The sequence below is a fragment of the Cryptosporangium minutisporangium genome (assembly GCF_039536245.1).
Taxonomy (GTDB): Bacteria; Actinomycetota; Actinomycetes; order Mycobacteriales; family Cryptosporangiaceae; genus Cryptosporangium; species Cryptosporangium minutisporangium.
Genome location: NZ_BAAAYN010000045.1, coordinates 1 through 54,703, shown reverse-complemented (window position 1 = coordinate 54,703; position 54,703 = coordinate 1). Strand labels below are relative to the sequence as shown.

63 protein-coding genes and 1 pseudogene (1 of these 64 cut by a window edge) are annotated in these 54,703 nt (G+C 70.4%); 9 read left to right on the top strand and 55 right to left on the bottom strand.

Features of this window, described 5'->3' with window-relative positions:
• Nucleotides 1-2,495 carry the 5' portion of a tetratricopeptide repeat protein gene (locus ABEB28_RS32640; protein ID WP_345732104.1) on the bottom strand. Its footprint begins 904 nt before the window's first position, so 2,495 of the gene's 3,399 nt are visible here — the first part of the coding sequence; the start codon lies at nucleotides 2,493-2,495; the stop codon falls past the left edge of the window.
• 199 nt (nucleotides 2,496-2,694) lie between these two features.
• On the opposite strand from ABEB28_RS32640, the gene ABEB28_RS32635 reads away from it, so the two are divergent.
• Nucleotides 2,695-3,444: a DUF72 domain-containing protein gene (locus ABEB28_RS32635; RefSeq protein ID WP_345732103.1), complete on the top strand. Its 750-nt coding sequence runs from the start codon at nucleotides 2,695-2,697 to the stop codon at nucleotides 3,442-3,444.
• Between the two features lie 12 nt (nucleotides 3,445-3,456).
• Nucleotides 3,457-4,662: a class I SAM-dependent methyltransferase gene (locus ABEB28_RS32630; RefSeq protein ID WP_345732102.1), complete on the top strand. Its 1,206-nt coding sequence runs from the start codon at nucleotides 3,457-3,459 to the stop codon at nucleotides 4,660-4,662.
• A 136-nt stretch (nucleotides 4,663-4,798) separates the two neighbouring features.
• On the opposite strand, the gene ABEB28_RS32625 is transcribed toward ABEB28_RS32630, so the two are convergent.
• The 5 genes from ABEB28_RS32625 to tsaB are packed head-to-tail and all read right to left on the bottom strand — an operon-like array spanning nucleotide 4,799 to nucleotide 8,283.
• Nucleotides 4,799-5,767 carry a nucleoside hydrolase gene (locus ABEB28_RS32625; RefSeq protein WP_345732101.1) on the bottom strand — a complete coding sequence of 323 codons (969 nt, stop codon included), beginning with the start codon at nucleotides 5,765-5,767 and terminating at the stop codon, nucleotides 4,799-4,801.
• On the bottom strand, nucleotides 5,764-6,018 hold the full coding sequence (locus tag ABEB28_RS32620; protein ID WP_345732100.1) for a hypothetical protein: 255 nt from the start codon (nucleotides 6,016-6,018) through the stop codon (nucleotides 5,764-5,766). Before ABEB28_RS32620 ends, ABEB28_RS32625 begins: the two co-directional genes overlap by 4 nt.
• Nucleotides 6,015-7,088, bottom strand: coding sequence for a tRNA (adenosine(37)-N6)-threonylcarbamoyltransferase complex transferase subunit TsaD (gene tsaD, locus ABEB28_RS32615; protein WP_345732114.1), 1,074 nt, complete (start codon nucleotides 7,086-7,088; stop codon nucleotides 6,015-6,017). Before tsaD ends, ABEB28_RS32620 begins: the two co-directional genes overlap by 4 nt.
• 5 nt (nucleotides 7,089-7,093) lie before the next feature.
• Nucleotides 7,094-7,534, bottom strand: coding sequence for a ribosomal protein S18-alanine N-acetyltransferase (gene rimI, locus ABEB28_RS32610; protein ID WP_345732113.1), 441 nt, complete (start codon nucleotides 7,532-7,534; stop codon nucleotides 7,094-7,096).
• Between the two features lie 32 nt (nucleotides 7,535-7,566).
• Nucleotides 7,567-8,283: a tRNA (adenosine(37)-N6)-threonylcarbamoyltransferase complex dimerization subunit type 1 TsaB gene (gene tsaB, locus ABEB28_RS32605; protein ID WP_345732099.1), complete on the bottom strand. Its 717-nt coding sequence runs from the start codon at nucleotides 8,281-8,283 to the stop codon at nucleotides 7,567-7,569.
• Nucleotides 8,284-8,728: 445 nt separating this feature from the next.
• Here tsaB and ABEB28_RS32600 point away from each other — a divergent pair, with 445 nt between their 5' ends.
• Nucleotides 8,729-9,715: a hypothetical protein gene (locus ABEB28_RS32600; RefSeq protein ID WP_345732098.1), complete on the top strand. Its 987-nt coding sequence runs from the start codon at nucleotides 8,729-8,731 to the stop codon at nucleotides 9,713-9,715.
• Nucleotides 9,716-9,929: 214 nt separating this feature from the next.
• Here ABEB28_RS32600 and ABEB28_RS32595 read toward each other — a convergent pair whose 3' ends face one another.
• Nucleotides 9,930-10,424, bottom strand: coding sequence for a beta-class carbonic anhydrase (locus tag ABEB28_RS32595; RefSeq protein ID WP_345732097.1), 495 nt, complete (start codon nucleotides 10,422-10,424; stop codon nucleotides 9,930-9,932).
• Nucleotides 10,425-10,659: 235 nt separating this feature from the next.
• On the opposite strand from ABEB28_RS32595, the gene ABEB28_RS32590 reads away from it, so the two are divergent.
• Nucleotides 10,660-11,841, top strand: a complete 1,182-nt coding sequence (locus tag ABEB28_RS32590) for an MFS transporter (RefSeq protein ID WP_345732096.1) — start codon at nucleotides 10,660-10,662, stop codon at nucleotides 11,839-11,841.
• On the opposite strand, the gene tsaE is transcribed toward ABEB28_RS32590, so the two are convergent.
• The 5 genes from tsaE to ABEB28_RS32565 all read right to left on the bottom strand — a co-directional run bounded on the left by tsaE (nucleotide 11,824) and on the right by ABEB28_RS32565 (nucleotide 16,603).
• A complete protein-coding gene (gene tsaE / locus ABEB28_RS32585) occupies nucleotides 11,824-12,297 on the bottom strand; it encodes a tRNA (adenosine(37)-N6)-threonylcarbamoyltransferase complex ATPase subunit type 1 TsaE (protein WP_345732095.1) in 474 nt (157 codons plus the stop codon). The two genes, ABEB28_RS32590 and tsaE, sit on opposite strands and share 18 nt — an antisense overlap.
• Nucleotides 12,297-13,559: an alpha/beta fold hydrolase gene (locus ABEB28_RS32580; RefSeq protein WP_345732094.1), complete on the bottom strand. Its 1,263-nt coding sequence runs from the start codon at nucleotides 13,557-13,559 to the stop codon at nucleotides 12,297-12,299. Before ABEB28_RS32580 ends, tsaE begins: the two co-directional genes overlap by 1 nt.
• Nucleotides 13,560-13,561: 2 nt before the next feature.
• Nucleotides 13,562-14,692: an alanine racemase gene (gene alr, locus ABEB28_RS32575; protein WP_345732093.1), complete on the bottom strand. Its 1,131-nt coding sequence runs from the start codon at nucleotides 14,690-14,692 to the stop codon at nucleotides 13,562-13,564.
• Between the two features lie 82 nt (nucleotides 14,693-14,774).
• Nucleotides 14,775-16,235 (bottom strand): NAD(P)H-hydrate dehydratase, encoded by a 1,461-nt coding sequence (locus ABEB28_RS32570; RefSeq protein WP_345732092.1) that lies wholly within the window; start codon nucleotides 16,233-16,235, stop codon nucleotides 14,775-14,777.
• Nucleotides 16,232-16,603 carry a holo-ACP synthase gene (locus ABEB28_RS32565; RefSeq protein ID WP_345732091.1) on the bottom strand — a complete coding sequence of 124 codons (372 nt, stop codon included), beginning with the start codon at nucleotides 16,601-16,603 and terminating at the stop codon, nucleotides 16,232-16,234. The genes ABEB28_RS32570 and ABEB28_RS32565 overlap by 4 nt, the downstream gene beginning before the upstream one ends.
• Before the next feature lie 48 nt (nucleotides 16,604-16,651).
• On the opposite strand from ABEB28_RS32565, the gene ABEB28_RS32560 reads away from it, so the two are divergent.
• Nucleotides 16,652-17,461: an SDR family oxidoreductase gene (locus tag ABEB28_RS32560; RefSeq protein WP_376980367.1), complete on the top strand. Its 810-nt coding sequence runs from the start codon at nucleotides 16,652-16,654 to the stop codon at nucleotides 17,459-17,461.
• A 621-nt stretch (nucleotides 17,462-18,082) separates the two neighbouring features.
• On the opposite strand, the gene glmS is transcribed toward ABEB28_RS32560, so the two are convergent.
• From glmS to ABEB28_RS32530, 6 genes are all read right to left on the bottom strand, one after another.
• Nucleotides 18,083-19,984, bottom strand: coding sequence for a glutamine--fructose-6-phosphate transaminase (isomerizing) (glmS, locus tag ABEB28_RS32555; RefSeq protein WP_345732089.1), 1,902 nt, complete (start codon nucleotides 19,982-19,984; stop codon nucleotides 18,083-18,085).
• A 67-nt stretch (nucleotides 19,985-20,051) separates the two neighbouring features.
• Nucleotides 20,052-21,539: a phosphatase PAP2 family protein gene (locus ABEB28_RS32550; protein ID WP_345732088.1), complete on the bottom strand. Its 1,488-nt coding sequence runs from the start codon at nucleotides 21,537-21,539 to the stop codon at nucleotides 20,052-20,054.
• Between the two features lie 88 nt (nucleotides 21,540-21,627).
• Nucleotides 21,628-22,971, bottom strand: coding sequence for a phosphoglucosamine mutase (gene glmM, locus ABEB28_RS32545; RefSeq protein ID WP_345732087.1), 1,344 nt, complete (start codon nucleotides 22,969-22,971; stop codon nucleotides 21,628-21,630).
• A gap of 330 nt (nucleotides 22,972-23,301) precedes the next feature.
• Nucleotides 23,302-23,718 (bottom strand): 30S ribosomal protein S9, encoded by a 417-nt coding sequence (rpsI, locus tag ABEB28_RS32540; RefSeq protein WP_345732112.1) that lies wholly within the window; start codon nucleotides 23,716-23,718, stop codon nucleotides 23,302-23,304.
• Nucleotides 23,719-23,752: 34 nt separating this feature from the next.
• Nucleotides 23,753-24,196 (bottom strand): 50S ribosomal protein L13, encoded by a 444-nt coding sequence (gene rplM / locus ABEB28_RS32535; protein WP_345732086.1) that lies wholly within the window; start codon nucleotides 24,194-24,196, stop codon nucleotides 23,753-23,755.
• Nucleotides 24,197-25,123: 927 nt separating this feature from the next.
• Complete coding sequence (locus ABEB28_RS32530; protein ID WP_345732085.1) at nucleotides 25,124-26,350, bottom strand: hypothetical protein; 1,227 nt, start codon at nucleotides 26,348-26,350, stop codon at nucleotides 25,124-25,126.
• Between the two features lie 297 nt (nucleotides 26,351-26,647).
• Between ABEB28_RS32530 and ABEB28_RS32525 the strand changes: the two genes are divergently transcribed.
• Nucleotides 26,648-27,319: a hypothetical protein gene (locus ABEB28_RS32525; RefSeq protein WP_345732084.1), complete on the top strand. Its 672-nt coding sequence runs from the start codon at nucleotides 26,648-26,650 to the stop codon at nucleotides 27,317-27,319.
• Nucleotides 27,320-27,343: 24 nt separating this feature from the next.
• On the opposite strand, the gene ABEB28_RS32520 is transcribed toward ABEB28_RS32525, so the two are convergent.
• Together ABEB28_RS32520 and ABEB28_RS32515 are read right to left on the bottom strand one after the other, a co-directional pair.
• Nucleotides 27,344-27,988 carry a response regulator transcription factor gene (locus ABEB28_RS32520; protein WP_345732083.1) on the bottom strand — a complete coding sequence of 215 codons (645 nt, stop codon included), beginning with the start codon at nucleotides 27,986-27,988 and terminating at the stop codon, nucleotides 27,344-27,346.
• A gap of 1 nt (nucleotide 27,989) precedes the next feature.
• Nucleotides 27,990-29,186, bottom strand: coding sequence for a sensor histidine kinase (locus ABEB28_RS32515; RefSeq protein WP_345732082.1), 1,197 nt, complete (start codon nucleotides 29,184-29,186; stop codon nucleotides 27,990-27,992).
• 139 nt (nucleotides 29,187-29,325) lie between these two features.
• Between ABEB28_RS32515 and ABEB28_RS32510 the strand changes: the two are divergent.
• Nucleotides 29,326-29,940 (top strand): annotated as a pseudogene (locus tag ABEB28_RS32510) (ABC transporter ATP-binding protein); the annotation flags it as partial.
• Nucleotides 29,941-30,008: 68 nt separating this feature from the next.
• A complete protein-coding gene (locus ABEB28_RS32505; RefSeq protein WP_345732081.1) occupies nucleotides 30,009-30,752 on the top strand; it encodes an ABC transporter permease in 744 nt (247 codons plus the stop codon).
• 124 nt (nucleotides 30,753-30,876) lie between these two features.
• On the opposite strand, the gene ABEB28_RS32500 is transcribed toward ABEB28_RS32505, so the two are convergent.
• Complete coding sequence (locus ABEB28_RS32500; RefSeq protein ID WP_345732080.1) at nucleotides 30,877-32,499, bottom strand: ABC-F family ATP-binding cassette domain-containing protein; 1,623 nt, start codon at nucleotides 32,497-32,499, stop codon at nucleotides 30,877-30,879.
• Nucleotides 32,500-32,675: 176 nt separating this feature from the next.
• Here ABEB28_RS32500 and pgm point away from each other — a divergent pair, with 176 nt between their 5' ends.
• A complete protein-coding gene (pgm, locus tag ABEB28_RS32495) occupies nucleotides 32,676-34,319 on the top strand; it encodes a phosphoglucomutase (alpha-D-glucose-1,6-bisphosphate-dependent) (protein ID WP_345732079.1) in 1,644 nt (547 codons plus the stop codon).
• A 182-nt stretch (nucleotides 34,320-34,501) separates the two neighbouring features.
• On the opposite strand, the gene truA is transcribed toward pgm, so the two are convergent.
• From truA to ABEB28_RS32325, 34 genes are all read right to left on the bottom strand, one after another.
• Entirely contained in the window at nucleotides 34,502-35,326 is an 825-nt protein-coding gene (gene truA / locus ABEB28_RS32490; RefSeq protein WP_345732078.1) for a tRNA pseudouridine(38-40) synthase TruA, read from the bottom strand.
• 67 nt (nucleotides 35,327-35,393) lie between these two features.
• A complete protein-coding gene (gene rplQ / locus ABEB28_RS32485; protein WP_345732077.1) occupies nucleotides 35,394-36,038 on the bottom strand; it encodes a 50S ribosomal protein L17 in 645 nt (214 codons plus the stop codon).
• A 70-nt stretch (nucleotides 36,039-36,108) separates the two neighbouring features.
• Nucleotides 36,109-37,131: a DNA-directed RNA polymerase subunit alpha gene (locus tag ABEB28_RS32480; RefSeq protein ID WP_345732076.1), complete on the bottom strand. Its 1,023-nt coding sequence runs from the start codon at nucleotides 37,129-37,131 to the stop codon at nucleotides 36,109-36,111.
• Between the two features lie 120 nt (nucleotides 37,132-37,251).
• Complete coding sequence (gene rpsD, locus ABEB28_RS32475; RefSeq protein ID WP_345732075.1) at nucleotides 37,252-37,878, bottom strand: 30S ribosomal protein S4; 627 nt, start codon at nucleotides 37,876-37,878, stop codon at nucleotides 37,252-37,254.
• 32 nt (nucleotides 37,879-37,910) lie between these two features.
• A complete protein-coding gene (gene rpsK, locus ABEB28_RS32470) occupies nucleotides 37,911-38,315 on the bottom strand; it encodes a 30S ribosomal protein S11 (RefSeq protein ID WP_035857800.1) in 405 nt (134 codons plus the stop codon).
• A gap of 82 nt (nucleotides 38,316-38,397) precedes the next feature.
• Nucleotides 38,398-38,778 (bottom strand): 30S ribosomal protein S13, encoded by a 381-nt coding sequence (gene rpsM / locus ABEB28_RS32465; RefSeq protein ID WP_345732074.1) that lies wholly within the window; start codon nucleotides 38,776-38,778, stop codon nucleotides 38,398-38,400.
• A gap of 185 nt (nucleotides 38,779-38,963) precedes the next feature.
• Entirely contained in the window at nucleotides 38,964-39,077 is a 114-nt protein-coding gene (gene rpmJ, locus ABEB28_RS32460; protein WP_035857802.1) for a 50S ribosomal protein L36, read from the bottom strand.
• A 60-nt stretch (nucleotides 39,078-39,137) separates the two neighbouring features.
• Nucleotides 39,138-39,359 carry a translation initiation factor IF-1 gene (gene infA, locus ABEB28_RS32455; RefSeq protein WP_035857803.1) on the bottom strand — a complete coding sequence of 74 codons (222 nt, stop codon included), beginning with the start codon at nucleotides 39,357-39,359 and terminating at the stop codon, nucleotides 39,138-39,140.
• Nucleotides 39,360-39,578: 219 nt separating this feature from the next.
• Entirely contained in the window at nucleotides 39,579-40,004 is a 426-nt protein-coding gene (locus tag ABEB28_RS32450; protein WP_345732073.1) for a DUF1707 SHOCT-like domain-containing protein, read from the bottom strand.
• 23 nt (nucleotides 40,005-40,027) lie between these two features.
• Entirely contained in the window at nucleotides 40,028-40,873 is an 846-nt protein-coding gene (gene map, locus ABEB28_RS32445; protein ID WP_345732072.1) for a type I methionyl aminopeptidase, read from the bottom strand.
• A gap of 247 nt (nucleotides 40,874-41,120) precedes the next feature.
• On the bottom strand, nucleotides 41,121-41,771 hold the full coding sequence (locus tag ABEB28_RS32440) for an adenylate kinase (protein WP_345732071.1): 651 nt from the start codon (nucleotides 41,769-41,771) through the stop codon (nucleotides 41,121-41,123).
• Nucleotides 41,771-43,102, bottom strand: coding sequence for a preprotein translocase subunit SecY (secY, locus tag ABEB28_RS32435; protein ID WP_345732070.1), 1,332 nt, complete (start codon nucleotides 43,100-43,102; stop codon nucleotides 41,771-41,773). Before secY ends, ABEB28_RS32440 begins: the two co-directional genes overlap by 1 nt.
• Before the next feature lie 301 nt (nucleotides 43,103-43,403).
• Nucleotides 43,404-43,853: a 50S ribosomal protein L15 gene (gene rplO, locus ABEB28_RS32430; RefSeq protein ID WP_345732069.1), complete on the bottom strand. Its 450-nt coding sequence runs from the start codon at nucleotides 43,851-43,853 to the stop codon at nucleotides 43,404-43,406.
• A 4-nt stretch (nucleotides 43,854-43,857) separates the two neighbouring features.
• Nucleotides 43,858-44,040 (bottom strand): 50S ribosomal protein L30, encoded by a 183-nt coding sequence (rpmD, locus tag ABEB28_RS32425; RefSeq protein ID WP_345732068.1) that lies wholly within the window; start codon nucleotides 44,038-44,040, stop codon nucleotides 43,858-43,860.
• Nucleotide 44,041: 1 nt separating this feature from the next.
• A complete protein-coding gene (gene rpsE / locus ABEB28_RS32420; protein ID WP_345732067.1) occupies nucleotides 44,042-44,638 on the bottom strand; it encodes a 30S ribosomal protein S5 in 597 nt (198 codons plus the stop codon).
• Nucleotides 44,639-44,687: 49 nt separating this feature from the next.
• Nucleotides 44,688-45,083, bottom strand: coding sequence for a 50S ribosomal protein L18 (gene rplR, locus ABEB28_RS32415; RefSeq protein WP_345732066.1), 396 nt, complete (start codon nucleotides 45,081-45,083; stop codon nucleotides 44,688-44,690).
• The gene (gene rplF / locus ABEB28_RS32410) at nucleotides 45,083-45,622 is read right to left on the bottom strand and encodes a 50S ribosomal protein L6 (protein WP_345732065.1); all 540 of its coding nucleotides are present in this window, start codon (nucleotides 45,620-45,622) and stop codon (nucleotides 45,083-45,085) included. The genes rplR and rplF overlap by 1 nt, the downstream gene beginning before the upstream one ends.
• 8 nt (nucleotides 45,623-45,630) lie before the next feature.
• Nucleotides 45,631-46,035, bottom strand: coding sequence for a 30S ribosomal protein S8 (gene rpsH / locus ABEB28_RS32405; protein WP_073259051.1), 405 nt, complete (start codon nucleotides 46,033-46,035; stop codon nucleotides 45,631-45,633).
• 100 nt (nucleotides 46,036-46,135) lie between these two features.
• Nucleotides 46,136-46,321: a type Z 30S ribosomal protein S14 gene (locus tag ABEB28_RS32400; protein ID WP_073259052.1), complete on the bottom strand. Its 186-nt coding sequence runs from the start codon at nucleotides 46,319-46,321 to the stop codon at nucleotides 46,136-46,138.
• A 2-nt stretch (nucleotides 46,322-46,323) separates the two neighbouring features.
• On the bottom strand, nucleotides 46,324-46,893 hold the full coding sequence (gene rplE / locus ABEB28_RS32395; protein WP_345732064.1) for a 50S ribosomal protein L5: 570 nt from the start codon (nucleotides 46,891-46,893) through the stop codon (nucleotides 46,324-46,326).
• Complete coding sequence (gene rplX / locus ABEB28_RS32390; RefSeq protein WP_345732063.1) at nucleotides 46,893-47,240, bottom strand: 50S ribosomal protein L24; 348 nt, start codon at nucleotides 47,238-47,240, stop codon at nucleotides 46,893-46,895. Before rplX ends, rplE begins: the two co-directional genes overlap by 1 nt.
• Nucleotides 47,241-47,242: 2 nt before the next feature.
• Nucleotides 47,243-47,611: a 50S ribosomal protein L14 gene (gene rplN / locus ABEB28_RS32385; protein ID WP_035857817.1), complete on the bottom strand. Its 369-nt coding sequence runs from the start codon at nucleotides 47,609-47,611 to the stop codon at nucleotides 47,243-47,245.
• A 202-nt stretch (nucleotides 47,612-47,813) separates the two neighbouring features.
• A complete protein-coding gene (gene rpsQ / locus ABEB28_RS32380; RefSeq protein WP_345732062.1) occupies nucleotides 47,814-48,101 on the bottom strand; it encodes a 30S ribosomal protein S17 in 288 nt (95 codons plus the stop codon).
• Between the two features lie 61 nt (nucleotides 48,102-48,162).
• Complete coding sequence (gene rpmC / locus ABEB28_RS32375; protein WP_073259056.1) at nucleotides 48,163-48,402, bottom strand: 50S ribosomal protein L29; 240 nt, start codon at nucleotides 48,400-48,402, stop codon at nucleotides 48,163-48,165.
• Nucleotides 48,399-48,821 carry a 50S ribosomal protein L16 gene (gene rplP, locus ABEB28_RS32370; RefSeq protein ID WP_345732061.1) on the bottom strand — a complete coding sequence of 141 codons (423 nt, stop codon included), beginning with the start codon at nucleotides 48,819-48,821 and terminating at the stop codon, nucleotides 48,399-48,401. The genes rpmC and rplP overlap by 4 nt, the downstream gene beginning before the upstream one ends.
• Nucleotides 48,822-48,824: 3 nt before the next feature.
• Nucleotides 48,825-49,748, bottom strand: a complete 924-nt coding sequence (gene rpsC / locus ABEB28_RS32365) for a 30S ribosomal protein S3 (protein WP_345732060.1) — start codon at nucleotides 49,746-49,748, stop codon at nucleotides 48,825-48,827.
• On the bottom strand, nucleotides 49,748-50,218 hold the full coding sequence (gene rplV / locus ABEB28_RS32360; RefSeq protein WP_376980363.1) for a 50S ribosomal protein L22: 471 nt from the start codon (nucleotides 50,216-50,218) through the stop codon (nucleotides 49,748-49,750). Before rplV ends, rpsC begins: the two co-directional genes overlap by 1 nt.
• Before the next feature lie 55 nt (nucleotides 50,219-50,273).
• Nucleotides 50,274-50,555, bottom strand: a complete 282-nt coding sequence (gene rpsS / locus ABEB28_RS32355) for a 30S ribosomal protein S19 (protein ID WP_035857823.1) — start codon at nucleotides 50,553-50,555, stop codon at nucleotides 50,274-50,276.
• Between the two features lie 11 nt (nucleotides 50,556-50,566).
• Nucleotides 50,567-51,403, bottom strand: a complete 837-nt coding sequence (rplB, locus tag ABEB28_RS32350; protein WP_073259061.1) for a 50S ribosomal protein L2 — start codon at nucleotides 51,401-51,403, stop codon at nucleotides 50,567-50,569.
• Between the two features lie 43 nt (nucleotides 51,404-51,446).
• Nucleotides 51,447-51,743 (bottom strand): 50S ribosomal protein L23, encoded by a 297-nt coding sequence (gene rplW / locus ABEB28_RS32345; RefSeq protein ID WP_345732059.1) that lies wholly within the window; start codon nucleotides 51,741-51,743, stop codon nucleotides 51,447-51,449.
• Nucleotides 51,740-52,501, bottom strand: coding sequence for a 50S ribosomal protein L4 (gene rplD / locus ABEB28_RS32340; protein WP_345732058.1), 762 nt, complete (start codon nucleotides 52,499-52,501; stop codon nucleotides 51,740-51,742). Before rplD ends, rplW begins: the two co-directional genes overlap by 4 nt.
• Complete coding sequence (gene rplC / locus ABEB28_RS32335; RefSeq protein ID WP_345732057.1) at nucleotides 52,498-53,166, bottom strand: 50S ribosomal protein L3; 669 nt, start codon at nucleotides 53,164-53,166, stop codon at nucleotides 52,498-52,500. Before rplC ends, rplD begins: the two co-directional genes overlap by 4 nt.
• A 218-nt stretch (nucleotides 53,167-53,384) precedes the next feature.
• A complete protein-coding gene (gene rpsJ / locus ABEB28_RS32330) occupies nucleotides 53,385-53,693 on the bottom strand; it encodes a 30S ribosomal protein S10 (RefSeq protein WP_035857828.1) in 309 nt (102 codons plus the stop codon).
• A gap of 146 nt (nucleotides 53,694-53,839) precedes the next feature.
• On the bottom strand, nucleotides 53,840-54,703 hold an 864-nt coding region (locus tag ABEB28_RS32325), incomplete at its 5' end, for an elongation factor Tu (protein ID WP_345732056.1).

Below are 54,703 nucleotides of genomic sequence, written 5' to 3'. Positions count from 1 at the left end.
TCGAGCGCGGCGTCCCGGTGACCGGTCTCGGTGAGCCGGATCCCGAGCGTGTTCAGCGCGCCGGCCAGGTCCGGCAGGTAGCCGACCGAGTCCTGCGCGGCCAGCCGCCGGTACGCCACCGCCGCCTCCTCGGCCGGCGGCAGGGCCTCCTCCGGACGTCCGGCCTCGGCCAGCCCGGCGCTGAGCAGGTCCAACGACATCGCCAGGTCAGGCAGGTAGGTGGCCGGGTCAGCCAGCGCGAGCCGCCGCTGCACCGCGACGGCGTCCTCGGCGGGCTCCAGGGCATCCTCGATCCGGCCCAGCGCGGTGAGGCGAATCCCGAGGTTGTTCAGGCAGCGGGCGTACTCGCTGAGCTCGGCCGGCTGGGGATCGGCACCCGGACGCGCGGCCGCGACCAACCGCTCGGAGACGGCGGCCGCGATCGCTGCCCGACTGGGGGTGAACCCGACCGACAGGACGAGCGAGTCCAGTTGCCGCACGGTCTCCAGCGGCAGTTCCCTGGCGCTGATCAGGTCGGTGATCGCTTTTGTGTAGCGGACCGGCGCCAACAGCGTCAGCGGCACCGCGTACCGGCTGGGCGAGGTCCGCAGCAGCCACGGCAGCGAGACGCTGATCCGGTTCTTGGCCCGCTCCTGACGCCGTGAGGGGGTCGGCGCCGACAGGCAGCGGATCAACGTGGTGGCCGCGTGCAGCGCCGCGAGCGGGTCGGCGTCCCCGCAGATGCTCGACATCACGGCCGCCCACTCCGGATCGGCCAGGCTGCCGGCCAGGTCCAGCAGGTGGGCGTCGGCGAGCCGCGCCGGGCGCGGCGGTGACCAGCCCTGCTCGGCCGTGCCGCGGTAGAGCCGAGCCAGCGCGATCGCCACCTCGGTCCTCCGGTCCGGCGGCACCTGCCAGGGCGCAGGCACCGCCCGCAGCGCCCGCACCGCCGCCTCCGGCGTGGCCGCGGGCAGCAGGCTGACGACCGCCATCGCCCAGTCGCGCTGGCTGTCCTCGATCGCGCACCCCGCAGCGGCGAGCACCGCCGAGACCTGCCGGCGTTCGTAGGCCAGTACGCCGGACACCGGATCCGGTCCGCCGCCGTCCCTCCGGGTGTGCCGACGCAGTGAGGGCGCGGTGGCGTCCAGCACCCGCAGCGCGGCGTCGGCGTAGAAGTCGAGCGTCGTCGCCCAGAGACCGGGCGGCGTCGGCGACGTCAAGCGCCCGAGGTCGACCGAGGGCAGCACCCCGTCGGCGACCGCGCGGTCGGCGAACGCGGCCACCGCCTCCCGCCACACCGCGACCGCCGTGGACGGTCCGAGCTGCTGGGACAGCGCCGGCAGCCAGACCGGCGTCGGCGACACCCAGGACCGCAGACGATGGGCCTCGCAGAGATCCGTGAACCATCCCTCGGGCGACCGCGCGAGCAGCAGGACGCGGATCCACGGCGCGGCGCCGTACTCGTCGATCGTGGCGAGCAGCTCGCCGACCAACGGACCGACCGACTCGGCCTGGTCCACGACCAGCAACGTCGGGGTGCGCAGCTCGGCGACGGCCCGGATACCGGCGATCAGCTCCGGAGCGCGCCGCAGTCGCTGTTCCCAGTGCCGCTGATCCGGTCCGGTCATCGCCAGGTCGTCCGGGCCGGTCGTCCGCCAGGTCGCCGGTGGCAGCGTGAGGAAGCCCGCCAGCCAGCCCTGCTCTTCCAGCGTCGCGCAGATCTGCCGGGCGGCATGGGTCTTGCCCTGGCCGCCCGCACCGCAGAGCAACCGCATCACAGGCCCGCGGTCGGCCTGGGTGGCCCAGGCGACCAGCTCGTCGACCTCGGGGCGGACCTGAGTGGGAACGATGCCCGCCTCCGGTCGCAGCCACTCCGACGCCAGCCCGACCGGGACGACACCGGTCGGGTCGAACAGCAGGTCCTGCACCTGGGCGAGGGTGGCCGGTACCGGGATCGGTGCCCGGACGCGATCGCGCAGCTCGACCGCGCGTCCGGCGAGCACCGGGAGGTTCCCGGGCTCCGGCGGATGGGGCGACGACGGAGGCGCGGATGCGGGTGCGGACGCTCCGGACTCGATCGCCAGCAACCCGCCGTAACCAGGCGCCCCGCCGTAGCCGAGCGCCCCGCCGTAGCCGGGCGCCCCGCCGTAGCCGGGCGCCCCGCCTGGCCCGTAGTCGGCTTCGTAGCGGTACGACGGACCGCCCGGGTCGTACGCGGACATCGCCCCGAGCGCGAGCCCGTCGTCGTAGTCGTACGGCGGGGAGCCGGGGTCGTACGCCGGCGAACCGGGTCCGTGGCCCGGTGGCCCCCCGTACGCCGACTCCAGGTCTCCCGTCGAGTAGTCCGACGTCATCGGGTAGTCCGACGCAACCCGTCCGCGGTCGTCGCCGAACCCGAACTCGTCCGGATCGCCGTACCCGAGCAGGCCTCCGTAGTCGCGCCCGGGTTTCTCCAGGCCCTCCGACCGGACCTCGAACTCGACCCAGCCACCCGATGCGCGCCGTCCGTCAGCCACCGCAGGTTCCCATGGCTCGTGCGGCTCCTTCGGCTCCCCGGCTACAGCAGCGTCGTGAGCACCGTCGCTCGCCACCGACTCGTTAGCGATCACGCGGTTGAGCGCGCCCCGGTTCAACGTGTTCACCCCTCGGCTCGTGGATCAATTCGGCCGGACAGGGAAAACCGCAGGCGGGCGCTCGACTCGAGAAGGAGACCGCATGCCGGCGTGGGTGGGAACCTCCGGATGGCAGTACCGCGACTGGCGCGAACGGTTCTACCCGGTGGACGTTCCGCAGCGATCCTGGCTGGAGTATTACGCCACGCAGTTCCCGACCGTCGAGGTGAACAACGCGTTCTACCGGCTGCCGGAAAAGTCCACGTTCGCCGACTGGCGCGCCCGGACCCCGGAGGGCTTCGTCGTCACCGTGAAGGCCAGCCGGTACCTGACGCACGTCAAGCGACTGGCCGACCCGGAAGAGCCGGTCGCGCGGCTGATGGACCGCGCCGCCGCACTCGGCGATCGGCTGGGCCCCGTGCTGCTGCAGCTGCCGCCCACTTTGCGCGCCGACGCTGCGCTCCTGGACGCCTGCCTGGCCGCATTTCCGCGGGGAACCCGGGTGGCGGTCGAGCCCCGGCACGAGTCGTGGTGGAGCACGGAGGTCAGGGCGGTCCTGGAGAAGCACGGCGCGGCGCTCTGCTGGGCCGACCGCCTCGGCCGCCCGGTGACGCCGCGCTGGCGCACCACCGACTGGGGTTACCTCCGCCTGCACGAAGGCCGCGCGAACCCCCGTCCGCGCTACGGGCGCCAAGCCCTACAGACCTGGGCGGACCGCCTCATCCACACCTACACCGCCCGCGAGGACGTCTACGTCTACCTGAACAACGACCCCGGCGGCGCGGCGATCGTCGACGCCGGTGAGATCGCGCGGGCGCTCTCCCGTCGCGGGGCTCCGGTGGTCGCCGTGTGAGGATGTCCCTCCGTGGAGGTTTCCGACGTCGAGGCGCTGCGGTCCCCCGCCGGGGTGGCGGCGCTGGCGGCCGCGAGCGACGCGGGTGAGCCGCTCGCGCTGGCCACTCGGCTCCGCGCGGCCGGCCACGACCCGCACCTGGTCTCGCTCGCGCTCACCCAACAGCGGCTCCGCCGCTCCGCCGCGGTCAAGCTCGGGTCCGACGCTGCCGCCATGCTCTTCACTGACGACGCCGTCGAGCAAGCCACCCGCCGGACGGTGGCCACGCGTCGAGCGGACCGGATTGCCGCGAGCGGCGCGACACGCGTCCTCGACCTGGGCTGTGGAGCCGGCGCCGACCTGATCGCGCTCGCCCGCGCCGGCCTGGACGTGACCGGCGTCGAGCGAGACCCGGTGACCGCGGCGGTGGTGGCCGCGAACATCGAGGCGCTGGAGCTCGCCGACCGAGCCCGCGTCGTGTGCGCGGACGCGACAGCAGTGGACCTCGACGGGTACGACGCCGCGTTCTGCGACCCGGCGCGCCGAGCCAAGGGCCGCCGCGTGTTCGACCCGGACGCCTACTCGCCACCGTGGTCGTTCCTGCTGGCGCTGGCCGAGCGGATCCCCAGGACCACTGTGAAGGTCGCGCCCGGTATCGACCACGACCGGATCCCGCCGGGCGCCGAGGCGGAGTGGGTGTCGGAGCGGGGTGACGTCGTCGAGGCCGCGCTCTGGTTCGGCCCGCTCGCGTCCGTCCCCCGCCGAGCGACCCTTCTCCCCGGCCCCTCCGTGGTGACCACCGCCCCCAACCTGAACACCGCAGGAGGGGCCGAGCTCACCGGCGCCGGCGACCGCGAGGCACCGGTCGGGGAGATCGGGAGTTACCTGTACGACCCCGACGGCGCCGTGATCCGAGCGCACCTCGTCGCCGAGCTGGCCGACCGGATCGACGGCCGACTGCTCGATCCGGCGATCGCCTACCTCACCACCGACGAACTCCGGCCGACGCCGTTCGCCCGGGCGTACCGGGTCGACGCCGTGCTCCCGTTCGGTGTGAAGCGGCTCCGCGCGGAGCTGGCCCGCCGGGGCGTCGGCCGGGTAGAGATCAAGAAGCGCGGCACCGCGGTGACGCCGGAACAGTTGCGTCCGCAACTCAAGCTGAACGGGCCGAACGCCGCCACGCTGATCCTCACCCGCGTGGGCACCGCCCCCCTAGCCCTACTCTGCGAACCGACGTAAGGCTCTGCCCGCACCGCCGAGTGGCGGATTTTCGGGAAGACCACCTCTCCCGGGCCGCTGAGAGGTTGACCTTCGGAAAACCGCCCCTCCTCCCGCGCCGGCGGCGGCGGGTATTCGGGAAAGCAGCGGGCGCTGGTTACGCCGGGCGGCTCACGGTGTCGACGAAGAGCTTCGCGTAGCGGGCGGCGTCCACTCCGAGTGCGACGTCGACCACCGCGGCCGGATGATCGCGGTGCGGATCCCAGTCGCGGTCGCTCGCCGCGCGCCGATCGACCACCGTGCAGCCACGGGTGTACTGCCCGTCGAGTTCTACCCGCACCGGAAGCGCCTCCGTTAGCAGGCCCTCCGGCGCGATCACCGCGGCGACCGCACCGGCGTCACCGATCTCCGCCGAGTCACGACCGGCCATCCGGTAGCGCAGCAGCTGACCGGCGAGCCGAGCGGACGACACGTCCGAGGCCGCCATGTCCGCCGCGTCGGCCTCCGCGACCCGCACCGAGTAGAAGACGTCGAGCCCGTACATCGTGAGCGGCACCCCGGCGCCGAACACGATCGCGGCGGCCTCGGGGTCGACGAAGACGTTGAACTCGGCCGCCGCGGTCACGTTGCCGCCGTTGACCGCCCCGCCCATCAGCACTATCTGTTCGATCTTCGGCCGCACCTCGGGGTAGCTCCGGAGCAGCAGCGCGATGTTCGTCATCGGCGCCAGCGGCACCAGGGTGATCGGAACGTCCGAGCCCAGCAGCAGGTCGCGGAGCAGCTCCACGGCCGGTCGCGGGTCGAGAGCCCGGGACGAGTCCGTCAAACCCAGGTCGGCCAGGCCGTCGGCGCCGTGGACGTGCTCGGCCGTCTGGGGGGTGTGGAGACGTGGGTCGAGCAGCGGACGCCGTGCGCCGGCCGCTACCGGCAGATCCGGCGGCGCTCCGGCGACGTCGAGCACCCGGAGCGTGTTCGCCACGACCGGCTCGAGACCCGTGTTACCGGCGACGCAGGTGACCCCGCGCACGTCCAACGACGGTGACCGGACGGCCAGCAGCAGCGCCAGCGCGTCGTCGACGCCGGTGTCGACGTCGAGGATGACGGGAATCGGCCGCACCGCGCTCACCGGTCCACCGGGCTGAAGTCCCAGGAGTGCGCTTCCCGGCGCAGCCAGTGCCGGGGCGGGTCGGCGAGCGCGACCGGCGACGAGCGCCAGCGGGAGATCACCACCAGCCGGTTGTCGGTCGACGTGAAGACCTCCGAGCTGACGTGGTCGAGGTTCCGCTCCAGCTCCGGCACCGCGACCGCGCACGCCCAGTCGACCAAGTCCTGGTGCGCCTCGGGGTGAGCGGCCATCTCCACCATCCGGACGATCACGTCTCTGCGCCCACTTCGTGCGCCGCCATCACGACTTCGGTCACCGGGAGGGACGAGTCGGCGGGCAGGTCGAGCGGCGACGGCGTCACACCGGCCGCGACCAGCCGGGACCCGAGCGCGGCCACCATCGCCCCGTTGTCGGTGCAGAGCTTCGGCCGCGGCACCCGCAACCGGATGCGGGCGGCGTCACACCGGTCGGCGGCGAGCGCCCGCAGCCGTGAGTTGGCCGCGACCCCACCGCCGATCAGCAGCGTGTCGACGCCGTGCTTCCGGCAGGCGTCGATCGCCTTCGCGGTCAGCACGTCGGCCACCGCCTCCTGGAACGACGCGGCCACGTCCGCCACCGGGACGGGTTCGCCGGCTCGTTGCCGGGTCTCGACCCAGCGCGCAACCGCCGTCTTGAGCCCGGAGAACGAGAAGTCGAACCGGTGCTCGGCGAGGTCGCGCGGCCCGGTGAGCCCGCGCGGGAAGCCGATCGCCGCCGGGTCGCCCTCGCGAGCCGCCTTGTCGATCGGCGGTCCGCCGGGGAACGGCAGCCCGAGCACCCGGGCGACCTTGTCGAACGCCTCCCCCGCCGCGTCGTCGATCGTCGCGCCGAGCGGCTGCACGTCGCCGGTGAGGTCGTCGACGAGCAGCAGCGACGAGTGTCCACCGGAGACCAGCATCGCGATCGCCGGCTCGGGTAGCGGCCCGTGCTCCAGCGTGTCGACCGCGACGTGGGCAGCCAGGTGGTTGACGCCGTAGAGCGGCTTGTCCAGCGCCAGCGCGTACGCCTTCGCCGCTGCGACGCCGACCAGCAGCGCGCCGGCGAGCCCCGGCCCGGCGGTCACCGCGATCGCGTCCACGTCGGAGAGCGTCACGCCGGCGTCGTCGAGTGCGCGGTGCACCGTCGGGACCATCGCCTCCAGGTGCGCGCGGCTGGCCACCTCGGGCACCACGCCGCCGAAGCGGGCGTGCTGATCGACGCTGGACGCGACCGCATCGGCGAGCAGCGAGTACCCGCGGACGATGCCGACCCCGGTCTCGTCACAGGACGTCTCGATTCCCAACACCAACGGCTCGTCGGCCATCGCGTTCATCGCTCTCCTATTGCTTCCCAGCGCATCACGACCGCGTCGACGCCGCTGGGTTGGTAGTAGCCGCGGCGGAGCCCCACCGCCTCGAACCCGCGGCGAGCGTAGAGTCGCTGAGCCGAGGCGTTGTCGGCTCGCACCTCCAGCAGCACCTGCTGGGCACCACGTCGCACCGCCTCGTCGAGCAACTCGTCCAACAGCCGGCGCCCGAGTCCGTGGCCCTGGCGGTCGCGGCGGACCGCGATGTTCTGCACCCAGGCCTCCTCCGGCCCGTAGACGCAGAGCCCGGCGTAGCCCACCAGTTCCTCTCCGTCCAGCGCCACCCGGTACCACCGGGTGGCGACCTGGGCGAGCTCGGACCAGAACATCCCGGGCGACCACTCCTCGTCGCCGAACAGGTCGTGCTCGATCGGCCCGAGCGCATCGATGTGCCACCAGCGCATCGGCGCCAGGACGACCCGGCTCGCGGCCTCGATCACCGCAGCACCGACTTGGCGGCGCCCGGCTCGACGGCGTCGGGCCGGCGCAAGTACATCGGGGTGAGCGGCTCGGCAGGAGCCTTCGCCAGGACCCGATCGGCGCCTAGCCGCGCCAGACCGGCGACGCTGGGGTACAGCGGCTCGGCCACCGGGAGCCCGAGCGCGTCGGCGTAGAGCGCCGCACCGCTGCCGACCGCGAGCAGGTCGTCGACCGCGCCCAGTTCACCTGCGTCGAGGCGCGCCCGCAGGTCGGCGGGCTTCGCGACGTCGGGCCCGTGGACGCGCGTGCCGGCGGCGTCGTAGACCGCCCAGTACACCTCGCGACGCCGGGCGTCGGTGGCGACCAGCAGCGGCCGGCCCGCCCGCACCGAAGGATCCGGCACGACGGCGTCCAGCGAACAGACCGGGTACGCCGGAATACCGAGCGCGTCCGCCAGCGAGGCCGCGGTGACCAAGCCGACCCGCAGGCCGGTGAACGGGCCGGGCCCGACCCCCGCAACGACGGCGTTCAGGTCACCGACCGTGATACCCGCTTCGCCGAGCGCCACGGCGATGCCGGGAGCCAGCGCTTCTCCGTGCCGACGGGCGTCGACCACCACGTGTTCGGCCCGGACGAGGACATGGGATGATCCCGCATCACCGGAAGGAGCAGGGAACTCGGCGACGCCGACGGTCACGGCCGCGGTGGCGGTATCGACAAGCAGAGCCAGCACCCGTCAAGCCTACGGTCAGCCACCGACCGAACGAACGTGCGGCACGGCGCCCCGACCAGTTGTCACGATCGGCGGTGTTACTTGACGGACTGTGCGACAACTGTGTCCGGTACGCGACACTGTTTGCGTCGGCATCAGCACACCGAAATCCTGGCCGGCGCAGCATTCTTGGTGGGAATCGGGGCCGGTGAGCCCAAGAGATACCAGTGACGTGACGCTCGAACCAGGAGATACGGTGCGATCCGCCGTCAGCCTGGTCACGCCACTAGTGCGGAGAAGCGTCCGAGGTGATTGTCTTGCTCTCCCCGCATTCCACTCAGCGCAGTCCTGAGCGCGCTGAACATAACGACCGGAGAGAACGGAACGAGGTAGGGATGATGATCGGCTGGCTCGAACCGGGTCCGATGACCCGGGGCGTCGACAACAGCGTGAGCGAGGTCGTCGCATGAGCTACGACCCGAACCAGCCCTATGGGCAGCAGCCGTCCGACCCGTACGGCCAGCCGGCGAGTCCGTACGGCCAGCCGTCGTCGGGCACTCCGTACAACCAGCCCCAGTCCGGGTCTCCCTACGACCAGCCGGGCTCGGGCGGTCCGTACGGGCAGCCGTCGTCGGGCGTGCCGTACGGCCAGCCGGCGAACCCGACCGCGCCGTTACCCCCGGGCGACCCGTACGCGAACCCGAGCGCCGGGGCTTACGGGGCGGACCCGTACGCGAACCCGGCCGCCGCCTATGGTGCGCCCGGCGGCTTCCCGCCCCCGGCTCCGCCGCAGAAGAGCAAGACCGGCATCATCGTCGGCGGCATCGTCGCGGTGGTCGTCATCATCATCGCGGTCTGCGGCGTCAGCGGCTGGCTGATCGCCGGCAGTGACGGCGACGGCGACGACACGGCGAAGCCGACCCCGAGCGCGCCGATCACCGGCCTCCCGACGACGGGCGCCACCTCGGCGGCGCCGAGCGCCGGGCCGTCGATCGACACCAGCCGTCCCGAGGTCGCCCCGGCCGGCGCGCCGTTCACCACCCGGCTGCCGGCAGGCTTCCAGGAGGTCACCGCGCCGAGCTCGGAGTCGACCGGCGCGAGCAGCGAGTACACCGCGGCGATGGCGACGTCCGCGAGCGAGGCCAACGACTTCCTGATCCTCGACTCCTACACGCTGCCCGCCGACACCAGCACGGTGAGCGACTCGACCCTCGAGGCCGAGTTCGACGGCCTGGTCCGGCGAATTGGGCAAGACCCCTCAACCCGGCAAAACGTGACCTACAACGGGTACAAGGGGTACTTCTACCAGTTCGACTTCGGCACCGCGAAGGCCTACAGCTACTTCATGTTCAACGGCACCAAGGAGATCCAGCTCCGCTGCCAGTGGGCGGACCAGGAGTCGCAGATCAAGAACGGCTGCGAGTACGTCCTGAACAACCTGACGATCAAGTAGCTCGTTCCGGTAGGCGAGTGGAGCTTCGTACCGGTCTGACCGGTACGAAGCTCCACTGTTTTCTAGGACGGTTGGGTGGGTCCTGATCACTCTTCGGTCACGGATCAGCAACCACCGACCGGACCGGGCGGGCCTGCCTGCACCATCGACCCACACCGAACGCCGCCGACTAAACCCCTGGTCGGCGGCGTTCGCTGGTAAACAACGGGAAACGTCAGGCCGGAACCTCGACGAGCTTGCCCGTGTGGACGTCGTAGACGAAACCGCGGACCGATTCCTTGTGCGGGATGAACGGGTCGGCCTTGATCCGGGCGATCGACTGCCGGACGTCGTCCTCGAGGTTGTCGAAAGCCTCCGCCGCCCAGGCCGGCTTGAGCCCGGTCTCGGCCTGGATCGATGCCTTGAACTCGTCGTCGGTGAACGTGAGCATCCCGCAGTCGGTGTGGTGGATCAGGAGGATCTCGGTGGTACCGAGCAGCCGCTGACTGATCGCCAGGCTCCGCAACTCGTCCGCGGTGACGACGCCGCCGGCGTTCCGGATCACGTGGGCGTCACCCTCGTTCAAGCCGAGCAGCCCGTACGGGTTGAGCCTGGCGTCCATGCACGCCAGCACCGCGACGCCGAGGCCGGGCGGAAGCGGTAACTCTCCCTTGTCGAACGTCGCGGCGTAACGCTCGGCGTTCGCCAGCAGATCATCGGTGGCGCTCATCAGGCGCTCCTTCCTACCGGACAGATAGGGAAACTCTATTCCGGTCGATGCCGGGCGTCCGTCCCCCGAACGGGGGCGGCAGGGCATCGATAGGGCATACTCGCGGCATGTCATCGCTCGAGGTCCAGTTGCCGCTCTACGGCGACGACCGCGAGCGCGGTGACTTCCCCGGAGCAGCCGGCCGCTGATCGCGGTCACCCCAGCGCCCTCGCTCGCTCCACCCTCTGGGGATCCCATGTCTGGAACCACCACCGCCAGTTCGCCGTTCGCGCTGCTCCGCCGGCCGACCGTCGCTCGCTTGCTCGCGTCCAGCCTGCTCGGACGTCTGCCTACCGGGATGGTGCCGGTCGCGCTCGTCCTGTTCAGCCGCGGCTCGGACGTCGGCTACGGCGTGGCCGGGCTGTTCGCCGCCGCCTACACCGCCGGGTCCGCGATCGGCGGCCCGGTCCTGGCCCGCTGGATGGACCGCACCGGTCAGACCCGGGTGATCGTCGGCGCCGGAGTGCTGTGCTCGATCGCACTGGCGCTGCTCCCGATGGTCGGCACGGTCGGTGGGATCGTGGTCGCCGCGGTGGCCGGCGTCGCCACGCCGCCGGTGGAGCCGGGCCTCCGCGCGATCTGGCCGACGGTGCTGCCCGCGCCGGACGTGCCCCGCATCTACGCGCTGGACGCCGCCTCCCAGGAGCTGGTCTTCGTCGCCGGCCCGCTGCTGGTTCTGGTGGCGACCACGTTCGGCCCGGCCGGCGGCTTGTACGCGGCCGCAGCGATCGGACTGCTCGGCACGCTCTGGTTCGCCTCCGCGCCGTCGTCACGGACCTGGCGCCCGGAGGAGGTCGAGGAGCGGCACTGGGCCGGGGCACTGCGCCCGGCCCGGCTGCGTCGGGTCTACGTCGGCATGCTGCTGGTCGGCTTGACGGTCGGGACGTTCCCGGTGGCCGCGGCCGCGTTCGCGGAGGCGGCGGGCGACCGCGGCTGGGCCACTTGGCTGGTCGCAGCGAACGCCGCCGGAGCACTGATCGGCGGCGTCTGGTTCTCCAGCCGGTCCGAGCGGGTGTCGCCGGGCCCGGTACTGCCCTGGCTGCTCTGCGCCCTCGGGTTCGGCTACCTGCCGCTGACGTTCGTACCGACGACGTCCGGCGTGTTCCCGCTGGCGCTCGCGCTGAGCGTCGTCAGTGGGCTGTTCCTGCCGCTGATCATCACGCTGGTGTTCCTGGTGATCGACCGCCTCGCCCCGGCGGGCACGGTCACCGAGGCGTTCGCGTGGCTGATCACCGCGTTCCTCGTCGGCAGCTCGATCGGTGCCGCAGTGGCCGGCGCACTGGTGGCCGCCGCGTCGGTCGCCGCGGTGTTCGTACTGGCGTGGGTCGCGTCCCTGCTGGGCGCGGTGCCCATGTTCCGACTACTCGGCGACCGTTAGCAGCCCGGCCAGCCGCTCGTCCCAGTCGCTGCCGTGGGGCACCAGCGTGGCGGTGCGCTCGTCGGACTCCTCGTCCCGGTCGAGGCGGATCTCCAGGTAGCCGTCGACCAGCTGCTCGACCAGGCCGGCACCCCACTCCACCACGGTGACCGCGGCGTCCACGTCGGCGTCCAGGTCGAGGTCATCCACCTCGGCGACGCCGCCCAGCCGGTAGGCGTCCACATGGACGAGGGGAAGCCGACCGCCGCGGGACGGGTCCGGCGGATGCACGCGGGAGATGACGAACGTCGGGCTGGTGATCGCACCGCGGACCCCGAGACCCGCGCCGATCCCCTGCGCCAGCTGGGTCTTCCCGGCCCCCAGCGGACCGACCAGCACGATCAGGTCACCGGCGCGCAGCAGCGGGGCCAGCGAGCGGCCGAGTGCGCGGGTGTCCTCTGGCGTCTTCAGAATCATCAGGCGCCCTTCCGACGAAGGATCCGGTCCAGCGCACGCCTCTGCTGCTTACCGGAGCGGCGCGCCCAGCCACGACGCTGTTTCGCGGCCGCGACCTCGGTGCGCTCCGGTGCGGTGGTCGGCTGCTGCCCGGCCGCCACCCCCGCCGCGCGCTGGAACAGCTCCGCGAGCGCGGCGTTCGTCGCGTCGGCGTGCTCCATCAGCGTGCAGTGACCGCCGTCCGGGATCTCCAGCAACGCGGCCTTGGGCAGCAGCTTCGCGATCTCGCGAGTGTGTTCCACCGGGGTGAGCTGGTCGCGGTCACCGCAGACGACGAGAGTCTCCAGGTCGGCGAAGGCCTCCAGCGCCGCGTACCGGTCGTGCTGGGACAGCGTGGCCAGGTAACCGGCGATCACGTCGACCTTGGTGCCGTCGTTCATACGCTCGACGTACTCCACCAGCGCCGGGCTGGGATTCGACCGGCCGAAACCGTACCGCTCGGTGAGCAGGTAGGCCAGGTCGCTGCCGGAGCGGCGTCCGCGCTCGGCCATCGTCGGCTGCCAGCGCAGCACCTTGGACAGCGTCGGCGTGAGTGCGCCGCGCAGCCACGCGACGATCGGCGGGAACCCGAGCGCGACGTCGTCGAGGTGACCGGCCGACGTGGAGATCAGCGCGACGCCGACCACCCGGTCGATCACCAGGTCGGGGTGGCGCTCGGCCAGGGCCATCAGCGTCATGCCGCCCATCGAGTGACCAGCGAGCACGAGCGGCCCGTCCGGGGCGACCTTCGCGATCACCTCGGCCAGCGAGTCGGCGAGCTGGTCGATCGTGTAGTCGCCGTCCGGGCGCGGCGCCGAGTGGCCGTGGCCGGGCTGGTCGTAGAAGACCATCCGCAGCCGTGGGTCCTCGTGGCCGGTGAAGACCCGGCGCTGGAAGTGCCAGGTGCCCATGTCCAGCGCGAAGCCGTGGACGAAGACCACGGTCAGGTCGGGCTCCCCGTCGGCCTCCACGATCTCGACGTACAGGTCGACGCCGTCCGCGGTGACGACCTGGGCGCTGTCGTAGGGCAGCGCTCCGAACGGCTCGTCGGCGTACGGATCGTCGGCCCGGCGGCGTCGGCGCACTGCGAACCGCTCCGCGGCGACGCCGGCCGCGGCACCGGCAGCCAAGGCGCCGACCAGCGCACCGGCCAGCCCGAAGGCCGCGGATACCCCGCCCTTGGCCAGGCTCTCGGTAGCGATCTTCGCGGCGGCCTTGGCGGCCTGGGAGTCGTCTCTCGGCACGCTTACGCCCCCGCCCCGACGTACGTGCGGGGCACCCGCGCACCGATCCGGGTCACGATCTCGTAGTTGATCGTGCCGGCCGCCTCGGCCCACTCGTCCGCGGTGGGCTCGCCGTGGTCACCGGGGCCGAACAGGATCGCCTCGTCGCCGTCGGCCACCGGATCGTCGCCGACGTCCACCACGAACTGGTCCATGCACACCCGGCCGGCGATCGTCCGGCGCGCCCCGCCCAGCAGGAGCGGGGCGACGCTGCTGGCGTGCCGCGGAATGCCGTCGGCGTAGCCCAGCGGGACGACGGCGAGCGTGGTCGGCGCGCTCGTGTGGTACGTGTGCCCGTACGAGACGCCGTGGCCGGCCGGGACCCGCTTCGCGACGAGCACGCGGCCGCGCAGCGTCATCGCCGGGCGCAGTGCCTCGGCGGCCGCGCAGTCCGGGATCGGGGAGAGCCCGTAGACCGACACTCCGGGCCGCACCAGGTCGTAGTAGGCCTGCGGGAGCGTCAGCGTGGCGGGCGAGTTGGCCAGGTGCCGCACCTGCGGCTTGACGCCGTGCCGCTCGGCCACCGCCAGCGCCTCGGAGAACGCGGCGAGCTGCGCGGCGATCGAGGGGTGACCGGGCGTGTCGGCGCAGGCGAAGTGGCTCCAGACGCCGATCACCTCGACGGTCCCCTCGGCTGTGGCCTTCGCGGCCGCGGTGACCAGGTCCGGCCAGTCGGCCGGGGTGGCGCCGGAGCGCCCGAGCCCAGTGTCGATCTTCAGGTGCACTCGTGCGGTGCGGTCGGCCGCCTTCGCGGCGGCGATCACCTCGTCGAGCACCCGCATGCTCGGGACGCCGAGGTCGACGCCGGCCGTGATCGCCGGGGTGAACGCGGTGCCCGGCGCGTTGAGCCAGCTCAGCATCGGGGCATCGATACCGGCCGAGCGGAGTTCGAGTGCCTCGGCCACCGTGGACACGCCGAGCCACGTGGCGCCGCCCGCCAACGCGGCCCGCGCGGACGGCAGCGCGCCGTGGCCGTAGCCGTCGGCCTTGACCACCGCCATCGTCGCCGCCGAGTGGGCAGCCGCGCGCTCCGCCAGGTAGGCGGTGTTCGCCCGGATCGCGTCGAGGTCGATCACCGCTTCCGCTTGCACCATGGCTCCCAGTCTCCCAGGCGCACACACCGGTCGCGGGACAGCGTCCCGTGGGCCGCGGAATTCGGGCCGGGCCGACAACCGGTCAACCTCCGACGACCTGGTTCACGGCGGTCGGGAGCGCGGCCAGCACTCGTGACGCCACCACCGGCCCCTCCTCGCGCGCGAGCCGCCCCGCGATCCCGTGGACGAACGCACCGGCGGCGGCCGCTTCGGCCGGGGGCACGCCCCCGGCCAGCAGCGATCCGATCACTCCGGAGAGCACGTCACCGGTGCCTGCGGTGGCGAGCTCGGGCACGCCGGCCGCCACGACGTAGGCCGGGGCGTCGTCCGGGCCGGCGATCACCGTCCGGTAGCCCTTGAGCAGGACCGTGGCACCGAGATCACGCGCGGCGCGGCGGGCGGCGTCGATGCGATCCGGGCCGACCTCGCCGGCCAGCCGCGCGAACTCGCGGTCGTGTGGCGTGAGGACGGTCGGCGCCTTGCGGTCGCGCAGCAGGTTCGGATCACGGGCGACGATCGTCAGGCCGTCGGCGTCCAGGAGAACCGGTAGGTCCGTGGAGAGCACCCAGCGGACGGCGTCCGCCGCGGCGTCGTCCGTACCGAGGCCGGAACCCACCACCCACGCCTGCGCCCGACCCGCCTCGGCCACCGACCGCCCCGAGACGACCTCGGGGTGCGCGGTGCGGACCGCGTCGCGGGCCGCACCCGCGTACCGGACGTAGCCGGCCGGGCCGGACAGCGCTCCACCGGTGCTGAGGATCGCCGCTCCCGGGTACTGCTCGGAGCCGGCCGCGACTCCGACGACGCCCCGGGTGTACTTGTCGTCGTTCGGCCCGGGGTGGGGCCACCAGTCGCGGACCGCATCGGCCGTGACCAGCCGGGCCATCGGCGGCTCCGAGAAGTTCAAGCCGATGTCGACGACCTCGACCAGCCCGGCCCGCACGGCGCCCGCACCGGCCAGCAGACCGGCCTTGAGGCTGCCGAACGCGACCGTGACGTCGGCGGTGATCGCGACGCCGGCGACCTCACCGGTGTCGGCGTCCACGCCGCTCGGGAGGTCGACGGCGACCAGCACCGACCCGGCGGCACGCCACGCGTCGGCGGCGACTGCGAGCCGGGCGGCGTCCGGGCGCAGTCCACCGTGGCCACCGATGCCCAGCAGCCCGTCGACGACCAGCGCCGGCCGCTCGCGGACATCGGTCAGCTCCACCAGCCGCCCACCGGCAGCGCGGAACGCGGCGAGGCCGGCCCGATGCACGCGTTCGTCCTGCACGCCCGCGACCGCACGCACCACCGCACCCCGGCGGGCGAGCGTCGCACCGGCGTAGAGCGCGTCGCCGCCGTTGTCGCCGCCCCCGACCAGCAGGACGACCGGCGCTCCGTACACGCCACCGGAGTCGGCCAGCAGCGCGGCGCAGCGCCGGGCCAACCCTGCGGCGGCACGCCGCATCAGGCCACCGGACGGCAGGTGCGCCATCGCATCGCGCTCGGCGGCCCGGATCGCCTTCACCGGCCAGGCGCCGGTGCGCGCGTCCTCGCTCATGCCGCCTCCGCCACGACCATCGCCGACGCGATCCCACCGTCGTGCGAGAGCGAGAGATGCCAGCGCGTGATGCCGAGCCCGGTCGCGGCCTCCGCCACCGTTCCGCTCACGGTCAGCCACGGCCGTCCGTCGGCGTCCGAGACGATCTCGCAGTCGTGCCAGGCCAGGCCGCGGGGGGCACCGAGCGCCTTGGCGACGGCCTCCTTGGCGGCGAAGCGGGCAGCGAGCGACTCCGCCGACCGTGGGTTACCCGACCGGGTCAGCCGCTCGTCCGCCGTGAACAGGCGGTCGAGGAGCAGCGGTGTACGGGCCACGGCCGTGGAGAAACGCTCGACGAGCACTACATCGATGCCGACACTGACAATCACGGCTACCACCCTGGCATGTCGACCCCGCCTGGTGGCACGGTGGCTGGCGTGCCACCTCTCACTGGTCGAGTAGCTCTGGTCACTGGAGCGAGCCGCCGAGCCGGTATCGGCGCCGCGGTCGCCCGCCGGTTGGTCGCTGACGGCGCCGCCGTACTCCTGCACGGTTGGGAGCCGCACGATGCGGAACAACCGTGGGGAGCGGACACCGCCGGATTACGGACGCTCGCGGCGTCGCTGGCTTCCAGCGGTGGGCGGGTCGCCACCGCGGTGGCCGACCTCACCGACCCGGCGGCGCCGCGCGCGCTCGTCGAGTCCGCCCTGGACGAGTTCGGACGCCTGGACATCGTGGTCGCCAACCACGCCAGGTCGGTCCCGTGGGCATCCCTGGAGGACCTGGACGCCGCCGAGATCGATCTGTCCTACGCGGTCAACACCCGGGCGACGCTGCTGTTGGTGAAGGAGTTCGCCGCGGCCCGAAAGGCCGCCGCGGAGCTACCGAATGCTCCGGGTGCGGACGTCCCCGGCCGGATCGTGCTGCTCACGTCCGGGCAGATCGACGGGCCGATGCCCGCCGAGATCCCGTACGCGGCGAGCAAGGCGGCGCTGGCCGGCATCACCCCGAGCCTCGCCGCCGCACTCGCGCCCCACAGCACCGTCAACTGCGTGAACCCCGGTCCGACCGATACCGGCTGGGCGGATGCCGACGTCACGGCGTCGGTCGTCGGCACGATGCCGTTCGGGCGCTGGGGTCGGCCGGAGGACGCCGCGAACGTGATCGCGTGGCTGGTCGGCCCCGACGCCGGCTGGGTCACCGGCCAGGTGATCAGCTCCGACGGAGGCTGGTCCCTCCGCACCTGACGCGGTGACAGCAAAACGTGGTGTGGACGTTCGCCCACACCACGTTTCGTTGCAACGGGACTTACTCGACGGTGACCGACCTCGCCAGGTCCCGTCGGACACCGTGGCTGGCCGCCACTATTCGACGGTGACCGACCTCGCCAGGTCCCGTCGGACACCGTGGCTGGCCGCCACTATTCGACGGTGACCGACCTCGCCAGGTCCCGTCGGACACCGTGGCTGGCCGCCACTATTCGACGGTGACCGACCTCGCCAGGTCCCGTCGGACACCGTGGCTGGCCGCCACTATTCGACGGTGACCGACCTCGCCAGGTCCCGTCGGACACCGTGGCTGGCCGCCACTATTCGACGGTGACCGACCTCGCCAGGTCCCGTCGGACACCGTGGCTGGCCGCCACTATTCGACGGTGACCGACCTCGCCAGGTCCCGTCGGACACCGTGGCTGGCCGCCACTATTCGACGGTGACCGACCTCGCCAGGTCCCGTCGGACACCGTGGCTGGCCGCCACTATTCGACGGTGACCGACCTCGCCAGGTCCCGTCGGACACCGTGGCTGGCCGCCACTATTCGACGGTGACCGACCTCGCCAGGTCCCGTCGGACACCGTGGCTGGCCGCCACTATTCGACGGTGACCGACTTCGCCAGGTTGCGGGGCTGGTCCACGTCGTTGCCGCGGGCAGCGGCGATCTCGCACGCGAGCACCTGCAGCGGCACGACCGTCGTCAGCGGCGCGAGCAGCGTCGTCGTCCGGGGTACCCGGATGATGTGGTCGGCGTAGGGCTCGACCGCGTGGTCGCCCTCTTCGGCGATCACGATCGTCCGGGCGCCTCGGGCCCGCACTTCCTGGATGTTCGACACGATCTTGTCGTGCAGGATGCTGCGGCCACGCGGCGACGGCACCGTGATGACGACCGGAACCCCGTCGTCGATCAGCGAGATCGGCCCGTGCTTGAGCTCGCCCGCCGCGAAGCCCTCGGCGTGCATGTACGCGAGCTCCTTGAGCTTGAGCGCACCCTCGAGCGCCACCGGGTACCCGACGTGCCGACCGAGGAACAGCACCTGCTGGGACCCGGAGAGGTCACGGGCCAGCTTCCGCACCGGCTCCATCGTGGTGAGCACCTCGGCCACCGCGTCCGGCGTCGCCTTGAGCTGGTCGACGATCGCCGCGACCTCGTCGGAGTACTTGATGCCACGGATCTGCGCGAGGTGCAGACCCACCAGGTACACCGCGATGATCTGAGTGACGAACGCCTTCGTCGACGCGACCGCGATCTCCGGCCCGGCGTGCGTGTAGAGCACACCGTCGGACTCGCGCGGGATCGTCGAACCGTTCGTGTTGCAGACCGCGAGGACGCGCGCCTTCTGCTCCTTGGCGTGGCGCAGCGCCATGATCGTGTCCATCGTCTCGCCGGACTGGCTGATCGCGATGACCAGCGTCGACCGGTCGAGCACCGGGTCGCGGTAGCGGAACTCGCTGGCGAGTTCGACCTCGACCGGGATACGCGTCCAGTGCTCGATCGCGTACTTCCCGACCAGGCCGGCGTTGTACGAGGTGCCGCAGCCGATCACGAAGATCTTGTCGATGTCGCGCAGGTCCTGGTCACTGAGGCGGACTTCGTCGAGCGAGATCTCGCCGTGCTCGGTCAGACGGCCGCGCAGCGTGTCGGCGATCGCCTGCGGCTGCTCGGCGATCTCCTTGAGCATGAAGTAGTCGTAGCCGCCCTTCTCGGCGGCCGACACGTCCCAGTCGACGTGGTAGTCCCGCACCTCGGCGGCACTACCGGCGAAGTCCGTGACGACGATGCCGTCCGCGGTGACCTCGACGACCTGGTCCTGGCCGAGCTCGACGGCCTCGCGGGTGTACTCGATGAACGCGGAGACGTCGCTCGCCAAGAAGTTCTCGCCGTTGCCGCGGCCCGCGACCATCGGCGAGTTGCGGCGCGCACCCACGACGACGCCCGGGACGTCCCGGTGCACGACGAGGAGCGTGAACGCGCCCTCCAGCCGGCGGCAGACGATACGCATCGCCTCGGCCAGCCGGCCCGGGGTCTCGTCGGTGCTGGTGTGGCCGTAATCGCTGGCGTCGAGCGACCAGTAGGCCTCGGCGATCAGGTGGGCGGCGGTCTCGGTGTCGGTGTCGGAGCGGAACTCGACGCCCCGGTCCTCCAGCTCGGTCCGCAGGGCCGCGAAGTTCTCGATGATCCCGTTGTGGATCACCGCGATGCTGCCGTCCGCCGAGAGGTGCGGGTGCGCGTTGCGGTCCGTCGGCCCACCGTGGGTGGCCCACCGGGTGTGTCCGATCGCGGTGCCCGCGTCAGACGGGCCGACCGGGCTGTCGGGCTGCGCGAGCGCCGACGTCAGGTTGGCCAGCTTCCCGGCCTTCTTCTCCAGGCCGATCCGGCCGTTGTCGACCACCGCGACACCGGCGGAGTCATACCCCCGGTACTCCAACCGGCGGAGGCCTTCCACCACGATGTCGACCGCGCGACGCGGACCGGTGTAGCCAACGATTCCACACATAGGGCCGAGGCTACCCAAGCACCTACTGCAGTACTGATGCCGGGATGACAGAGAGCTACGTTCGACGCTAAGACCTGACCTTTCGGGCAGTAAACCCCTCGGCCTGGGGTGATTTCCGCAACAGCAGCATCACCACGATCGTGAGCCACACCGAGCCGTAGGCCACGCCGGCGATCACGTCGGTGGGGTGGTGCATGCCGCGGTAGATCCGGCAGATCCCGATCAGCACCACCGCCAGCGCCACACCCGCGAACAGCCACGGACGCGGCACCCTGGTCCGGCGGGCGGCGAGCACCGCGAGGATTCCGTAACAACACACGGTCGCGGCCGTGTGGCCGGACGGGAAACTGCTGGTCGGCGGCGCCTCGTCGAGCTGCGCCACCGGCGGCCGCTCGCGGTCGACCAGCCAGGTCACCAGCACGAACCCCCAGACCTCGCCGACCACGGCGAACAGGATCACGACCGGTTCCAGCCAGCGGCGGTAGAGCAGCCGGGCGAAGAAGAACCCGACGGCGGTGACGACGACGATCGTGGTGGTCTCGCCGATCAGCGTGCAGAACGCGGTCAGATCGTCCAGCGTCGGCGTGCTGCGGTCGGCGAACCAGAGCGGGAGTTCACGGTCGAGGTCGCCGACGGCCGAGTCGCCGAACGCTTTCGTCACCAACCAGCCCACACCCGCAGTAACCGCCACCAGCGCGATCCAGAGCGGCAACAGACGCGGCAACGGCCGCGCGATCTCGCCGAAGACGTCGCGCCACGGCGGGAGCGGACGAGTGTCGGCGTCCTCCTCGGCGCGTTCCGGCTCGATCCCGGTGTTCACCACGTCCGCCGCGGGCAGCCCGGTCTCCCGGCGCCACACCTGGAAGACGATCGTCGTCGCGGCCACCCACCCCAGGCCGACGAGGCAGCCACCGACGACGTCGCTGAAGTAGTGCACGCCCAGGCCCATGCGGGAGAAGCAGACCGCCGCGGCGCCGAGGCCCGCCACGACCCAGCCGATCACTCTCTGCCGGGGCTTCGCCATGTCCAGCCACAGGAGGAGCAGGACAGCGCAGCCGACGAACGCCCCGACCGCGTGCCCGGAGGGGAACGAGTACCCGTCCGCGTGTGCGACCGCCTCCGGCAACACCGGCCGCGCCCGCGCGACCAGCAACTTCAGCAGGACGCCGAGCAGCGCGCCGCCCCACGTCGTGACCAGCGTCCAGAGCGCGAGGCGTGGCCGGGCGACCGCGAGCAGCCAGAGCGCGGCCACCGTGGCGCCGATCCGGAACGTGGCCGGGTGCCCGACCGTCGAGATCCAATCCAGGACGTCGACGAACCACTGGTGGTCGGCGGCGTACCCGTTCAGTCCCCGGGCGATCGCCAGATCCAGCCGCGCGACCGGCCAGTCGACGTTCTTGACCACGATCGCCAGCAGCGCGACCGGCACGGCAGCGGCACACGCGGCCACCAGCGCGAACAGGAGACGCGCCAGCAGTCTGCGGTCCGCGTTTCCGGTCGGTGACGGCTGCGCCGCCTCATAACGCTCTGCGACCTGCGGTTCCGGCTGACCCATACGGGTCATGTTTACCGCTCACGGCAACAACGACACCTCTTGGACGCGCGGCAGCAACCGATCCCGGTCCGCGCGCCGCCGCTCCGCCCTAGCTGACGTCGGCGACGACCTTCGCGATCCGGTGAGCGACCGCCTCGGCGTCCTCCTGGCTGGCAGCCTCCACCATGACCCGGATCAGCCGCTCGGTGCCCGACGGGCGCAGCAGCACCCGGCCGGTCTCCCCCAGCTCACGCTCCGCCTCGGCGACCGCGGCGGCGACCGACTCCGCCTTCGCGACGGCCGCCTTGTCGTTCACCCGCACGTTGACCAGAACCTGGGGCAGCCGCGTGACGGCCCCGGCCAGGTCCGCGATCGACCGCCCGCTCGACGCCATCCGGGCCATCAGGTGCAGCGCGGTCAAGAGCCCGTCGCCGGTCGTGGCGTGCGCGGGCATCACGACGTGGCCGCTCTGCTCACCGCCCAGCGCCAGGTTCTGCGCCCGCAGCGCCTCCAGCACGTACCGGTCACCGACGCCGGTGGTGACCAACGAGATGCCGGCCTCCTTCATCGCCAGCGTCAGACCGAGGTTGCTCATCACGGTGACGACGAGCGTGTCCTCGATGAGCGTCCCCGCGTCCTTCATCGCCAGCGCGAGGATTGCCATGATCTGGTCGCCGTCGATGATCTCGCCGTTGGCGTCCACCGCGAGGCAGCGATCGGCGTCTCCGTCGTGCGCGATGCCGATGTCGGCCCCGTGCTCCCGCACCGCCGCCTGGACGACGTCGAGGTGGGTGGAGCCGACGCCGTCGTTGATGTTGAGCCCGTCGGGCTCGGCAGCGACCGGGATCACGGTGGCGCCGGCCCGCCGATAGAGCTCCGGAGCGACGCTCGACGCCGCCCCGTGCGCGCAGTCGACGACGACCGTGATGCCGTCCAGCCGATGCGGAAGCGTGGTGAGCAGGTGCTCGACGTAACGCTCGCCACCGTCGTAGAGGTCACCGATCCGGCCGACCCCGGCCCCGGCGGGACGCGTCCACTCACGGGCCGCGTTGTGCCGGATGGCCTCCTCGATCGCGTCCTCGATCTCGTCGGGGAGCTTGTGGCCACCACGGGCGAACAACTTGATGCCGTTGTCGGGCATCGGGTTGTGGCTCGCCGAGAGCATGACACCGAGGTCCGCGCCGAGCTCGGCGGTGAGGTGGGCGACCGCGGGAGTCGGCAGCACGCCGACTCTGGTCACGTCGGCACCGGCGCTGGCCAGTCCGGCGCAGACCGCCGCCTCCAGCATCTCACCGCTGGCGCGCGGGTCACGACCCACGACGGCCTTCGGACGTGGTCCCTCGACTCCGGCCAGGACGTGCGCCGCAGCAACGGCCACCGCCATCGAGAGTTCCGGCGTGAGGTCGCCGTTGGCGAGGCCTCGTACTCCGTCGGTACCGAACAGACGACCCATCAGATCCGCCACTCCGCGGAGGTCACGACCGCTCGTGGTGAGCGGTACAGGTGAACTGAACTCTGCTCACCCGGCGACCGCTGGGGTCGCTCGCCCTGGGCGGATGCCGGAGGTCGAGAAGAGTTCATCGGCGTTGTGCGCCGGAACGGCGCCACGGGTGGACGGTAGCGGGTCAGACAACGCAGCCCTGTCGGGCGCGCGACGTCGCGGCGCACGGAACGGGCCGCCCCCCGTGTGGAACACACCGGCCGGTGGCGAGACCGCCACCGGCCGGGTCGAGCCGAGCGCCCGGCCGAACGGGTAGAACACACGTTCCGGCCAGGGAGTAAATCAGCGCTTGCTGTACTGAGGCGCCTTACGGGCCTTCTTGAGGCCGTACTTCTTCCGCTCCTTCACCCGGGGGTCACGGGTGAGGAAGCCGGCCTTCTTCAGCGCCGGACGGTCGTCGGGCTCGACGGTGATCAGCGCACGAGCGATAGCAAGCCGGAGCGCACCCGCCTGACCGGTGATGCCGCCGCCCCGCAGGCTCGCGATGACGTCGAACTGCTCGGTCTTCTCGAGGGTGACGAACGGCTCACGGATGAGCTGCTGGTGCACCTTGTTCGGGAAGTACTCCTCGATGGTGCGGCCGTTGAGCTTGAACTGGCCGGTGCCCGGAACGAGCCGGACCCGGACGATGGCCTCCTTGCGGCGGCCGACCGTCTGGATCGGCTTCTCCGCGACGACAGGGATGGTCACGCTGGGTATCTCCTACTGCTGAGTCTGCGGGCGTCCGGAGCGCTTACTGCGCTACCTGGCTGATCTCGAACGGCGTCGGCTTCTGTGCGCTGTGCGGGTGCTCCGGGCCTGCGTAGACCTTGAGCTTGCTCAGCAGCTGGCGACCGAGCTTGTTCTTCGGGAGCATGCCGCGAACGGCGAGCTCGATGGCCCGCTCGGGACGCGTCTCGAGCAGCTCGTTGTAAGCGACGCGCTTGAGGCCGCCCGGGTAACCGGAGTGCCGGTAGGCGACCTTCGTCTCGCGCTTGTTGCCGGTCAGGGCGACCTTGGACGCGTTCACGACGATGACGAAGTCACCGGTGTCGACGTGGGGCGCGAAGATCGGCTTGTGCTTGCCCCGCAGCAGCTGGGCTACGTGGCTCGCGAGCCGTCCGAGGACGACGTCGCTCGCGTCGATGACGTGCCACTGACGCTGGACGTCTCCGGCCTTCGGGCTAAACGTACGCACGGGTCTACCTTGTCTCGTCAGTACTCTCGGATCCGCTGGCCGCTCACCGGCGGTGGAGCGCGCCGAACTTGAGTTCATGCAAACGCGGGGCGTGAATTACCCCGCGGATGGATGGAACGCGCAACAGCAGCCAAGGATACCCGGCACATTCAGGCATGGTCAAAAGCAGCGTGTCACACCGGCAGTGCGCCCGGTTCCGACCAGTCTGCCGGGGTGACCGGGGCACACGGTAGCCGTTCGGTCACGAGGTGGCTGATGGGGGCCCGATGCAACGCACGGTTGGAGCGGAGGGTAAGTAGGCTCGGTGGCATGACCACGCCGCCTCCGGGCCAGCCGGGTTGGGACAGCCCACCCCAGGGTCGGCCCGGTGCCGACGACCCCGACCGCGCCGGTGCGGATCCGTCCGCGCCCCGGCCGTCGCCGGGTGATCAGCCGTACCCGCCGCAGGGTCAGTACGACCCGCGGTACGCGCCGGGCTACCCGCCCGAGCAGCAGTACGGCGGTCCGCAGCAGCCGCACGGTGACCAGTACCCCTACGGCGCTCAGCAGCAGGGTTACCCGGGCTACCCGGAGCAGCAGCCGGGTTATCCGGCCGCGCCGGGATCCGACGACCAGGCCGGACGGAGTTGGTTCGAGCCGACGCCGGACGGCCAGGGTGGCCAGCAGGCACAGGGTGGCCAGCACGGGCAGGGTGGCCAGCCCGAGCAGGGCGGGAGTTACCCGTACCAGGGCTACCAGGAGTCGCCCTCGGGTTATCAGGGGCAGGCTCCCGGCTACGACTACCGGGAGACACCGTCCGGGCAGCACGGACCTCCGCCCGGCTATCCGGATGGTTCCGGCGGGCACCAGGGAGCACCGTCGGGCTACCAGGAGGGTCCGGCGGGCTACCAGGCGCAGCCGCCCGGATACCAGGACGGCTACCAAGAGTCACCGTCGGGCAGCTACCCCCGACAGCCCGAGCGGTACGGTCCGCCCGCTGGTGGTGCGCCGTCGAGCGGAGCGCCGTACGCGGAGCCGCAGCGCGGCGGTGACCCGTACGCCGGTGGCCAGCACGGCGCTCAGTACGCCCCGCAGTACGCCGAACCCCAATATGCGGAAAGCCAGTACGCGGATCCCCAGTACGGGAACCCGCAGGCTGGGCATCCCCAGGCCGGGCACTCTCAGGCGGGGAACCCGCCGTACGGGGACCCCCAGTACGCAGACCCCCAGTACGCGGATCCCCAGTACGCGGATCCCCAGTACGCGGATCCCCAGTACGCGGGCCCGCAGTACGGCGACCCGCAGTACGGGGCTCCCCAGTACGCAGACCCGCAGTACGCAGACCCGCAGTACAACGACCCCAGGTACGGCGGGGCGCCGCAGCAGCAGGGTGGCGACCCGTACGCGACCGGCGACCCGTACAGCACTGGTGGCCAGTACGGCAGTACGCCGTACAGTGGACCCCAGCACGGTGGACCCCAGCACGGTGGACCCCAGCACGGTGGACCCCAGCACGGTGGACCCCAGCACGGTGGACCCCAGCACGGTGGACCCCAGCACGGTGGACCCCAGCACAGCGGACCCCAGCACGGTGGACCCCAGCACGGTGGACCCCAGCACGGTGGACCCCAGCACGGTGGACCCCAGCACGGTGGACCCCAGCACGGTGGACCCCAGCACGGTGGACCCCAGCACGGTGGACCCCAGCACGGTGGACCCCAGCACGGTGGACCCCAGCACGGTGGACCCCAGCACGGTGGACCCCAGCACGGTGGACCCCAGCACGGTGGACCCCAGCACGGTGGACCCCAGCACGGTGGACCCCAGCACGGTGGACCCCAGCACGGTGGACCCCAGCACGGTGGACCCCAGCACGGTGGACCCCAGCACGGTGGACCCCAGCACGGTGGACCCCAGCACGGTGGACCCCAGCACGGTGGACCCCAGCACGGTGGACCCCAGCACGGTGGACCCCAGCACGGTGGACCCCAGCACGGTGGACCCCAGCACGGTGGACCCCAGCACGGTGGACCCCAGCACGGTGGACCCCAGCACGGTGGACCCCAGCACGGTGGACCCCAGCACGGTGGACCCCAGCACGGTGGACCCCAGCACGGTGGACCCCAGCACGGTGGACCCCAGCACGGTGGACCCCAGCACGGTGGACCCCAGCACGGCGACCCTCAATACGGAGATCCCCAGTACGGGGACCCGCAGTACGGCGGCGCGCCGTCCAGTGGCGCGCCCGCCGGAGGGCCGCCCGGCGGACCCCCGACGACGGCCTTCCCTCCGCTGGAGGGTCCGGGCGGCGACCCGTACGGCGCCGCTTACTCGCGCGGCAGCGGTTTACCGGCCCGAGCCGAGGGCGACCGATCGACGTCGCTGACGCCGACCCGGCGCCGGCTCGACGACACCCCGCCGGAGGACGGCGGCGGCCGGGGAAAGCTGATCGCGATCATCGCCGGCGTCGCCGTGCTGGTCATCGCGCTGGCCGGCGTCGGTGGTTTCCTGCTGTTCGGGGACGACGACTCGTCCGACAAGGCCGCTGCTCCCAAAGCGTCCGCCACGACCGGAGCGCCGACGCCGAGCGCCAGCGACAACCCGTCTCCCGCGACCACCGGCGCCAGCGACAAGCTCGCCTCCCGGGCCACCGACCCGGAGCCCCTGGAGCTGACCGCGATCAGCCTGCCGAAGTACACGCTCTCGACCAGCGGCAGCTACACCCGCACCGGTCAGGACAAGGCAGCCGACTGCGGCAAGGCCGTCGACGGTGGAGCCGTTGCGCTGGTGAAGAAGCTGAAGTGCTCCGAGGTGACCAGCGTCACCGCGGTGAACACCACGACCAAGTGCGCGGTGACGTTCGGTGCCCTGAACTTCCCGGACGCCGCCACCGCCGCCCAGGCCGAGACCGCGATCAAGGGCAGCACCGCGGGCAGCTTCGTCCCGCGTCGCCACAACGTCGCGTCGGAGGGCCAGGCAGGCAAGAAGGACTGGTGGTTCTACCGCAAGGCGTACGGCCACTGGCTGGTGTTCTCCAGCGGCGCCTACACGTCGGGCAAGAAGGCCGAGAAGGACCCGGTCATCGACGCCTGCGCGCAGGACTTCCTGTACTACGTGATCGACGCCCTCGACAAACGCCGCTGACGGCCGGGCGGCGTCGCACGTCCGTCAGCCGGAGGAATCGCGTACCAAGAGGGCGACTTGGACGCGGTTGTCGCAGCCGAGCTTCGTCAGCACCCGGCTGACGTACGTCTTGACCGTGGTCTCGCTGGTGCGCAGCCGACGAGCGATCTCGGCGTTCGCCAGGCCCTCGCCCACCAGGTCGGCCACGTCGCGCTCGCGTGCGGTCAGTGCGGCGAGCCGCCGGGCCGCACTCTCCCGGCGGCGGACGTCATCCGGTGAAACCAGGCCCAACACGACCCGGGCAGCGCTCGGCGACAGATACGCCTCGCCGGCGTGCGCTGCCCGCACCGCACCGACCAACTCGGCCGGGGTGCAGTTCTTGAGCAGGAACCCGGCTGCTCGGTGCTCGACCGCCCGGAGCACGTTCGGCTCCGCCCCGAACGACGTCAGGACGACGACCGGCAGCGCGGGCCTCCGGCGGTGGAGCTCCTCGACCACTTCGAGCCCGTCGAGCACGGGCATGCGGATATCGACGAGGGCGACGTCGACGTCGGCGCGGATCGCCCGCTCGACCGCGGCCCGTCCGTCCGCCTCCCGGGCCACCACCGTGATCTCGGGATCGGAGTCGAGCACTGCGGCGATGCCGGCTCTGATCAGCGGTTCGTCGTCCGCGATCAACACGCGGATCACGTCAGCCCGCACCCATCAGCATGGCGGCGGGCAGCGCACCGAACAGCAGCACGGCGGTCGCGACGCCCAGCGCAGCCGCCCGCACGCCGACCTCGGACGGCTCGGGCTCGTGGCCCACGGTGGGGAGGAGCACGGTGAGTCGGACCTCACCGCCGTCCCGACGCAGCGACGCGAACCCGCCCAGCGATTCGACCCGCTCCCGGACTCCGGCGAAACCGTGGCCGCCGCCGGGCGCGGTCTCCGCGCCGTCGTCCGTCGGGTTGGCGATCGTGAGTACCAGCGCGTCCGTCTCCCAGTCGAGCGTCACGGTCACCGGCCGGGCGGGTGCGTGCTTCGCCGCGTTCGTGAGGCCCTCTTCGACCGCCCGGTACGCAGCGCGTTCGGCCTCGTCGGTCAGCCGCCCGCGGTGCCCACGGCGCTCGACGGTCACCGGCATGCCGGCCCGGGCGCAGCGGTCGACGAGGGCGTCGAGCCCGTCGAGCCCCGGTGCGTCGATGCCGTCGCCCTGACGCAGCGCGCCGACGACCTCGTGCAGACCGGCGACCGCGTCCCGGGTGGCGCCGGCCAGCCGGGCGATCGCTTCTCGTTGCCGCGCCGGCAGATCGTCGACCTCCAGCGCCGCGGCCTGGATCGACACCAGGCCGAGCCGGTGCCCGAGGGCGTCGTGCATCTCCCGGGCGATCCGCAGACGTTCGGCCAGCCGTTCCCGCTCGGCTGCCAGGTCGCGGGCGCGCCGCAGCTCCCGATTGCGGTCGGTCAACGCGGCGAGCAGCCGGGCGTGCTGGCTGAGGTAGCGGCCGGCGACCAGCGGCAACACGACGAAGACCAGGTAAGCGGCCGTGTACTGCGCCCCGGAGGCCGGGTCGGACACCGCGGCCGCGATCGGAACCCCGACCGCTCCGATCGCCGCCCCGGCCACGACCACCGAGGAGGCCCTCGACGCCGCCGCTCGCCCGGCGCGGAACGCGGTCCACAGCAGCAGGAAGTATCCATAGCCGCCCACGGCGGCGAGGACCAGTGCCGCGACGAATGCCGCGGCGGCCCATCGCAGCGACGCCAGCACGATCGCGCCGACCACCCCGGTGTACACCGCGACGACGGTCGGCGACGGGTGGGTCGCCGCGACGGTCACCAGCTCACCGGCTGCCACCAGCACGGCGAGCAGGACGACCGCGGCGACACGGCTTCGAGTCCCCATGCCAGCAGGCTACGGGCCGGCGTCAGCGTCAACTTTGGTTCGCGACGAGGCCAACTTTCGCGAGCTGACCTGTGGACGGCACGCTTTTAGCGTCCTCGGTGTGCTCGAAGTGCAGAACCTCTCCAAACGCTACGGACGCATGCTCGCCGTGGACGATCTGTCGTTCGTCGTCCGGCCGGGGCGGGTCACCGGCTTCCTCGGCCCCAACGGGGCCGGTAAGTCGACGACGCTGCGGATGGCCCTCGGGCTCGACCGGCCGTCCGCCGGGCAGGTGCTGGTCGACGGCGTGCGCTACCACGAGCTGGAGCACCCGCTGCGCCGGGTCGGAGCGCTGCTGGAGGGCTCCACGGCGCACGGCGGACGCAGCGCCTACCACCATTTGCTGTGGATGGCGCAGACCAACCGCCTGCCGACGAGCCGGGTCCGCGAGGTGCTGGGCCAGGTGGGCCTCGACGCCGCGGCGGGCCGCCGGACGCGTCAGTTCTCCCTGGGCATGTCCCAGCGGCTCGGGATCGCGGCCGCGCTGCTCGGCGACCCACCCGTGCTGCTCTTCGACGAGCCCACGAACGGCCTGGATCCGGAGGGGATCCGCTGGCTGCGCACGCTGTTGAAGGGGTTCGCCGCCGAGGGGCGCACGGTGCTGGTCTCCAGCCACCTGATGAGCGAGATGGCGCTGACCGCCGATCACCTCCTGGTGCTGCACCACGGGCGGCTGCTGGCCGACAGCTCGCTCGCCGACTTCGTCGCAGCGAACCACGCGAGGTCGCTGGAGGACGCATTCCTCGGCCTCACCGCACGCCCGAACCGCACCGAGGACGCGCGATGAACCTCGTCCGGGCCGAACTCACCAAGTTGCGGACGCTCCGCGCGACGGTGGTCACCCTCGCGGCGGCGATCGCCGTGGGCGCCGGGTTGAGCTTGCTGGTCAGCCGCGCGTTCCGAACCGCCGCCGACGACCGTTTCGACGCGTTGTTCGCCGCGTTCTACGGCCTGACGCTGGCTCAGATCGCGCTCGTGGCGTTCGCCGTCCAGGCGATCGGGGGCGAGTACCGGTCGGGCTCGATCCGCGCCTCGCTCGCCGCGGTGCCCCGCCGAGGCGCGTTCTTCGCCGCGAAGGTCGTCGCGGTGCTGCTGCACCTGGGCGCCGGTGCGCTGGTCACGGTGGCGGCCGCGCTCGTCATCGGACAGGAGGCGCTGGGGTCGCGCCGGGCGGATCTCGACGAGGCGGTGCCTGCTGCCGTCGGCGCGTGGGTCTACCTCGTCCTGATCGGGCTGTTCGCGCTCGGCGTCGCCACGGTCGTGCGCAGCTCGGCGGTCGCGCTCGGGATCTTGATCCCGCTACTGCTGCTCGGCTCGCAGGGCCTGGGCAACCTGCCGGCCATCCGCACGGTCACCCAATTCCTCCCCGACCAGCTCGGGTGGGTGGTGATGCACCTGGCCGGACCGCAAGACGACCCACGCTGGGCACGCGACTACGGCCCGTGGACCGGCCTGGCTCTGCTCGCGCTGTGGACCGCGGCCGCGCTGGTAGCCGGCTACATCACCCTGCGCCGCCGAGACGCCTAAAACAACTACGGAGCTGGAGCGCGTCGAGGGCGAGGGCTGGCAGTCGAGCGCGAGGCCGCCTCGTATTGGTGATACTCAAGGCCTCGCGCTCGCCTGCCAGGCTCGTCCTCGGCGGGCCGTGCACCTAGCGGGCGCGTGCAACACGGCCGGCATCCCATACGGGGCCGTCCGTCTCACGGACCGCGCCGTCGGCGGCGAACGACAGGAACCGGTCGAAGCTGCGGGCGAACCACCGGTCGTGGGTGACCGCCAGAACCGTGCCGTCGAACGCCGCCAGACCTTCCTCCAACGCCTCCGCGGACTGCACGTCGAGGTTGTCGGTGGGCTCGTCGAGCAGCAGAAGCGTGCAGCCGGACAGTTCGAGGAGAAGCACCTGGAACCGCGCCTGCTGACCGCCGGAGAGCGTCGCGAAGTCCTGATCGGCCTGTGCCTGCAGCCCGTACCGACGCAGCGCCGCGATGGCCTTGCCCCGATCCAGGCCGCGCCGGGTACCCGACCCGCCCCAGAGGATCTCCACCAGCGGCTTGCCGACCCACTCCGCGTGCTCGTGGGTCTGCGCGAAGAGCCCCGGCACGACCCGGGCACCGAGCCGCCAGGAACCGGCGTGCGCCACTGACTCGTCGCCCCCGAGTAGCCGCAGGAAGTGGCTCTTGCCGCTGCCATTGGAGCCCAGCACGGCGACCCGCTCGCCGTAGTAGACCTCCAGATCGAACGGTTTCATCAGCCCGGTCAGTTCGAGCCCCGTGCACATCACCGCCCGGACGCCGGTGCGCCCGCCGCCGAGCCGCATCTTCACCGACTCCTCCACCGGACGTTCCGGCGGTGGCCCGGCCTCCTCGAACTTCCGCAGCCGGGTCTGCATGGCGTGGTACTTCGCCGCCATCGCCTCGCTGTTCTTGGCCTGCTGCTGCAACGTCCGGACGAGGTCCTTCAGCCGCTGGTGCTCCTCGTTCCAGCGTCGATGCAGCTCGTCGAGGCGGTCCAGCCGCGCGGTGCGGGCCGCGTGGTAACTCTCGAAGCCACCGCCGTGCACCCAGGCCGAGTGCGCCTCCAACGTGACGATCTGAGTGGCGGTTCGGGCCAGGAGCTCCCGGTCGTGGCTGACGAACAGGACGGTCTTCGGTGTCTCGACCAAGCGCTGCTCCAGCCAGCGCTTGCCCGGGACGTCGAGGTAGTTGTCCGGCTCGTCGAGCAGGAGAACCTCTTCCTGTCCGCGCAGCAGCGCCTCCAGCGCGAGCCGCTTCTGCTCGCCGCCCGAGAGCGTGCGGACCGTGCGGTGCTGCGCCCGGTCGAACGGGACGCCGAGCGCGGCGACGGTCACCGTGTCCCACAGCACCTCGGCGTCGTAACCGCCGGCGTCGCCCCAACCGGCGAGCGCCTCGGCGTACCGCAGCTGGGTCGGTTCGTCGTCGCGCTCCATCATCGCCAGCTCAGCGGCCTCGAGCGCTTCTCCCGCGGCACGCAGCCGGGCCGGGGCCAGCCCGACCAGCAGCTCGCGCACCGTGGTCTGGTCCCGGACCGAGCCGATGAACTGGCGCATCACCCCGAGGCCGCCCACCCGCGTGACCGAACCGGCCTGCGGCGTCGCGTCGCCGGCGATCATCCGCAGCAGCGTGGTCTTGCCGGCGCCGTTCGCACCGACCAGCGCGACGATCGCCCCTTCGCCCACGCGGAACGACACGTCCCGGAACAGCTCGCGACCGTCCGGCAACGTCTGCCCGAGCCCGGCAACATCGATATATCCCACGGGTAGACGATCCTCCACGATCCGTCCGCCGCGGTCACCCGACTTTCCGTGCGACCCGCGTGGACGATCACCACGGCAGGTCGTCGCAGCGGGCGTGCACCCGACGGGTTCACCGGCGTCAACAGCGGCCATACTCCTCCCGAGAGGTTCCGAGCAACCGACCAGGGAGCGCGCTGATGTCGACCAACCCCCGCGCCGGGCAGCCGGCCGAACCCTCCGACCTCGTCGACGTCGCCCACCTCGTCACCGCCTACTACGCGGAGCGCCCCGACCCCGGTGCGATCGAGCAGCGCGTCGCGTTCGGCACGTCCGGGCACCGGGGCTCCAGCCTGAAGCGGGCGTTCAACGACGACCACATCGCCGCGACCAGCCAGGCGATCGTCGAGTACCGCGCCGCGCAGGGCACCGACGGTCCGCTCTACCTCGGCCGCGACACCCACGCGCTGAGCGAGCCCGCCTGGACGACCGCGCTGGAGGTCTTCGCCGCCAACGGCGTCACGGTTCTGATCGACTCGCGGAACGGCTACACGCCGACGCCGGCGCTGTCCCACGCGATCCTGGCCTGGAACCGCGGCCGCCATCAGCACCTCGCGGACGGCGTCGTGGTGACCCCGTCGCACAACCCGCCGGACGAGGGCGGGTTCAAGTACAACCCGACGCACGGCGGGCCGGCCGACACCGACGCGACCAAGTGGATCCAGGACCGGGCGAACGAGCTGATCGCGGACGGTCTGCGCGGGATCAAGCGGATCCCGCTGGAGCGGGCACGTCGGGCCGACACCACGGCGAGGTACGACTACCTCGACAAGTACGTGAGCGACCTGCCCGACGTCGTCGACCTGGACGCGATCGCGTCCTCCGGCCTGCGGATCGGCGCGGACCCGCTCGGCGGGGCCAGCGTCGCCTACTGGGCGGAGATCGCCGAGCGGTACAAGCTGGCGATGACCGTGGTGAACCCGCTGGTCGAGAGCGACTTCCGGTTCATGACGCTGGACTGGGACGGCAAGATCCGGATGGACTGCTCGTCGCCGTCGGCGATGGCGTCGCTGATCACCCGCCGGGACGAATTCGACCTGGCCACCGGCAACGACGCGGACGCCGACCGGCACGGGATCGTCACCCCGGACGCCGGGCTGATGAACCCCAACCACTACCTGGCAGTCGCGATCGAGTACCTCTACGCGCACCGGGACGGATGGCCGTCGGACGCCGCGATCGGCAAGACGCTGGTGTCCTCGTCGATGATCGACCACGTCGCCCAGTCGCTGGGGCGGCGGCTGGTCGAAGTGCCGGTCGGCTTCAAGTGGTTCGTGCCGGGCCTGCTCGACGGCTCGGTGGCGTTCGGCGGCGAGGAGAGCGCCGGGGCATCGTTCCTGCGTCGCGACGGCCGGGTCTGGACCACCGACAAGGACGGGCTCATCCTCGACTTGCTCGCGGCCGAGATCACCGCGGTGACCGGCAAGACGCCCAGCGTCCTCTACGCGGGCCTGGTGGAGCGATTCGGTGCTCCCGCCTACGCGCGGGTCGACGCGCCCGCTACGCGCGAACAGAAGGCCCGCCTGGGCAAGCTCTCGCCCACCCAGGTGACCGCGACCGAGCTGGCCGGTGAGCCGATCGTGGCGAAGCTGACCGAAGCGCCGGGGAACGGCGCGGCGATCGGTGGCTTGAAGGTCGTCACCGAATCGGGCTGGTTCGCGGCCCGGCCGTCGGGCACCGAGGACGTCTACAAGATCTACGCCGAGTCCTTCAAGGGCGCGGACGACCTCGCTCGCATCCAGGAAGAGGCCCGCGAGGTGGTCGGAGCCGCCCTGAAGGGCTGACGCAGACCACCCGCGGCCCGGCCGCAGGGCGCGGGACTCGGGCGGGGCAGGTTTCCCGAAAACAACCCCTCCGGGCCGCCCGAGAGGTGGTCTTCCCGAAAATCGCCCCTCGGCGCGCCCCCACGCGGTGCGCCCCCGCACAGCGCGCCCCACGCTCCTGCGCTCGGGGCCTCGCGCTCGGGTCAGGTCCCGGAGGCGGTGCGGACGCGGCGGGTCAGGGTGACGCGGGCGGCCAGCTCGTCGTCCGGGGGGTACTCGACCGCTACCAGCGTGAGGCCGTGCGGCGGCGCGACCGCGACGTTGCCCGCTCGATCGGTACGGCTGAGCAACGCAGCCGGCCACGACGTCGGGTGGCGTCCCTCGCCGACCGCCAACAACGCCCCCATCAGGCTGCGCACCATCGAGTGGCAGAACGCGTCCGCCGCCAGATGGGCCTCCAGGACTCGGCCGGGGCCCTCGGCGGTGACGTCCCAGCGGAACTCCTCCAGCGCGCGGATCGTCGTCGCCCCCTCGCGGCGGCGGCAGAACGCGGCGAAATCGTGCTCCCCCAGCAGCTGACCAGCCGCGTCCCGCAGCGCGTCGACGTCGAGCGGGCGCGGCCACGCGAGCGTGTCCCGTCGACGCAGCGGCTCGGCGCCCCACGGCGCATCGGTCACCCGGTACACGTACCGGCGACGCAACGCGGCGAACCGCGCGTCGAAGGACGGGTGCACAGGGGTGACCGCCCGCAGCCGGACGTCGCCCGGAAGAACCCCGGAAAGCCGACGGACCAGAGAACCCCCGAGCGTCTCCCAGGTCTCGACCGGCAGGTCGAGGTGGGCCACCTGACCGGAGGCGTGCACTCCCGCATCGGTCCGCCCGGCCACGGTGAGCGCCACATCGGCCCGGGTCACTCGGGCGAGCGCCTCGGTGAGCACTCCCTGCACCGTGCGCTGACCGCGCTGGATGGCCCACCCGGCGAACTCGGTGCCGTCGTAACTGACGTCCAGCCGTACCCGGACGGTCACGGCGCTCCTTCCCCATGCAAACAGCCCGCCGCTCCGGAGGGAGCGGCGGGCTGCGGTGCAGCGGTGATCAGGCCTTGTCGCCCTTGACCTGGTCGTCCTCGGCGCTGTCGACCTCGGCCGACGCGGGGGTCGACGCCGGACCGGAGTCCTGGTCGATGTCCTCCGCGGTGCCCTCGGCCGGCGCGTCGGCCTCGGCCTTCGGGGTCGAGGCCGGACCGGCGTCCTGGTCCTCGTCCTCGGCCGTCGTGGCCGGGGTCTCGTCGGTGTCACCCGAGAGTGCGGCGGCCTTGTCGTCCTTGGCGAACTTGGTGCCGCGGGCGCGCTCGGCCTCACCGACGGCCTGCTGCGCCACGGTCAGCGCTTCGACCAGCTCGATGATCGCCATCGGAGCGTTGTCACCCTTACGGGGCTCGACCTTGACGATCCGCGTGTAACCGCCGGGGCGGTTGACGTACCGCGGACCGACCTCGGCGAACAGGTGACCGACCACGTCCTTGTCCCGCAGCAGGCTGAGCACCTGGCGACGGGCGTGCAGGTCTCCGCGCTTGGCGAAGGTGATCAGCCGCTCGGCGTACGGGCGCAGCCGCTTTGCCTTGGCTTCGGTGGTGGTGATCCGGCCGTGCTCGAACAGCGCCCGTGCCAGGTTCGACAGCAGGTGCTTCTCGTGCGCCGGGCTACCGCCGAGGCGGGGACCCTTGGTGGGCGTGGGCATCTTCCTTGCTCCTCGTTAGGCCGCCTCGCGGCCGGGTTCGTGTGGCACGGACCCGGCCACGGCCAGCGGGTTACAGCTGCTCGGTCTCGGCGTAGTCGGCGCCGTCGTAGTCGGCGTCGGAGAAGGTGTCCACGACGTTCGCCGGGTCGAACCCGGGCGGGGAGTCCTTGAGTGCGAGCCCCATCGTGGCCAGCTTCATCTTGACCTCGTCGATCGACTTCGCGCCGAAGTTGCGGATGTCGAGGAGGTCGGCCTCGCTGCGCGAGATGAGCTCACCCACGGAGTGGATGCCCTCGCGCTTGAGGCAGTTGTAGGAACGGACCGTCAGGTCGAGCTCCTCGATCGGCAGCGCCAGGTCGGCCGCGAGCGCGGCGTCCTGCGGCGACGGGCCGATGTCGATGCCCTCGGCGGTCTCGTCCAGCTCGCGGCAGAGCCCGAACAGCTCGACCAGGGTCGAACCGGCCGACGCGATCGCCGTCCGCGGCGTGATCGAGTTCTTCGTCTCGACGTCGATGATCAACTTGTCGAAGTCGGTGCGCTGCTCGACACGAGTCGCCTCGACCGCGTACTTGACCTTCAGCACCGGGGAGTAGATCGAGTCGACCGGAATCCGGCCGATCTCCTGCCCGGGCTGCTTGTTCTGGACGGCCGAGACGTAGCCACGGCCACGCTCGACAGTCAGCTCCATCTCGAGCCGACCCTTCGCGTTGATCGTGGCGATGTGCAGATCCGTGTTGTGCACGGTGACGCCGGCCGGCGGCGCGATGTCCGCCGCGGTGACCGTGCCGGGGCCCTGCTTGCGCAGGTACATCGTGACCGGCTCGTCGTTCTCGGAGCTGATCACGAGCTGCTTGATGTTCAGGATCAGCTCGGTGACGTCCTCCTTCACCCCCGGAACGGTGGTGAACTCGTGCAGGACGCCGTCGATCTTGATGCTGGTAACCGCAGCACCGGGGATCGAGGACAGCAGCGTGCGCCGGAGCGAGTTGCCCAGCGTGTAGCCGAATCCGGGCTCCAGCGGCTCGATGACGAACCGGGAACGGTGCTCGTTGACCTGCTCTTCGGTCAGCGCAGGGCGCTGGGTGATGAGCACTACCTACTCCTGTCGGTCAGGGCGTCCGCTATATGACGCCCGACGATCCGCGCAGCAAGTCTGCGCGGAGGCACTGCATATCAATCGTACGGGGCGGTGCCGAAGGCACCGCCCCACCGATCACTTCGAGTAGAGCTCGACGATCAGCTGTTCCTGGACCGGCGTGTCGATGACCTGCCGGGCCGGGAGAGCGTGGACCAGGATCCGCATCTGGCTGGAGAGAACCTCGAGCCAGGCGGGGATCCCGCGAGAGCCGGCCTCGGCGCGCGCGACGACGAACGGCGTGAGCTCGCGGGACTTCTCCCGGATCTCGACGATGTCGTTCTCGCTGACGCGGTAGGACGGGATGTCGACCTTGACGCCGTTGACCAGCACGTGGCCGTGGCGGACGACCTGGCGCGCCATGTCACGGGACTTGGCGAAGCCAGCCCGGTAAACGACGTTGTCCACGCGGGACTCCAGGATCTGGAGCAGGATGTCGCCGGTCTTGCCCTGCTTGCGGTTCGCCTCGACGTAGTAGCCGCCGAACTGCTTCTCCAGAACGCCGTAGATGCGCTTGGCCTTCTGCTTCTCACGCAGCTGGAGCAGGTACTCGCTGTCCTTGGTCCGACCGCGGCCGTGCTGGCCGGGCGGGTAGGGACGAACCTCGATCGGGCACTTCGGCGACTCACACTTGCTGCCCTTGAGGAACAGCTTCATCTTCTCGCGCCGGCAACGGCGGCAGTCAGCACCGGTGTAACGGGCCATTTCTCCTCAGTCTCCTCGTACGTGGGTGCTGATCAGACGCGGCGGCGCTTGGGCGGGCGGCAGCCGTTGTGCGGCATCGGGGTGACGTCGGAGATCGACCCCACCTCGAGACCCGTGGCCTGCAGCGACCGGATGGCGGTCTCGCGACCGGAGCCCGGGCCCTTCACGAAGACGTCGACCTTGCGCATGCCGTGCTCCTGCGCCTTGCGGGCAGCATTCTCGGCAGCCATCTGGGCAGCGAACGGCGTCGACTTACGGGAGCCCTTGAAGCCCACGTGGCCGGCGGAAGCCCAGCTGATCACGTTGCCCTGGGGGTCCGTGATCGACACGATCGTGTTGTTGAACGTGCTCTTGATGTGCGCGTGGCCGTGCGCGACATTCTTCTTTTCCTTGCGCCGGACCTTCTTGACCCCGGCGCCACGGCTCTTCGGTGGCATTGCGGAATATCTCCTCGAGAATGCGGTAGCTGGCTATCGGCCGAAGCGGACGGCGGCAGAACTCACGCCGCCCCGCGGGCGACTACTTCTTGCCCGGCTTCTTCTTGCCGGCCACGGTCTTGCGCGGGCCCTTACGGGTACGCGCGTTGGTGTGCGTGCGCTGACCGCGCACAGGAAGGCCGCGGCGGTGCCGGATGCCCTGGTAGCAACCGATCTCGATCTTGCGCCGGATATCGGCGGCGACCTCGCGGCGCAGGTCGCCCTCGACCCTGTACTGGGACTCGATGAAGTCACGGAGTCGAACCAGGTCTTCGTCCGTGAGGTCACGAACGCGGGTGTCCGGGTTGAGCCCGGTCGCCGCGATCGTCTCCAGAGAACGGGTCCGGCCGATACCGAAGATGTACGTGAGCGCGATTTCCAGCCGCTTTTCGCGGGGGAGGTCGACGCCGACGAGACGTGCCATGGGTGGGCGTACTCCTTCGTTTGCGGAGGTCTGCAGCGTCTATGAACCCCGCCTGCCCAGGCGGGCCCCGGCCTCCGACCGGGGGTGGAACATCAGCTTGCGCTCATGTTTCTAGACGCGATTGAGGTTCTGCTGCTGCGCTCGTGCAGGGTCGTTACGCCGCCCTGAGGAAAGGGCGGCGACGATCAGCCCTGCCGCTGCTTGTGGCGCAGGTTTTCGCAGATCACCATGACCCGCCCGTGCCGGCGAATCACCTTGCACTTGTCACAGATCGGCTTGACGCTCGGGTTGACCTTCACGGCTGTCGCCATCTCCTTGAAAACGCTCGCCAGCCGTGAGGACCAGCGCGCTGCTGCTCGTTACTTGTAGCGGTAGACGATGCGCCCGCGGGACAGGTCGTAGGGCGAGAGCTCTACCACCACCCGGTCTTCGGGCAGGATGCGGATGTAGTGCTGCCGCATCTTGCCGGAGATGTGGGCAAGGACGAGGTGGCCGTTCTGCAGCTCCACGCGAAACATCGCGTTCGGCAGCGCTTCGACGACTCGGCCTTCGATTTCGATGGCCCCGTCTTTCTTGGGCATGTCCTCCGCAATCGTGACGTCGTTCCGGGCCCGTAGGCACCGGCGGTAATACGCAGTGACAGCACGTCGGGTCTTCAGCCGCGCCTCACCCACCCGCCCTAACGCCTCCGAAGAGGCCGCGCGGACACGCGGGGAGAACAGACGCAACGCGCCAGCAACGAAGTCTACGTTGTCCTTGCCGAAGGCGCCAAACCGGCCCAGCCGGCCGCAGGACACGGCCTAGTCACGCCGCCCGGTCAGGCGGTTGGCGAGGAGCACCACGCCCCAGATACCGATCGGGAAAACGGGCCAGTAGAACGTCGCCTCGCCGCGGGCGACGTTGGTGATCAGCCAGATGCCGGTCAGGATGATGGCGAGCCGGAGCCAGCTGGTCTCACCGCCGGTGAGCCGCTTGGGCCGAGGGGTGGTGGTCGGTCTGTCGGCCGCGGTCGACGGCTGCGCCGGCAGGTCGGCGACGAGCGGCGCGAGGTCCGTATCGGTCTTCGCCGCGTACGCCGCTGCGGCGCGCTCGTCGAACTCGTGGAGGTCGAGCCGTCCCTCGTCGAGAGCGGCCTTGAGCCGGCCGACGACGGCCTGGCGCTCGGCGTCCCCGACCCGGACAGCGGGCGGCCGTCCCTCGGGAACGCCGGGTAATGAGGGGGACATACCACCAGTGTCGCTCGGACTTGCTACCCGATGCGAGGGATCTCGTTCTCTTCGCGGGACTGCTGGCGGGTCACCGCGTCACCGAGGCGGGAGACGCCCCCGTCCAGCGCGGTCAGCACCCACGGGCCGTCCTCGGTCAACACGAACGTGTGCTCGGTGTGCGCGGCCCGGGAGCCGTCGACGGTGACCACCGTCCACTGGTCCTCCAGCTCGACCGTGTCCGGGTCGGCCATCGTGATCATCGGTTCGATCGCCAGCGCCATCCCGACGCGGAGCTTCGGACCGCGTCCGGGCTTGCCGTAGTTCAGCACGTGCGGGTCCTGGTGCATCTCGGTGCCGATGCCGTGGCCACCGTAGTGCTTGACGATGCCGTACTTGCCGCCTGCGCGGACCGCGGTCTCCACCGCGTGGCTGATGTCGGTCAGCCGGCCACCGACCTTCGCGGCCGCGAACCCGGCCCACATCGCGTCCTCGCACACCTGCGCCATCTTCAGGTACGCCGGGTCGACCCTGCCCACCCCGACGGTGATCGCCGAGTCACCGTGCCAGCCGTCGACGATCGCGCCGCAGTCGATCGAGATCAGGTCGCCGTCCTCCAGCACCTGGCTCTTGCGCGGGATGCCGTGCACGACCTGGTCGTTCACCGACGCGCAGATCGAGGCCGGGAAGCCGTGGTAACCCTTGAACGACGGGATCCCGCCCAGCGAGCGGATCGAGTCCTCGGCGATCGCGTCGAGGTCGGCCGTCGAGACGCCGGGCGCCACCGCGGCGCGCAACCGCTCGAGGGTCTTCCCGACCACGAGGCCGGCCTCGCGCATCAACCGGATCTCGGCGGGCGTCTTGAGCTGGATTTCCTGCGTCCTGAACACGTCCTCGACCCTAGCTCGGCATCCGTTCGCGCCCTACCCGGCCCCGCGACGGCCGCCGCGCGCACCCGCCGCGCGACGGTGCGCTTCCCGGACGGCGCCCACCCGCACCCCGCGGATTGACGCCGAATCCGCCTCCAGGGCGGCCCTGGGAGCGGATATGGCGCAAGTCCGCGTCGGACCCGGCCAGAGCCCGGATACGCGACGCCGGGCCAGGCCGCAGCCTGGCCCGCCGTCGCGGGAAACGCGTCTACTCGAACGGGGCGAGCGCGTCGATGGCGCGGTCGGTGATGTCCTCGACCGGCCCGGTGGCGTCGATCCCCACCAGCTTGCCCTGAGCGCTGTAGAAGTCGACGAGCGGCTCCGTCTGCTCGTGATAGACCTCGAGGCGCTTAGCGATCGTCTCCGGCTTGTCGTCGTCCCGCTGGAACAGCTGGCCGTCGCAGCGGTCACAGACGCCGGGGACCGTCGTCGGGTCGAACTCGACGTGCCAGATCTTGCCGCAGCCCCGGCAGGTCCGTCGCCCGGAGAGTCGCCGGATCACCTCGTCGTCCTCGACCACGAGTTCGAGTACGACGTCGATCTTGACGCCCAACTCCTTGAGCATGTCGTCCAGCACCTCGGCCTGCGGGACGTTGCGCGGGAACCCGTCGAGCAGGAACCCGTCCACCGCGTCCGGCTCGGCGAGCCGCTGCCGCACCATGTTGATGGTGATCTCGTCGGGCACGAGCTGACCGGAGTCCATGTACTTCTTCGCCTCGACGCCCAGCGGCGTCCCCTGACCCACGTTGTAGCGAAAGAGGTCACCGGTGGAGATCTTGGGCGCAGCGAGATGAGCTGCGATGAACTCGGCCTGAGTCCCCTTGCCCGCACCCGGGGGGCCGACCAGTACCAGCCGCACTAGCGGAGGAAACCTTCGTAGTTGCGCTGCATGAGCTGGCTCTCGATCTGTTTAACGGTCTCGAGACCGACGCCGACGATGATCAGTACCGCCGTACCCCCGAAGGGGAAGTTCTGCGTGTTGTTGCCGCTGTCATCCAGGAGTGAGATGAACAAGTTCGGAAGAACCGCGATGATACCCAGGTAGAGCGACCCCGGCAGGGTGATCCTGCTGAGAATGTAGCCGAGGTACTCCGCCGTGGGCCGACCGGGCCGGATGCCCGGCACGAAGCCACCGAACTTCCGCATGTTGTCCGCGACCTCAGTCGGGTTGAACGTGATCGCCACGTAGAAGTACGTGAAGAAGACGATCAGGGCGAAATACATGAGGATGTGGACCCAGGAATCGGCGGGAGTGATCCACTTGTCCACGAATCGCTGGACCGAACCGGGGTTCTCCGGGTCACCCAGCTGACTGAACAGCTGCGGCAAGTAGAGCAGCGATGAGGCGAAGATCACCGGAATGACACCCGCCTGGTTGACCTTCAGCGGGATGTAGGTCGACGTCCCGCCGTACATCCGCCGGCCGATCATCCGCTTCGCGTACTGGACCGGGATTCGCCGCTGCGCCTGCTCGATGAAGACCACCAGGCCGATGACCACGAGCACGATCACGAGCACGATTCCGAAGACCAGGCCACCCTTGGTCTCGAGGATGTTGTTGCCCTCGTAGGGCATCCGCGCGGCGATCGAGGTGAAGATCAGAACCGACATGCCGTTGCCGACGCCCCGGTCGGTGATCAGCTCGCCGAGCCACATGACGACGGCCGTACCGGCGGTCATGGTCAGCACCAGCGTGGTGAGCGTGAGCCACTGCGGCTGGGCGGTGTTGCTCGGGATGATCGAGAGGTTGCAGCCCTGGAACAGGTTGCCGCTCCGGGCGAGCGCGATGTAGCCGGTCGACTGCAGCACCGCCAGGCCGATCGTCAGATAACGCGTGTACTGCGTGATCTTGGCCTGGCCCGCCTGGCCTTCCTTACGCAGCTGCTCCAGCCGTGGAATGACCACGACGAGTAGCTGCAGGATGATGCTGGCGGTGATGTAGGGCATGATCCCGAGCGCGAACACCGACAGCTGGAGGAGCGCGCCTCCGCTGAACAGGTTCAGCAGCGTCAAGACCTCACTGCCGCCGTCGGTGCGGAGCTGGTCGATGCACTGATTGATGTTGGTGACCGACACGCCTGGTGACGGCAGCGTGGCGCCCACTCGATAGATCGCAATGATGAACAGCGTGAAGAAAATCTTCTTGCGCAGGTCGGGCGTACGAAACGCCCTACCGAAGGCGGCGAGCACAAGTCCTCCTGCGCACGGACCCATCGTCGTGGCCCGCTGATCGGTCAGGCCGGTGACCCGAGGGGGTCAACCGCGGCCCAGTGTGGTCGGGGCAGCCCGCTCCGCCGTCAGGCGCGGGCCTGTGGTGCGACTCTAACAGTCGGCCGGTCTCCGATGGCCCACGCCGAAGTCCCCATACCGGTTCAGTCCGGGCGAGGCGTGAGCGCAGTCCGCCAGCAGCGGACCATGAGCGGCCACAGAGACCAACGGCGTCCGGCCCGGGCGAGTTCCGCCCGGGCCGGACGACCGGTTGCTGCGTTTCTTACTGGCCGAGCTCGTTGACCGAGCCGCCGGCCGCCAGGATCTTCTCCTTGGCGGTGGCCGAGAACTTGTGCGCGGACGCGGTGAGCTTCACGCCGCCCAGATCCCCGTCACCGAGGATCTTGACGAGGCGCCCCGGGCGGACCGCACCGGAGAGCGCGAGCTCCTCCGGGCCGATCTCGCCGCCGTCGGGGAACAGCTCCGCGAGCCGGTCCAAGTTCACGACCTGGTACTCGACCCGGAACCGGTTCTTGAAGCCCTTGAGCTTCGGCAGTCGCATGTGGATGGGCATCTGCCCACCCTCGAAGCGAGCCGGAACCTGGTAACGGGCCTTGGTTCCCTTGGTACCGCGGCCAGCCGTCTTACCCTTGGAGCCCTCGCCCCGACCCACGCGGGTCTTGGGGGTGTGGGCGCCAGGGGCCGGCTTCAGGTGATGGACCTTGAGGGCCATGGCGTTACTCGACCTCCTCGACCGACACGAGGTGCCGCACGGTGTGCACCATGCCGCGCATCTCGGGACGGTCTTCCTTCACGACGACGTCGTTGATCCGCTTGAGCCCGAGCGAACGCAGCGTGTGGCGCTGGTTCTGCTTGGTGCCGATCACCGACCGGATCTGGGTGACCTTGAGGCGTGCCATGTCACTCTCCTCCGGCCCGAGCACGGAGCAGCGCGCGCGGCGCGACGTCCTCGAGGGGCAGGCCGCGGCGGGCCGCGATCGCCTCGGGACGCTCGATCATCTTCAGCGCCGCGATCGTGGCGTGCACGATGTTGATCGCGTTGGACGAACCGAGGCTCTTGCTCAGGATGTCGTGGATACCGGCGCACTCCAGCACCGCGCGCACCGGGCCACCGGCGATGACACCGGTACCGGGGCTGGCGGGCTTCAGCAGGACGACGCCGGCCGCTTCCTCACCCTGCACCGGGTGAGCGATGGTCGAGCCGATCCGCGGCACCTTGAAGAAGTGCTTCTTGGCCTCCTCAACGCCCTTGGCGATGGCGGCCGGCACCTCCTTCGCCTTGCCGTAGCCGACACCGACGGTGCCGTCGCCGTCGCCCACCACGACCAGCGCGGTGAAGCTGAAGCGACGACCACCCTTGACGACCTTCGCCACACGGTTGATGGCGACGACGCGCTCGATGTGAGGCGACTTCTCCGGGGCCGCTCCGCCCCGCCCGCCGTCGCGGCGGTCCCGGCGCTCGCCGCCTCCACCGCCTCGGCGCTGCTGACCAGGCATCAGACGTTCCCCTCGTAGCTGATTGCTGTGCTCTCAGTGCTGGCGATCATCAGAACTCCAGCCCACCTTCGCGAGCAGCGTCGGCCAGAGCCGCGATCCGCCCGTGGTACTTGTTGCCGCCACGGTCGAAGACGACCGCGTCGACGCCCGCAGCCTTCGCACGCTCGGCGACCAGCGCGCCGACCTTGCGGGCCAGAGCCGACTTGTCGCCGTCGCCACCGCGGATCGACGCGTCCAGGGTCGACGCAGAGGCGACCGTGCGGCCGGCCGTGTCGTCGATGACCTGGGCGTAGATGTGCCGGGTGGAGCGGGTCACGACGAGCCGCGGACGGGTCTCGGTGCCGACGACCTTCTTCCGCAGGCGGAAGTGGCGACGCGCCTTGCCCACCCGGCGGACGGCGGAGACGCCGGCCCCGGACTTGCGCTGAAGCAGAGACGCAGCCATCACTTACCTGCCTTTCCGGCCTTACGCCGGACATTCTCGCCCTGGTATCGGACGCCCTTGCCCTTGTAGGGCTCCGGCGGACGAATCTTGCGGATGTTGGCGGCGACCTCGCCCACCAGCTGCTTGTCGATGCCCTCGACCACGAACTGGGTCGGCTTCTCGACGCGGAAGGAGATCCCCTCCGGCGGCCGGACGGTGACCGGGTGGCTGAACCCGAGCGCGAACTCGAGGTCAGAACCCTTGGCCTGGACGCGGTAACCGGTGCCCTGGATCTCCAGGGTCTTGCTGTACCCGGTGGTGACGCCGGCGATCATGTTCGCCACCAGCGTGCGGGTCAGCCCGTGACGCTCCTTGGCCCGACGCTCATCGCTAGGCCGCGTGACCTCGATCGAGCCGTCCTCGCCGCGCCCGATCGTGATCGGCTCGACGACCTGGTGGGTGAGCGTCCCCTTCGGGCCCTTCACGGTGACCGTCGAACCGTCGATAGCGACGTCGACGCCGGAAGGCACCGGGATCGGCAGCTTACCGATGCGTGACATGCTCTCCCCTACCAGACGTAGGCGAGGACTTCCCCGCCCACTCCACGCTTGGTCGCCTGCCGGTCGGTGAGCAGGCCCGAGGACGTGGAGATGATCGCCACGCCGAGGCCGCCCAGCACGCGGGGCAGACTGTTGGACTTCGCGTACACCCGCAGACCGGGCTTCGACACGCGCCGGAGGCCGGCGATGCTCCGCTCACGGTTGGGGCCGTACTTCAGGTCAACGGTGAGGACCTTGCCCACGCCGGTCTCGGAGTCGGCCACGGTCCAGCCGGCGATGTAGCCCTCCTGCTGAAGGATCTCGGCGACGTGCGCCTTGAGCTTCGAGTGGGGCATCGTCACCCGGTCGTGGTACGCCGAGTTGGCGTTGCGCAGACGAGTCAACATGTCTGCGATCGGGTCGGTCATCGTCATGGGTTCATGCCTTTCTCGCCGCGGTTCCCGAAGGCCTTCGGCGAAGCAGCGGACCTGTGAAGAGGTCCTTCATACGAGGTGGCGATCTGCTTGATGCGAGTCACCACGAGGACTTGGTGACTCCGGGAAGCTCACCGCGGTGCGCCATCTCACGGACGCAGATGCGGCACAGACCGAACGACCGGTACACGGCGCGCGGACGTCCACAGCGCTGGCAGCGAGTGTAGGCGCGCACCTTGAACTTCTGCTTGCCGGACGCCTTCTGGATCAGGGCCTTCTTCGCCATGCTCAGTTCTCCTTGAACGGAAAGCCGAGGAGCTTGAGCAGCGCCCGACCCTCCTCATCCGTCGTCGCGGTGGTCACGACCGTGATGTCCATGCCCCGCTGGCGGTCGATCTTGTCCACGTCGATCTCGTGGAACATCGACTGCTCGTTGAGGCCGAACGTGTAGTTACCGTGGCCGTCGAACTGCTTGCCGGACAGCCCGCGGAAGTCGCGGATGCGCGGCAGGGCGACCGACAGCAGACGGTCCAGGAACTCCCACATGCGGTCGTTCCGGAGGGTGACCTTCGCGCCGATCGGCTGGCCCTCACGCAGCTTGAACTGCGCGATGGACTTCCGGGCCTTCTGCACCTGCGGGCGCTGGCCGGTGATCGCGGTGAGGTCGCGGACCGCACCGTCGATCAGCTTCGAGTCGCGCGCGGCGTCACCGACGCCCATGTTCACGACGACCTTGACGACGCCCGGAACCTGCATGACGTTCGAGTACTTGAACTGGTCACGCAGCGCGGGGACGATCTCCTCGCGGTACCGCAGCTTCTGCCGCGGCTGAATCTTCTCGGTGGCCGGGGCCGTCATCAGATGTCCTCACCGGTCCGCCGCGAGACCCGGATCCGCTTGCGCTGGATCGAGCCGTCCTCGCGGGTGACCTCTTCGGTCCGGTACCCCACCCGGGTCGGCTTGTTGTCCGAGCCGACCACCATCACGTTGCTGACGTGGATGGGGGCCTCCTGCGTCACGATCCCGCCCGACTGCGCGCCGCGCTGCGTGGTGGAGACCTTGGTGTGCTTCTTGATCCGGTTGACGCCCTCGACGAGCACCCGCTGGGTGTCGGGGTACGACTGGATCACCTTGCCCTTGGCGCCCTTGTCCTTGCCGGCGATGACCAGGACCGTGTCGCCCTTTTTCACCTTGAGCTTCGCCATGGTCAGAGCACCTCCGGAGCCAGCGAGATGATCTTCATGAACCGCTTGTCCCGCAGCTCACGCCCGACCGGGCCGAAGATACGGGTCCCGCGGGGGTCGCCACCGTCCTTGATCAGGACCGCAGCATTCTCGTCGAAACGGATGTAGGAGCCGTCCGGCCGCCGCTTCTCCTTCACGGTGCGGACGACGACGGCCTTCACGACGTCACCGCGCTTCACGCCCGCGCCGGGGATGGCGTCCTTGACGGTGCCCACGATGATGTCGCCGATACCCGCGTACCGCCGGCCGGAGCCACCGAGGACCCTGATGCACAGGATCTCCTTTGCTCCGGTGTTGTCGGCGACACGCAGTCGCGACTCCTGCTGGATCACGTCAACTCCATAGATGTCGCGCCGGTTCTCTCAATGAGAGCCTGGCGGAACGAAACTGTTCTCAGTTTCCGGGAAGGGCCAATCATGCGCCCTTCCGGGGTCGGGGGGCCAATCGGCCCCCCGACTGCGGCTTATGAACTCTTCTCAACCTCTGACCTTCTCCGAGGTCAGGCGACCTCAGCGGCCGCCGGTCGAAAAGAATTCACTTCGCGCGCTCGAGGATCTCGACTACGCGCCACCGCTTGGTGGCCGACAGCGGCCGCGTCTCCATCAGCCGGACCCGGTCGCCGACGCCGCAGTCGTTCTGCTCGTCGTGCGCCTTCAGCCGGTTGGTGCGACGGATGACCTTGCCGTACAGACGGTGCTTGACGCGGTCTTCGACCTCGACAACCACGGTCTTGTCCATCTTGTCGCTGACCACGTAACCCTCACGGGTCTTACGGTCGTTGCGGGCTTCCACAGCCTGCTCGCTCACGGTGTCCTCACTCATGCCAATGCCTCGCTAACGCTCGGCATCGTCCCGAGCTCGGGCCTCACTGTGCTAGCTGAAGTCATGCCGTCACCTCACTCGGCGCCTGCTCGATGCCGAGCTCACGCGACCGCATGATCGTGTAGATCCGGGCGATGTCCCGGCGGACGACCTGGAGTCGGCGGTTGTTGTCCAGCTGACCGGTCGCGCTCTGGAAGCGGAGGTTGAACAGCTCCTCCTTGGCTTCCCGCAACCGCGTGACGAGCTGCTCGTCGTCGAGCTCGCGCAGCTCAGCAGCCTTGTCGTTCGGGCCGCTGCTCATGCCGCCTCACTCCCCTCGCGCTTCACGATCCGGCACTTCATCGGCAGCTTGTGGATCGCGCGGCGCATGGCCTCGCGAGCGATCTGCTCGTTCGGGTACTGCAGCTCGAAGAGCACTCGCCCCGGCTTGACGTTCGCGACCCACCACTCCGGCGAACCCTTACCGGAACCCATCCGGGTCTCGGCCGGCTTCTTGGTGAGCGGGCGGTCCGGGTAGATGTTGATCCAGACCTTGCCGCCACGCTTGATGTGACGGGTGATCGCGATACGCGCCGACTCGATCTGCCGGTTGGTCACGTAGGCCGGCTCCAGAGCCTGGATGCCGTACTCGCCGAAGGTGACCGCGGTGCCGCCCTTGGCCGCGCCACGGCGCGTCGGGTGGTGCTGCTTACGGTGCTTGACCCTGCGCGGAATCAGCATGGGTCAGCCCTCCTGACTGGTGTTCTCAGCCGGCGTGGCGGCGGGCTCGGGCGCCTCGACGATCGGCGCCGCGGCCGGAGCCACCGCGTTCGGGTCCACGTTCGACGACTCTTCACCAGAAGCGGTGGTCGGCGCCGGCGGCAGGTCAGCCTCGGTGCGCTCGGCACCGCGGCCGCCGCCACCCTGACGCTCGCCACGGCCACGGCCGCCACCGCCACCACCGGCGCCACGGCGACGGTCGGGACGGTTGCCGCGGTGCTGGCGCAGCGCGGCCTCGGCCGCCTCGCGCTCGGCCCGGCTCTGCACGACGTCGCCCTTGTAGATCCACACCTTGACGCCGATGCGGCCGAACGTGGTGCGGGCCTCGTAGATGCCGTAGTCGATGTTCGCGCGGAGCGTGTGCAGCGGAACCCGACCTTCGCGGTAGAACTCCGACCGCGACATCTCGGCACCACCCAGGCGGCCGGCGCACTGCACCCGGATGCCCTTGACGCCCGGCGACTTCATCGCCGACTGCATGGCCTTACGCATGGCGCGGCGGAAGCTCACCCGGGAGGAGAGCTGCTCGGCGACGCCCTGGGCAACCAGCTGCGCGTCGGCCTCGGGGTTCTTCACCTCGAGGATGTTGAGCTGCACCTGCTTGCTGGTGAGCTTCTCGAGCTGACCACGGATCCGGTCGGCCTCCGCACCGCGACGGCCGATGACGATGCCCGGCCGGGCGGTGTGGATGTCCACCCGAACCCGGTCGCGGGTGCGCTCGATCTCGACCCGCGAGATGCCGGCGCGTTCCATGCCGCGCGACATCATCTTCCGGATCGCCACGTCTTCACCGACGTAGTCCTTGTACAGCTTGTCTGCGTACCAGCGTGACTTCCACTCGGTCGTGATGCCGAGTCGGAAGCCGTGCGGGTTGACCTTCTGACCCATTACTCGGCGCTTCCCTTCGTGGCTGCCGCGCGGCCGCCGCTCGCCTTCTTCGGCGCCCGCTTCGGCTTCGCCGTCGGGGCCACACTCTCCACCACGACAGTGATGTGGCAGGTGCGCTTCCGGATCCGGTAGGCACGCCCCTGGGCGCGCGGCCGGAACCGCTTCATCGTCGGGCCCTCATCCACGAAGGCCTTCGTCACGAGCAGCGAGTCGGGGTCGAGCCGCTCGTTGTGCTCGGCGTTCGCGATCGCGCTCTCGACCACCCGGTAGACCTGCTCGCTGGCGGCCTGCGGGGCGAACTTGAGCGCGGTCAGCGCCTCTTTGGCGGGAAGACCCCGGATGAGGTCGACCACACGCCGGGTCTTCATCGCCGTCGTCCGGACGTACCGCGCCTCGGCGAATGCACCCGGGGCGTCCCCGAGCAGCGCCACGCGTCGCGGATTCACGCGCTTGCCGTCGATCACTGCCATCTGTCTGCTCTCTCGTCTTTCCGCGCTCGGGTAACCGTGCGCACCTGGGTCCGCGTCAGCGGCGGCGGCTCTTGCGGTCGTCCTTCTCGTGACCCTTGAACGTGCGGGTCGGCGAGAACTCGCCCAGCTTGTGCCCGACCATCGCCTCGGTGACGAACACCGGCACGTGCTTGCGTCCGTCGTGGACGCCGAGCGTGTGGCCGATCATCTCCGGCGTGACGGTCGAGCGACGCGACCAGGTCTTGATGACGTTCTTGGTTCCCCGGGCGTTCTGCGCGTCCACCTTCTTGATGAGGTGGTCGTCGACGAAGTAGCCCTTCTTCAAGCTGCGGGGCATGGCCTACAACCTCAGCGCTTCTTGTTGGTCTTGCGGCGGCGGACGATGAACTTGTCGCTGGCCTTGTTGGCCCGGCGAGTGCGCCCCTCGGGCTTGCCCTTGGGGTTGACCGGGTGACGACCACCAGAGGTCTTGCCCTCACCACCACCGTGCGGGTGGTCGATCGGGTTCATCGCCACACCACGGACGGTCGGGCGCTTGCCCTTCCAGCGCATGCGGCCGGCCTTGCCCCAGTTGATGTTCGACTGCTCGGCGTTGCCGACCTCGCCGACGGTCGCGCGGCAGCGCGCGTCGACGTTCCGGATCTCACCCGACGGCATCCGGAGCTGGGCGTACGGCCCGTCCTTCGCCACCAGCTGGACGCTCGCACCGGCGGAGCGCGCGATCTTCGCGCCGCCACCCGGCTTCAGCTCGATCGCGTGAACGACCGTACCGACCGGGATGTTGCGCAGCGGGAGGTTGTTGCCCGGCTTGATGTCGGCGCCCGGACCGGTTTCGACCCGGTCGCCCTGCCGCAGCTTGTTCGGCGCGACGATGTATCGCTTCTCGCCGTCGACGAAGTGCAGCAGCGCGATCCGCGCGGTGCGGTTCGGGTCATACTCGATGTGCGCGACCTTGGCCGGCACGCCGTCCTTGTCGGCCCGGCGGAAGTCGATCAGCCGGTACGCGCGCTTGTGGCCACCGCCCTGGTGGCGAGTGGTGACCCGCCCGTGCGCGTTGCGGCCGCCCTTGCTGTGCAGCGGCCGGACCAGCGACTTCTCCGGGTGGTCACGGGTGATCTCGACGAAGTCGGCGACGCTCGAACCACGCCGGCCCGGCGTAGTCGGCTTGTATTTGCGGATGCCCATCTGTATCCCTCAGCTCTCGATCCTCAGAATGGTCCGACCCCCGTCAGGAGACCGGCCCCCCGAAGATCTCGATGCGGTCACCCGGCGCGAGGCTCACGATCGCGCGCTTGGTGTCCTTCCGCTTACCGGTGCCGAACTTGGTCCGCTTCCGCTTCCCCTGCCGGTTCAGCGTGTTGACCGCCGTGACCTTGACGTTGAAGACCTGCTCGACCGCGATCTTGATCTGAGTCTTGTTCGCGTCCGGACGCACGTAGAACGTGTACTTGTTGTCGTCCAGCAGGCCGTAGCTCTTCTCCGAGACGACCGGAGAGAGCAGGATGTCCCGCGGGTCGTAAATCACTTCGTCTCCTCGGTGTCAACAGCACCCTCGCCCTCGGCGGGGGCCACCGACGGCACCGGCTCACCCGGGATGTCGGGGGTGGTCAGGTCGGGCAGCTCCGCGGAGCTGGCCTTGGCAGTGGCGCCACCTGAGATGGGGCCGGCCACGAACTCGTCGAAGGCCTGCTGGGTGAAGACCACGTCGTCGCTGATCAGCACGTCGTACGTGTTGAGCTGGTCGGGCGACAGGACGTGCACCTCGGCGATGTTCCGGACCGACAGCCAGCCGGTGCGGTCACCACGCGAGACCACGACCAGGACGTGCCGCGAGGAGGCGATGTTCGCCAGCGCCTTGACCGCGTCCTTCGTCGACGGGGCGTCGCCCTCGACCAGGGAGGAGATCACGTGCACGCGTCCGCCGCGGGCCCGGTCGGAGAGCGCGCCCCGGAGGGCAGCGGCCTTCATCTTCTTGGGCGTCCGCTGCGAGTAGTCACGCGGCTGCGGGCCGTGGACCACGCCACCGCCGGTGAACTGCGGCGCGCGGGTCGAACCCTGCCGGGCGCGACCGGTGCCCTTCTGCTTGTAGGGCTTGGCCCCACCGCCGGACACCTCACCGCGGGTCTTCGTCTTGTGCGTGCCCTGTCGGGCCGCCGCCTGCTGCGCCACCACGACCTGGTGGATCAGCGGAACGTTCGTCGTCACGTCGAAGATCTCGGCGGGCAGGTCGGCCGTGCCGGTCTTCGCGCCGCTCGCGTCTACGACATCGATCGTCGTGGTCACTTAGCCACACCGCCCTTACCAAGCTGGGTCTTGGCGGCGGTGCGGATGAGCACCAGCCCGCCCTTGGGCCCGGGCACAGCGCCCTTGACCAGGATCAGGCCCTTCTCAGCGTCGACGCGGTGGACGCTGAGGTTCATCGTGGTGGTACGAACGCCACCCATGCGGCCCGCCATGCGCAGGCCCTTGAAGACACGGCCCGGGGTCGCGCAGCCGCCGATCGAACCCGGCGCGCGGTGCTTGCGCTGGGTACCGTGGCCGGCGCCGAGGCCCTTGAAGCCGTGCCGCTTCATGACACCCGCGTAACCCTTGCCCTTGCTGGTGCCGACGACGTCGACCTTGATGCCGGCCTCGAAGATCTCCGCGGAGACCTCCTGGCCGACCTCGTACTCGGCCGCGTCAGTCGTGCGGATCTCGACGAGGTGCCGCCGCGGGGTGACGCCGGCGGCCTTGAAGTGGCCGCTCTCCGGCTTGTTCACCTTCCGCGGGTCGATGCCGCCGAAGGCGACCTGGACCGCGGAGTAGCCGTCACGTTCGGGGGTACGCACCTGGGTCACGACATTCGGCCCGGCCTGCACGACGGTCACCGGAACGATCCGGTTGTTCTCGTCGAAGACCTGGGTCATGCCGAGCTTCTCGCCCAGGATCCCCTTGATCTGCCTGTCCATCTCTTCTTTCCGACTCTCTTTGGTCCGGATCCTCTCCCGGCCTGGATCGCTCCGGCCGGGCGTGTCCTTCGGTGGTGTCGTAATGCGTTGTCAGGCCTGAGTCCGACCTGAGCGCCACTACGTCCGTCAGAGACCTATTCAGGTCCGGCGCGCCATCCGCGCTTCTCGCGATGTGAGCGCCGTGCCATCCGTTCTACTACCAGGCCTGAATAGGCCTCTTAGAGCTTGATCTCGATGTCGACGCCGGCGGGGAGGTCGAGCCGCATGAGCGAGTCGACGGTCTTCGGCGTCGGGTCGAGGATGTCGATCAGCCGCTTGTGGGTCCGCATCTCGAAGTGCTCGCGGGAGTCCTTGTACTTGTGCGGCGAGCGGATCACGCAGTAGATGTTCTTCTCGGTCGGCAGCGGCACGGGGCCCGCAACCGACGCACCGGTGCGGATCACGGTGTCGACGATCTTCCGCGCCGAGCTGTCGATGACCTCGTGGTCATAGGCCTTGAGCCGGATGCGGATCTTCTGTCCCGCCATGGAACCTTCAGTCCTGTCTGTTACGCCGGGGGTCGGGTGGCTGCCGGGTAGTGGTCCGCGCGGAGCGGCGGTCGGATCGATGCGACCCGACCGCCGCGCCGCAAAGCACCGTCAGGTGCCGGGGCCGCACGCGACCCCGCGGACAACTACTTGTTGATCTTGGTGATGCGGCCGGCGCCGACGGTCCGACCACCCTCGCGGATCGAGAACCGCAGGTTGTTCTCCATCGCCACCGGCTGGATGAGCTTCACCGACATCTCGGTGTTGTCACCCGGCATGACCATCTCGGTGCCCTCGGGGAGGGTGACGACACCGGTCACGTCGGTGGTGCGGAAGTAGAACTGCGGACGGTAGTTGTTGAAGAACGGCGTGTGGCGGCCACCCTCGTCCTTGCTGAGGATGTAGACCTGCGCCTCGAACTCGGTGTGCGGAGTCGTGGTGCCCGGCTTGATGACGACCTGGCCGCGCTCCACGTCCTCGCGCTTGATGCCGCGGAGGAGCAGACCGACGTTCTCGCCGGCGCGGGCCTCGTCGAGCAGCTTGCGGAACATCTCGACGCCGGTGACCGTGGTGGTCTGCTTGGTCTCCTTGATGCCGACGATGTCGACAGTCTCGTTGACCTTCAGCACACCCCGCTCGACACGGCCGGTGACGACGGTGCCGCGACCGGTGATCGTGAAGACGTCCTCGATCGGCATGAGGAACGGCTTGTCGAGGTCCCGCTCGGGCTCCGGGATGGTCTCGTCGACCGCGTTCATCAGCTCGATGATCTTCTCGCCCCACTCGGCGTCGCCCTCGAGCGCCTTCAGCGCCGAGACACGCACGATCGGAGCGTCGTCACCCGGGAACTCGTACTGGTTGAGCAGCTCCCGCACCTCGAGCTCGACGAGCTCCAGGATCTCCTCGTCGTCCACGACGTCGGCCTTGTTCAGGGCGACGACGATGTACGGAACGCCGACCTGGCGGGCCAGGAGCACGTGCTCCTTGGTCTGCGGCATCGGGCCGTCGGT

Excerpts from the sequence above, each read along its gene's own strand:
- infA (WP_035857803.1), bottom strand. The coding sequence starts at position 39,359 with ATGCCCAAGAAAGACGGGGCCATCGAAATCGAAGGCCGAGTCGTCGAA.
- rplV (WP_376980363.1), bottom strand. The coding sequence starts at position 50,218 with ATGGCAGTGATCGACGGCAAGCGCGTGAATCCGCGACGCGTGGCGCTG.
- ABEB28_RS32400 (WP_073259052.1), bottom strand. The coding sequence starts at position 46,321 with ATGGCGAAGAAGGCCCTGATCCAGAAGGCGTCCGGCAAGCAGAAGTTC.
- ABEB28_RS32595 (WP_345732097.1), bottom strand. The coding sequence starts at position 10,424 with ATGAGCGCCACCGATGATCTGCTGGCGAACGCCGAGCGTTACGCCGCG.
- rplX (WP_345732063.1), bottom strand. The coding sequence starts at position 47,240 with ATGGCGAAGCTCAAGGTGAAAAAGGGCGACACGGTCCTGGTCATCGCC.
- rpmD (WP_345732068.1), bottom strand. The coding sequence starts at position 44,040 with ATGGCACGCCTCAAGGTCACCCAGATCCGGTCGGTGATCGGCACCAAG.
- rpsS (WP_035857823.1), bottom strand. The coding sequence starts at position 50,555 with ATGCCCCGCAGCTTGAAGAAGGGCTACTTCGTCGACGACCACCTCATC.
- ABEB28_RS32600 (WP_345732098.1), top strand. The coding sequence starts at position 8,729 with ATGAGCTACGACCCGAACCAGCCCTATGGGCAGCAGCCGTCCGACCCG.
- ABEB28_RS32450 (WP_345732073.1), bottom strand. The coding sequence starts at position 40,004 with ATGTCCCCCTCATTACCCGGCGTTCCCGAGGGACGGCCGCCCGCTGTC.
- rplF (WP_345732065.1), bottom strand. The coding sequence starts at position 45,622 with ATGTCACGCATCGGTAAGCTGCCGATCCCGGTGCCTTCCGGCGTCGAC.
- ABEB28_RS32515 (WP_345732082.1), bottom strand. The coding sequence starts at position 29,186 with ATGGGGACTCGAAGCCGTGTCGCCGCGGTCGTCCTGCTCGCCGTGCTG.
- glmS (WP_345732089.1), bottom strand. The coding sequence starts at position 19,984 with ATGTGTGGAATCGTTGGCTACACCGGTCCGCGTCGCGCGGTCGACATC.
- rpsM (WP_345732074.1), bottom strand. The coding sequence starts at position 38,778 with ATGGCACGTCTCGTCGGCGTCGACCTCCCCCGCGAAAAGCGGCTGGAA.
- tsaD (WP_345732114.1), bottom strand. The coding sequence starts at position 7,088 with ATGGCCGACGAGCCGTTGGTGTTGGGAATCGAGACGTCCTGTGACGAG.
- tsaE (WP_345732095.1), bottom strand. The coding sequence starts at position 12,297 with ATGATTCTGAAGACGCCAGAGGACACCCGCGCACTCGGCCGCTCGCTG.
- rpsE (WP_345732067.1), bottom strand. The coding sequence starts at position 44,638 with ATGCCTGGTCAGCAGCGCCGAGGCGGTGGAGGCGGCGAGCGCCGGGAC.
- rplE (WP_345732064.1), bottom strand. The coding sequence starts at position 46,893 with ATGACGGCCCCGGCCACCGAGAAGATTCAGCCGCGGCAGAAGCTGCGG.
- rplP (WP_345732061.1), bottom strand. The coding sequence starts at position 48,821 with ATGCTGATTCCGCGCAGGGTCAAGCACCGTAAGCAGCACCACCCGACG.
- rpsK (WP_035857800.1), bottom strand. The coding sequence starts at position 38,315 with ATGCCACCGAAGAGCCGTGGCGCCGGGGTCAAGAAGGTCCGGCGCAAG.
- ABEB28_RS32505 (WP_345732081.1), top strand. The coding sequence starts at position 30,009 with ATGAACCTCGTCCGGGCCGAACTCACCAAGTTGCGGACGCTCCGCGCG.
- pgm (WP_345732079.1), top strand. The coding sequence starts at position 32,676 with ATGTCGACCAACCCCCGCGCCGGGCAGCCGGCCGAACCCTCCGACCTC.
- rplB (WP_073259061.1), bottom strand. The coding sequence starts at position 51,403 with ATGGGCATCCGCAAATACAAGCCGACTACGCCGGGCCGGCGTGGTTCG.
- alr (WP_345732093.1), bottom strand. The coding sequence starts at position 14,692 with ATGGTGCAAGCGGAAGCGGTGATCGACCTCGACGCGATCCGGGCGAAC.
- rplO (WP_345732069.1), bottom strand. The coding sequence starts at position 43,853 with ATGGCCCTCAAGGTCCATCACCTGAAGCCGGCCCCTGGCGCCCACACC.
- rpmC (WP_073259056.1), bottom strand. The coding sequence starts at position 48,402 with ATGAGCAGCGGCCCGAACGACAAGGCTGCTGAGCTGCGCGAGCTCGAC.
- ABEB28_RS32550 (WP_345732088.1), bottom strand. The coding sequence starts at position 21,539 with ATGGGTCAGCCGGAACCGCAGGTCGCAGAGCGTTATGAGGCGGCGCAG.
- rpsD (WP_345732075.1), bottom strand. The coding sequence starts at position 37,878 with ATGGCCCGTTACACCGGTGCTGACTGCCGCCGTTGCCGGCGCGAGAAG.
- glmM (WP_345732087.1), bottom strand. The coding sequence starts at position 22,971 with ATGGGTCGTCTGTTCGGTACCGACGGAGTACGAGGCCTCGCCAACGGC.
- rplR (WP_345732066.1), bottom strand. The coding sequence starts at position 45,083 with ATGGCTGCGTCTCTGCTTCAGCGCAAGTCCGGGGCCGGCGTCTCCGCC.
- ABEB28_RS32590 (WP_345732096.1), top strand. The coding sequence starts at position 10,660 with ATGTCTGGAACCACCACCGCCAGTTCGCCGTTCGCGCTGCTCCGCCGG.
- rpsC (WP_345732060.1), bottom strand. The coding sequence starts at position 49,748 with ATGGGTCAGAAGGTCAACCCGCACGGCTTCCGACTCGGCATCACGACC.
- ABEB28_RS32635 (WP_345732103.1), top strand. The coding sequence starts at position 2,695 with ATGCCGGCGTGGGTGGGAACCTCCGGATGGCAGTACCGCGACTGGCGC.
- ABEB28_RS32570 (WP_345732092.1), bottom strand. The coding sequence starts at position 16,235 with ATGAGCGAGGACGCGCGCACCGGCGCCTGGCCGGTGAAGGCGATCCGG.
- rpsJ (WP_035857828.1), bottom strand. The coding sequence starts at position 53,693 with ATGGCGGGACAGAAGATCCGCATCCGGCTCAAGGCCTATGACCACGAG.
- rplQ (WP_345732077.1), bottom strand. The coding sequence starts at position 36,038 with ATGCCCACGCCCACCAAGGGTCCCCGCCTCGGCGGTAGCCCGGCGCAC.
- rpsQ (WP_345732062.1), bottom strand. The coding sequence starts at position 48,101 with ATGAGTGAGGACACCGTGAGCGAGCAGGCTGTGGAAGCCCGCAACGAC.
- rpsH (WP_073259051.1), bottom strand. The coding sequence starts at position 46,035 with ATGACGATGACCGACCCGATCGCAGACATGTTGACTCGTCTGCGCAAC.
- rimI (WP_345732113.1), bottom strand. The coding sequence starts at position 7,534 with ATGCGCTGGTGGCACATCGATGCGCTCGGGCCGATCGAGCACGACCTG.
- rplC (WP_345732057.1), bottom strand. The coding sequence starts at position 53,166 with ATGGACAGGCAGATCAAGGGGATCCTGGGCGAGAAGCTCGGCATGACC.